This is a genomic window from Bordetella genomosp. 9 (genome assembly GCF_002261425.1).
Classification (GTDB): domain Bacteria; phylum Pseudomonadota; class Gammaproteobacteria; order Burkholderiales; family Burkholderiaceae_B; genus Bordetella_C.
Window position 1 is genome coordinate 1,087,232 of the sequence record NZ_NEVJ01000003.1, and the last position, 54,295, is coordinate 1,141,526.

A 54,295-nucleotide genomic window follows, 5' to 3' on the forward strand; every position below is an offset into this window, starting at 1 on the left:
CGATGCCGTCCCAGAACGGCTGGGTATCCACATAGACGCCCTGCCTGGGGATGGGACGCGCGGGCGTGCTCGTGGCGGTCTTGTCGTTCATGGTCTTCATGCCTCCAGTACCATCGCCGAACTGGTGCCCCAGTTGCGGCCGTAGGGAATCACGCCTATGCCGGTGACCAAGGCGTTGCTCGGATCCTTCACCTGGCGGCTGCCGCCTTCGCCGAACATCTGGCGCACGGCCTCGGCCAGGTTCAGGCCGCCGCTGGCCAGGCCCGGCTGGCCGGCGGAAATCTGGCCACCCCCGGTGTTCAAGGGAAGGTCGCCTTCGAAGGACAAATCGGTGCGCAGGGTGTACGCGGCCCCCTCCCCCCGCTCGCAGAAACCGAAGGCCTCGAACTGCATCATCACGGCGATGGTGAAATCGTCGTAGGGCTGGAACATGCGGACGTCCCGGGGGCTCAGTCCGGCGCGCCGCAGGACTTCCGGCCCGATCTTGCTGAAGCCCGTGTGGGTGATATCGGCCAGCGGATCCGCGCCGTTGAAGTTGGTGACTTCGCCGTAGGCCACCGGATACACCATGTTCTTCAGCCCCAGCCGTTTGGCGTTGGCTTCGCTGGTCACGATGAAGGCGTTCGCGCCATCGCAGAACATCACGCTGTCCAGTACCCGCAGCGGGTCGGCGATCACCCGCGATTCCAGGTATTCCTGCATGGAAAGCGGCTTCTGGAATTTCTTCAGCGCGTTCGGGTTGTGCAAGGCGTGCGCGCGCTGCGTCACGGCGATCTTGCCCAGGGCCTGCGGGTCCAGCCCATACTGATGGATGTAGCGGCTCATCAGCAGGCCGAAGCTGGCCGGCGGCCCCTGCACGCCCGGCGGGTCCTGGAACTCGCCCCGATACGCGCCATAGTTGGAGCGCCAGTCGGTGCTCGGCGCGTCGGCCGACATGACGACCGCCAGGGAACACATGCCATCGCGGATCGCCGACATGGCCCGCGCCACGCCGCCGGTCGCGGAGCAGCCGCCCATGCCGCCGTAGTTCAGCCAGCTGGGCGTCAGGCCCAGGGCTTCGGTCATGTACACCGCGAAGAACGGGTTCTGGGCCTCGGACAAGGCGGTAGTGACCGACAGGCCATCGATTTCGTTCTTGTCTATCCCCGTACGTTCCAGCAACTGGTCCAGCGCCTCGCCCGCCAGGTCGTAGGCGCTGCGCCCCGTCTTGAAGCCCACCGGCGTCTCGGCATAGCCGGCGATCACCATATCCCTCTTCTTCATGCTCTTACTCTCCTCGGAAGTCCGGCGTTCTTTTCTCGCGGAAGGCCGACAGTCCTTCGGCGCGGTCGCGCGTGAAATACAGCATGAAGGAAGCATCCCCTTCCGCCGCCATGCCTTCGGCCAGGGGCAGGTCCATCCCCCGATCGATCATCGCCTTGGTGAACATCACCGACAGCGGCGCATTGCCGCCTATCGTGCGTGCCAACTCGCGCGCCTTTTCAAGCGCCTGGCCCGCCTCGGTAACATGGTTGACGAGGCGGTATTCGCGCGCTTCGGCGGCAGCCAGGCGCCGACCGGTCCACATCAGCTCCTTGGCCAGCGCGGGCCCGACCAGGCGCGGCAGGGTCTGCGTGCCGCCGCCGCCTGGCATCATGCCCAGGCGGATTTCGGGCAGGCCGAACTTGGCGTTGGCGCCAGCCACGATCATGTCCGACACCAGGGCCAGCTCAAGGCCGCCGCCCAGCGCATAACCCTCGACGACGCTAATGATGGGCTTGGAGTACGCGGGCAACTCGCGGAACAGCCGGTTGACCTTGCGCTGGCGCCGCCGCTTGCGATAGAAGTCGAAATACTCGTTGTCGCCGATGGTGAATTCGCTGGTGTCGATGCCGGTGCAGAAGGCCTTGTCGCTGCCTTTCAGCAGAATCGCGGCCACATCGCGCGTCGCCTCGGCTTCGTTCAGGACGTCCATGATTTCCTGCGCGGTCTGCTCGCGCAGGGAATTCATTTTCTCCGGGCGATTCAGGGTGATTTCCAACCAGCCTTCGACGCGCTCAACAATGATGTCTTCGGTGTTCATCTTCATCGGATACTCGCTGTTCGGTGCGTAGGGTTTTGTGTGGATGGCGCCATGGCATCAGTGCAGGGATTCGGCGGCGCGCACGGACGGCGTCTCGGGTGACGCGGAATCGCCGCCGATGGCCCGTTCTATCAGGCGATGCATATCGGCCATGCAGGCCGCGTCGGCACGCTGCGGCGCATCGATCGACAGCTCCAGGGCCACACGCGCCGGCGCCGCCAGCACCAGGATGCGATCGGCGATTTCCAGGGCGTCCTCGATGCGGTGCGTCACGAACACGCAGGTCTTGTGCTGTTCCCTGACGATCTCCGCGAAATCGCGGCGCAGCGTCTGCGAGGTCACGTGATCGAGCTGGCTGAACGACTCGTCCAGCAGCACCAGGGCCGGGTCGACCGCCAGCGCCCGCGCCAGCGACACGCGCTGCCGCATGCCGCCCGACAGCTCGACCGGGTATTTCTCGCAGGCATCCTGCAGCTTGACGCGCGCCAGCCAATCCCGCGCGCGCTGCCGGGCCTGTTTCTTCGGCACGCCCAGCAACAGCAGTCCCAGCTCGACGTTCTCCTGCGCCGTGCGCCAGGGCAGCAGGCGATCCGTCTGGAAGCTCACGGCCAGCTTGCCGCGCAAGGCTTCGAAGTCCTGCGCGGGATCCACGCCGGCCACTTGCACCGAGCCGGCATCGGCCACCGCCGTGCCCATCAGCAGGGACATGACCGTGCTCTTGCCGGCGCCGGTCTGGCCCAGCAGGGCCACTGTTTCGCCTTCCATCACTTCCATGGTCAGATGGTCGATGGCCGTGTGGCTGCCGAAGCGCTTGACGACGTCGCGCAGGGCGATGATGGTATTCAGATCGGTATTCATCAGCGCACCTGTGCCTCTTTGCGCCAGCCCAGGAAGCGACGCTCCGCCCAGCCGGCCAGCCATTGGAATACCAGGTTCAGCATCACCAGCAGGAAAGTCCAGGCCATCACCTGGTCGATGCGGAAGGTGGACTGCGCGAAACTCATGCGCGAGCCTATGCCGATGGCGGACGCGACGAGCTCGGCGAAAATCACCATGCGGATCGCATAGCCGATCACCGACTTGGTGGTCAGGAAGATGTACGGAATGATGTGCGGCGCCACCAGGAAGCGCAGCATCTGCCAGCGCGACGGGCGAAAGCTTTCGAGCATGTCGACCCATTCCGTCGACAGCGCCCGCACGCCTTCGTACACGTTCAACGCATAGAACGGCATCAGGATGACGGCCAGGATGAAAAATATGCGTGCTTCCGGGTCCTTGAACCAGAACACCGCCAGCAGCATCCATGACAGCGCCGGAATTCCGGTATCGATGATCACCACGGCTTTCAGATAGGGGCCGATGCGCCGCGACGTCCCCATCAGCAGGCCGATGATCACCCCGGCCAGCGCCGAAAACACAATGGCGGCGGCCAGCCGCGCCAGCGTGACGGCGACATGGAACAGGTCGGTGCCGAACAGGCCCGCCAGGGCCTTGGCGATGGCCTCCGGCGACGGCATGACATAGTCGGGCACATAGTTGCTGGCCACCTGCATCGCCACCAGCAGCAGCACGACGACGCAGATCAAGGCCTTCAGGTCGCGCCGGTCGCGGCCGACGCGCTTTTCCGGCTTGGCCGGCTTGGCCGACACTGGCGTGCGACTGGTGATCGGCGCATGGCGGGACACGGGCTTGGCGCCCTGTCCGGCGGGGATGTCGGCTGGGTTCATGACGCGAAGAACCCCCTGTCGACGATCTTGGGCAAGGCGCCGCTGCGTTGCAGGAACTCGTTCGCGACCAGGATGGACCGGCGTCCCTCTTCCGTTTGCATGGAAGCGTGCTTGAATTCCATCCGCCTGGACTCGATGGCGGTCTTCAGCACCTCGGACGAGGTGCCCGAATTGGCGCCCGCGATCTTCACCGCCTCGTCCGTGTGCGCCATGATCCCTTCGATGCTTTGCTGGAAGGTCCGGTTCAACCGCTCGACCAGCCCCGGATCGCGCGCGATCGCATCCTTGCGCACCGCCACGCCGAAATAAGGCAGGTCCAGGTTCAGCTTCCGGCGAAACGCCACGCCGGCGCTATACAGCACCCGCATGTCGGGCACGCGTTGCAGGCCCATCGACACATTGGGCTCCCAGGTCAGGCCGGCGTCGGCGCGGTTGGCCATGACCAGGGTGACGGATGCCGCGGGGTTGTCGACGTTCTGGACGGTGGCGACCTTCTCCAGGTCGATGCCGTCGATCTCCTGCATGATCGCGCGCATCATCCGGTAGGTGCCGGTCGATTGGGGCGCGGCCAGGGTCTTGCCCTGCAGGTCCTGCAGCTTGCGCACCGCCTGCTCGCGGGTCACGATATTGATCATGTTGCCCGTGGTGACCGAGCAGACATACTGCAGCGGCACACCGGCCAGGTAGCGGGACGCGAAGGTGTCCCAGCTGCCTATGCAGACGTCATAATTGCCCGCGACGAAATCGTTGTAGTACGTGCTGACCGAGGTGTACGAAGTCGGCTTCCCCAGGGCCAGGCCATTCGCCTTGCCAAGCTGTTTCGCCGTTATGTAGTCCGTCAGCAGCGTCGTGAAGCCCGGCGTCAGGTTGGCCCATTTCAGGGGCGTCTGGGCGCGTGCGGGTCGACTGATCCAGGACCCCATCCCGAGGATGGCCGCCGGCGCCAAAGCCGACGCAGTCCGCAGCAGCGCCCGGCGCGATAGTGCGCGTCCGTTCATGCCTAGTCTCCGTTATATTTTTGCCTCCCGTGATCGCTGGCGCGGCCGCCTGCGTCCGGTGAGTGAGTGAATGGTAGGATAGGCGCGCCGTTCAGAATAGCTACGGAATCGGGACGGGCGTTCCAGTGCTGGAACGCTGCGCTGCGGCATTTGTGGTCTCATCCTCCTTGCCGCGTCCGGCCGGCTGCTTTATTCGCATAGCGGGAGTCGGCCGTATGGCTTGCTCCATTTGGCCCCACAACCCCATTCCGATGTCATGGCAGAAAGGCTCGATCTCAACTCGCTACGGCTTTTCTACGAAGTGGTGAACGCGCAGAGCATCTCGCGCGCGGCCGCCGAACTGGGCCTGCCCAAATCGTCGATCAGCCGCAAGCTCAGCGACCTGGAACGGGACATGGGAACGGCGCTGCTGAAGAAAGGGCCGCGCAAGCTGACGACCACCGAGATAGGCGCGCGCTTCTACGAGCATTGCCGCCGGGTGGTCGATGAGGTCGAACAGGCGCGCAACGAATCGGCGACGCTGCAGAGCGAGATGCGCGGCGTGCTGCGCGTCAGCATCCCGATCGACTTCGGCATGTCCTGGATAGGCCGGGCGCTGGCCGAATTCGTGCAGGCCTACCCGGAAATCGAGCTGGAAGTGGACGTCAACAGCCGCACGGTCGATCTGCGCGAAGAGCCCTACGACCTGACGATACAGCTCGGCCCGATCAAGGATACGGACCTGATCTACCGGCGGCTGGCCACGCTGACGCGCGGCGTCTACGCCAGCCCGGAATACCTGGCGCGCCGCGGCGTGCCGCTGGCGGTGGACGATCTGCATCGCCACGACTGCATCATCACCGCGCAGCAGCGCGTGGACGGCATCTGGACGCTGCGCAACCAGGCCACCCACCGCTTCGCCACCATCCATGGCAAGGTGGTCGTCAACAATATTTCGATCGCGCGCGAAATGGCCATCGGCCACGTCGGCATGTGCATGCTGCCCAATCTGATGTGCGGCAACGACCTGCGCGCCGGCCGCCTGCGGCGCGTGCTGGAAAACTGGGAAAGCCCGTCCATGCACGCGACCGCCATGGTGTTGAGCCGCAAGGGCATGCCGCAGAAGATCCGCACCTTCCTGGATTTTTTCTCGGAACGGCTCAATATCGACGATCGCGCGCTGCGCTGAACCCGCGGCCGTCCCACTTGGCCGTCCCATTTGGCCTTCGCTCGCCGCCGTCACTCGTGTCCTTCAGGCCTTGCCCACGCCCAGGAACTCCGCCATCAAGGCCAGTTGGGCGGCCAGCATGGGCGCCCCGTAGTGCACCGCGCAGCCGCGTTCGCGCGCGGCCAGCAGCAGCGGGGTTTCGCGCGGCTGCATGATGACCTCGCAGACCAGTTGCTCCGGCCGCAAGCGGGATACGTCGAGGGGCAGCGCGTCACCCTCGCGCATGCCCAGCGACGTCGCGTTGACCACCAGGTCATGCCCGCTCGGGTCGTCCGTCCCGACGCGCACGTCGGCGCCCGGATGCAGCGCCAGAATGCGCTGGCGCAGGTCCTCGGCCCTGGCGCGCGTGCGGTTGGCGACCGTCAGGCGCGCCACGCCGGCCCCCGCGAGCGCGAAGGCGATCGCGTTGGCGGCGCCGCCCGCGCCGGCCATATAGGCGCTCGCGCCTTCCACCCCGCGGTCCTCCGCGCGCAGCCCGCCGACAAAGCCTTCGCCATCCAGCATGGTCGCGACCAGGCGTCCGTCGGGTTCGCGGCGGATGACGTTGGCGGCGCCTATCTTGCGGGTGACGTCCGACGCGTCATCGCACAGGGCGAGTACCGCCGTCTTGTGCGGCGCCGTGACCACCACTCCGCCCAGGTTCTCCATGCCCCGCAGCGCGGCGACGACCGCCGGCAGATTGTCCGGGCGCACGTGCATGGGCACCATCACGCCATCGAACCCGGCGGCCGCGAAATGGTCGTTCAAGCGCCGCGGCACCTGCACGTGCTGGATGGGATCGGCCAGGATGCCGAACAATCGGGTCTTGCCTGTGATGGATGTCATTGCCTGTTTCCGTCCGGTGGTCAGCGTCCGCGCGCGGCGCCGCGCCTAGAATCCCACGGCATGCCCGCCCTTCAAGCCGAGCTTCTCGCGCGCGTCGTCGGGCGTGGCGATTTCCAGGTTCAGCGCTTCCAGGATGGTGCGGATGCGCTCGACCTGCACGCGGTTGGACTCCGCCAGCTTGCCCGGGCCTATCCACAGCGAATCCTCCAGCCCGACGCGCACGTTGGAGCCCATCGCCGCGCCTAGGGTGGCGAGCGGAATCTGGTTGCGCCCGGCGCCCAGGATCGACCACTCGTAATCGCTGCCGAACAGGCGGTCGGCGGTGCGCTTCATGTGCATCAGGTCTTCCGGGTGCGGCCCGATGCCGCCCAGGATACCGAACACCGACTGGATGAAGGGCGGCGACTTCACCAGCCCGCGATCGACGAAATGCTTGAGGTTGTACAGATGGCTGATGTCATAGCACTCGAACTCGAAGCGCGTGCCGTTGGCATTGCCGATGGACAGTATGGTTTCGATGTCCTGGTAGGTATTGCGGAAGATCAGCGACCGGCTGTTCTCCAGATGCTCGCGCTCCCACTCGTGCTCGAACTCCTTGAACCGGTCCAGCATCGGGAACAACCCGAAATTCATCGACCCCATGTTCAGCGACGCCACTTCCGGCTTGAAGGTAGCGGCCGGCCGCATGCGTTCTTCCACCGTCATGTGCGGGCTGCCGCCGGTGGTGATGTTCACCACCGCGTCGGTCTCCCGCTTGATACGCTTCAGGAAGGGTTCGAACAGTTCGGGATCCTGCGATGGCTTGCCAGTGCGCGGATCGCGCGCGTGCAGGTGCAGCACCGCCGCCCCGGCGCGCGCCGCGCCGATCGCGGCGTCGGCGATTTCGTCGGCCGTCACCGGCAGGTGGGGAGACATGCTGGGCGTATGGATCGCGCCCGTCACCGCACAGGTAATGATCACCTTCTGCCTGCTTCTAGCCATCGTTGTCTCCGCTTCGTTGTTTGTGGCGCATCAAGCGCATCAGTTGTTCGTCGCGCCAGAAACGTCGCGACGCCAGTTCTTCCGCCGGCAGCGCCGCGCGCCGCTCGCGCGACAGCGTTTCCAGCAGCGCGGCATCCCAGGCCGGCGCTTCGGACTGGGATGCGCCGATGGAGGCATACATCGCGCCGTAGCGCGCGCAATAGTCGGCAATGCCCTCCGGCGCATTCAGGTCTATGGTTTCCAGCGGTCCCATGAAAGCCCAGCGCAGCCCCAGGCCGTCTTTCACCGTGGTGTCGATGTCTTCCACGCTGGCGACGCCATCGCGCACCAGCCGCATGGCCTCCTGCAGCAAGGCGCCCTGCAGGCGGTTCAGGATGAAGCCTTCGATTTCCTTGCGCACCACCACGGGCCGTTGCCCGACGGCATTCAGGATATCCCGCGTGCGTGCGATGGCCTGGGCGGACGTCCATGGTGCGCCGCTGATTTCCACCACCGGAACCAGATAAGGAGGATTGACGGGATGCGCCACCAGGCAGCGTTCGCGATGCACCAGGTCGCCGGTGAACAGGCTGGCGGGAATGCTGGACGTGGAGCTGGCCAGTATCGTGTCGGGGCCGGTCAGCGCGTCCATTCGGGCGAACAGCATGCGCTTGGCTTCGACCCGTTCGGGAGAATTCTCCTGCACGTAGGCCGCCCCGGCCAGGGCGGACTCCAGCGTGACCGCGGCTTCGACGCGCCGTGCGATGCCGGCGGCATCCTGCAGCAGGCCGTGCGCCTGCAAGGCGTGCAGCTGCCGTTCGATCAGATCGCAAGCCTCGGGCAATCGATCCGCGTCCACGTCGTGCAGCCGGACCTGCCAGCCCGCGCGCGCGAACACGATCGCCCAGCCTTGCCCCACCAGACCCGCACCGACGATGGCCGCGATGGACATGTCATTGCCTCTGTAGTGTTCTACGGTTCAGCCGCCCGCGGCCGGGTAATCCCTGATTTACCGTGATTGAAGCCCCACGACAGAATCGGACAGCACCCGGTCGGCCGCGCAAAAAAATATATCACAGGCGTATTGCCCGGCATGTCGCCCGCGCCGTTCCACGCAGTGGCGCAGCGGCCCCATCGATACCTGCATCAGGAGCATGCATGGCCGCCATCGTTGCCGTCGAGGTATTGCTCGTCAACCTGCAGCCCAAGGTCAAACGCACGGACGCCGTGCAGAGTTTCGAATGCCAGGAAACGCCCATGGTGCGCATCCGCGATGCCGACGGCATGATGGGCACGGGCTACAGCTACACCATAGGCACCGGCGGCTCGTCGGTGGCGCGCCTGCTGGACGACCACCTGGCGCCGCTGCTGATCGGCCGCGACGCGGACGACATCGAAATGCTGTGGCGCGACCTGTTCTTCCGCGTGCACGCGACCACGGTGGGCGCGCTGACGTCCATCGCCCTGGCCGCCATCGACACCGCCCTGTGGGACCTGCGCGCGCGCCGCGCCGCCCTGCCCCTGCACAGGCTCGCCGGCGGCGCCAAGGACGGCATCGAGATGTACTACACCGAAGGCGGCTGGCTGCACCTGGACGAAGCGCAACTGGTCGATGAAGCCCTGCGCGCACAGGAAGCCGGCTTTGGCGGCACCAAGATCAAGGTCGGCCGTCCGCACGTGGCGGAAGACATGCAACGCCTGTCAGCGGTGCGCGACGCCGTCGGTCCCGGCTGGGACGTCATGACCGACGCCAACCAGGGTTTCAACCTGAGCGAGGCGATACGCCGCGCGCGCTGTTTCGAGGCGCTCGACATCGCCTGGTTCGAAGAGCCCATCCATGCCGACGACGTCGATGCGCATCGCCGCCTGTGCGCGGCCACCACGGTACCCATCGCCGTCGGCGAATCGCTGTACAGCGTGTCGCAATTCAAGGACTACCTGCAGAGCGGCGCCTGCACTATCGTCCAGGTCGACGTCGGCCGCATCGGCGGCATCACGCCCTGGCTCAAGGTCGCGCACATGGCCGAAGCCTATAACGTCCCGGTATGTCCGCACTTCCTGATGGAAATCCACGTGGCCCTGTGTTGCGCGGTGCCCAATAGCCGCTGGCTGGAATACATTCCGCAGCTCGACATGGTCACCGCCACCGGCATGCGCGTGGAACAGGGCCGCGCCATTCCCTCCGGCGAACCGGGGCTGGGCATAGACTGGGACTGGGACAAGCTGAAGCACTTCCAGGTACACCGCACGGAACACCGCTAGCGCGCGCCGCTAGCGCCCGCCACGGCCGGCTGCACCATCCCAGGATCCCGGGGCCGGCACGGCGCGCCACGCCTCAGACATGCGCCAGCGCCTTGATGGACGCATGCAGGAAACCCGTCAGGGCCTCGGCTTCCCTGGCCAGCCGGCCACGCTTGCGCCAGACGACGCCGATATCCATGGTGGGCACGTCGTCGCTCAGGTCGCGACGCAGGATGCGCCTGCCTTCCAGGGACCACGGGCGATACACCAGGTCCGACAGTATCGTCACACCCTGCTGCAGGGCCACCAGGCTGCGCACCGCTTCGGGCGAACGACTCTGGAAACGTACCCGCGGCCGCAAGCCGAGGCGCCCCCAGTACTTGCCCACGGTCTCGATGTGTTCGTCCATGTCCAGCAGCACGTAGTCGGCGCAGGCCACGTCGGCGAGCCGCACCTTGTCGGCCTGCTGCAAGGGATGGTCCGGATGCGTCCACAGGCGGCGCGGCGATTTCAGCATCGTGTCGTATTGCAGCTTGTCGAAGCGCGTCAGGTTCGACACGATGACCAGGGCCAGATCCAGATTGCCCGCCAGCAGATCGGCTTCCACGGCCGCGCGGTCACGCTCGACCACATCCAGTCGAAGATTGGGAAAACGCTGCCCCACCGCGGCAATCACGGCCGGCATCAGGTAGGCGGAAATGGTCTCTGTGACGCCCAGGCGCAAATGTCCGCCCAGGTCGTTCGGTTCGGCCCGCATGTCTTCCATGGCGCGATCGAACGCGCCGCTGACATTGCGGGCGTGGCGCGCGAAGCGCACGCCCGCCTCGGTCAGGCGCAGCCCCTTGGCATGCCGTTCGAACAGTGACGTCGCCACGCTCTGTTCCAGATTGCGCAGGGCGATGGTCACGGAAGACTGCGAGACGTTGCAGCGCAGCGCCGCCTTGGACACCTGGCCGGTCTCGGCCAGCGCCAGGAAGTATTCCAACTGCCTCAGGGTGACTTGCATGCGCTCCGCCTTTCTTCAACGCTCGCCCTGCCGCCGGCCGCGCCGCCGGGGCACCGACGCCAGGGCATAATATTCAATTTATCTATATTTAGATTTAAAAAATTTATATTAGCAATATTGCCCGTGTCGTCCTAGTATCCGCAGCATCGATATCCTTGAGCGAATGCTGGACCTGGCTGGTGACTATGGAGAAACGCGGCTATTGCACGCTCTGCCGCTCGCGCTGCGGCACCCGCAACATCGTCCAGGACGATGCGCTGGTGCGCGTGGTGCCCGACACCGACCACCCCACCGGCCAGTCGATGTGCATGAAGGGCCGCGCCGCGCCCGAGTTGCTGCACAGCCCGCATCGCCTGCTCTACCCGATGCGCCGCACCCGCCCCAAGGATGGCGGCGACCCCGGCTGGCAACGCATAAGCTGGGAAGAAGCCTTGCGGGAGACCGCCGCCCGGCTCGATGCCGTCCGGCGCGAGAACGGCGCGGAAGCCGTGGCCTTCGGTGTGACCACGCCCAGCGGCACGCCGCTGTCGGACAGCATCGACTGGATCGAGCGCTTCGTGCGCGGCTTTGGCAGCCCCAACATCTGCTACGCCACTGAAATCTGCAATTGGCACAAGGACTACGCGCACGCCTTCACCTACGGCTGCGGCATGCCGACGGCCGACTATTCCAACAGCGCGCTCATCATGTTGTGGGGGCACAACCCCGCCAATACCTGGCTGGCGCAGGCCCATGCCGTGGGGCTCGGCCGCGCCGCCGGTGCCCGGCTGCTGGTCGTCGACCCGCGACGCACGGCGCTGGCGGCGCAGGCGGACGCCTGGCTGCAGGTGCGGCCCGGCACGGATGCCGCGCTGGCCCTGGGCCTGGCGCGTCTGCTGATCGAGACGGGCGGCTACGACGCGGCCTTCGTGCGCGACTGGACCAACGCTCCGCTGCTGGTGCGGGACGATACGGGCATGTTCCTGCGCGCAAGCGAGGTCGCCGAGGTGGACATGGATGCGTATGAGCGGTCATTTCCAGCACCCGGCAGCGCGGATACGGCCGCCGTCTACGCCGCCTGGGACGGCGTATCGGGCGCCGCCGTCGCCTATGACACCCGTCGCACCGCCGCTGCGCAAGGCGGCGACCGCTACGCGCTGCGCGGCGCCTGCGACATCCGGCTGCGCCAGGGAGGCCTTGTCCGTTGCCGTCCCGTATTCGACCTGCTGGCAGCGCAGTGCGCGGCCTATACGCCCGACCACGTCGCCGGGATCACCGGTGTGCCGCCGGAACAACTACGGTCCGCCGCGCGGCTCATCGCCGAAGCGCCCAGCGTGGCCTACCACGCCTGGACCGGCATCGGCCAGCAGGGTAACGCCACGCAGACCGAGCGCGCCATCGCCGTGCTGTATGCCCTGACCGGCAGCTTCGACGCCCCAGGCGGCAACCGCATCTATCCCCGGCAACCGGTAGTCGCCGTCAACGGCATGGACCTGATCGCGCCGGAACAGCGTGCCAAGGCGCTGGGACTGGCGGAACGCCCGCTGGGACCGCCGGCCCAGGGCTGGATCACCGCGCGCGACCTGTATGGCGCCATCCTCCACGGCACGCCCTACCGGGTGCGCGCCATGGTCGCCTTCGGCACCAATCCCCTCGTGTCCCAAGCGGACGTGGACATGGGACAGGCCGCCTTGGGCGCGTTGGAATTCCACGTGCATTGCGACCTCTTCGAGACGCCGTCGGCGCGCTACGCCGACATCCTGCTGCCGATCAATACGCCATGGGAGCGCGAAGGCCTGCGCGTGGGATTCGAGATCACGGCACGGGCGCAGGAGCTGGTCCAGCTGCGGCCACGCATGGTTTCGCCGCGCGGCGAATCGCGTTCCGACAACGACATCGTCTTCGACCTCGCATGCCGGCTGGGCATGTCCGAGCTGTTCTTCGACGGCAGCCTCGAACGGGGCTGGAACCATATGCTGGCCCCGCTGGGCATTACGGTGGCCGACCTGCGCGGCGCCGAAGGCGGGATGCGCATGCCGCTCACGCACCGGGACCGCAAGTATGCCGCCCCGGACAACGATACAGGCGCGCATGGGAACCCCGCCGCGCCGCCCGGCCGCGCGACCGGGCTGGTCGCGGGTTTCGCCACCGAGACGCGGCGCGTCGAGCTCTATTCGGAACGCCTGCTGCGCCATGGCTATGCGCCGCTGCCGTTCCACCGCGCACCGCCGGACGCCCCGCATGGCGGCGATGATTATCCTGTCGCGCTGACCAGCGCCAAGAGCGGCTATTACTGCCATAGCCAGCACCGCGCGCTGCCATCCCTGCGCAAGCGCGATCCGTTACCGCGCATCGGCCTGCATCCCGCGCTGGCCGCCCGCCACGAGATCGCCGACGGGGATTGGGTCCGTGTCCGCACGCGCACCGGCCAGGCGCGCTTCGTCGCGCGCATGCAGGCGGACCTGCCGGAAGACGTCGCCGTCGCCGACTACGGGTGGTGGCAGGCCTGCCCGGAGCTGGGCCGCGACGGCTTCCCTGTCCAAGGCCAGGGCAACAGCAACTACAACGCGCTGATCTCCGCCGACATGGCCGATCCGGTCAGCGGCTCGGTGCCGATGCGCGCCTGTGCCTGCGCCATCGAGCGGGATCCTGCCAGCGATCCCGCGCGCCGTGCGTGGACCGGCTTCCGGCCATTCCGGGTCGCCGCCCTGACGCCCCGCGCGAACGACGTACTGGAGATCGCCTTCGCGCCGGTGGACGACCAGGGTTTGCCCGATCCCGAACCCGGGCAGCACATCACCCTGCGCGTGGCCGCCCAGGCGCAGGGCGACGCGGAAGACGCCCACGGGCCGATCACGCGGGCCTACTCGCTGATCGACCCCGCCTCGAATGCCGGACGCGGCCGCTACACCATCGCGGTACGCCGGCAGCAAGGCAGCACGGACGAAGGCCAGCCGTGGCAGGGCCGGATGTCCGGCCACCTGCACACCCGCCTGCACGTCGGCGACGTCGTCGGTCTGGGCGCCCCGGGGGGCAGCTTCATCGTGCCCATGCGGTCGCCGCAGCCGGTGGTGCTATTCGCGGGCGGCATCGGCATCACGCCCTTCCTGGCCTACCTGGAATCGCTGGCCGCTCTACCCGACGCGCAACGCGCGTGCATGCCAGAGGTATGGCTGCATTACGCGAACCGGACGCCGCACAGCGCCGCCTATGCCGGCCGCCTTGCCGAACTGGCGTCGCGGCTGCCGCGGCTTGCCGTTCATCGCTACTACAGCGGCGCCCAGGACACCCCCGGCGCCGCCGGCCGCCACGCGACCGCCGCCGCGGTGCCGGATGCATTGATCCGGGCGCGCGCCCGCTTCTACCTGTGCGGACCCGCGGCCATGATGCGCGCGATCACCGAGGGCCTGGCGGCGCGCGGCGTGCCAGCCTTCGATATCTTCAGCGAAACTTTCCGTTCGCCGGCGCCCGTCGACGTGGATCCGTCGCGCCGATATGCGGTGCGCTTCGCGCGTTCCCGGGCCGAGGCCGCATGGTCGGCGCGCGACGGCGCCTTGTTGTCCTTCGCCGAGAACCTCGGACTCGCCTTGCCCAGCGGCTGCCGGGTCGGCCAGTGCGAGAGCTGCGCGGTGCGCATCGTGCGCGGCCAGGTACGCCACCTGCACGGCGCGGAACCGGAGGATCCGGATGTATGCCTTGCCTGCCAGGCCGTCCCCGTGACGGACCTGGTCCTGGACGCCTGACGATCGCGGGGCGCGCGTCCAGCGGAATGGCCGGTCAGGCGACCGAGTAAGAATCTTCTGCCCACAACCATACGAAGGGGAAATCATGAAAGCAGAATCCGTCATCAAACAAGCGCCCGCCGGCGACAGCGGCGCGCTGGAACGCATGGCCGCGGCGGTCACGCGCTGGTCCGAGAAATGGTTTCCGGACGCCTATATCTTCGCGGTCATCGCCGTGGTGGTGGTCGCACTGGGCGCCATCGCCAACGGGGCGCCGGCCAAGAGCGTCGGCCTGGCCTTCGGCGATGGCTTCTGGACGCTGATTCCGTTCACGATGCAAATGGCGATCGTGGCCATTTCCGGCTACGTCGTGGCGGCCTCGCCGCCCGCCGCCCGGCTGATCGCGTGGCTGGCGCGCCATCCCCGCACGGGACGCGGCGCGATCTGCTACGTGGCGCTGATCAGCATCCTGGCATCGCTGCTGAATTGGGCCATCAGCCTGATCTTCAGCGGCCTGCTGGTACGCGCGCTGGCGCGCCGCCAGGAACTGCGGATGGATTACCGCGCGGCCGGCGCGGCTGCCTACCTGGGCATGGGCGCGACCTGGGCGCTGGGCTTGAGCTCCTCGGCGGCGCAGCTGCAGGCCAATCCCGCCAGCCTGCCGCCCGCGCTGCTGAAGATCACCGGCGTCATCCCGTTCACGGAAACGATCTTCCTGTGGCAATCCTTCGCGATCGCGGTCGTCCTGACCGTCGCGTCGATGATCATCGCCTTTTACTCCGCGCCGCAGGGCGACAAGGCCGTGACGGCCGAGCGGCTGGGCGTGGACCTGGGCGCCAGCGTGGAAAAGGTCGATCCGCCAGCGCGTCCCGGCGACTGGCTGGAATACAGCCCGGTGCTGACCATCCTGCTGGTCGCCCTGGGCGCGACCTGGATCGTCAACGAATTCGCCACCAAGGATGCCATCCTGGCGATCTCCAACCTGAACACCTACAACTTCGTGTTCCTGATGCTCGGCATGCTGCTGCACTGGCGTCCGCGCAGTTTCCTGAACGCGATCACCAAGTCGGTGCCGTCCGTCGGCGGCGTCCTGATCCAGTTCCCGCTATACGGCGGCGTTGCCTACATCCTGACCAAGGCGGCGGGCGCCGACGGCCAGACCCTGGCCCATATGCTGTCGGCCTTCTTCGTATCGGTGTCGTCGCACGCATCGTTCCCCGCCCTGATGGGGGTTTATTCGGCGGTACTGGGCTTCTTCGTGCCATCCGGCGGCGGCAAGTGGATCATCGAAGCCCCCTATGTCATGCAGGCCGCCAACGACCTGCACGTGCACCTGGGCTGGGCCGTGACCGTCTACAACGCGGCCGAGGCCCTGCCCAACCTGATCAACCCGTTCTGGATGCTGCCGCTGCTGGGCGTGCTGGGCGTGCGGGCGCGCGACGTGGTCGGCTTCACCTTCACGCAACTGATCGTGCACACGCCCATCGTGCTGATCATGCTTTGGGCGCTGGCCGCGACGCTGGAATACAAGCCGCCGGTCATGCCCTGACAGGCCGCGCACGCGGACGTGTGATCACCCGACCAATGCGCCGAAGACAGCACGAATACCATGGTCCAACGCTGCATGGCGCAGGATGCGCCCTCATCCGCCGATATCAGCCGTGTCGTCGCGACCACGCTGAAGCGATCGCAGGACGACCGCAGGACATCGGCCCCGCCCTATCTGGGATACTGCGGCTTCGACGCCGCCAAGGCCATCCTGGATCACCTGTATCCCAAAATCGATACAGGCAAAGTCAGATCGTTCGGATCGGGAACGCTGCAGCAGGTAACGTTCTCCAGCTTGCCGCAGAACGCCTATATGGAAAACTGGGCCTACCTGTACACGCCGGCGGTCTGCGGGAACAATCAGGCGTGCGGGCTGGTCGGCGACTATGACACGCGCACAGGCGTGCAATTGCGGTGGATCGCCACCGCCGCGCAACAGCTCGGCGGGCCGGCGGCTGCGCCAGGACGTTGAAATCGCACGGACAGCGGGATGCGCGGCGCGGCGCCGTGCCAGGCGGGCGCCGCGATCGCTTCCGGCTAGCGCACCTTGCCCTCCTTCCAGGCCTGCAGCAGCTTGTCATAGGCGATGGTTTCGCCCTTGGGCTTTTCGTTGGCCAGCTTCTTCCACGGGGCGTGCTCGTCCGACAGCCACTTGGACGGGTCGCTGCGCGGATTCAGCTTGGGCGCGCACTGCGCCATGCCGGCGCGCTGCAGCCGCGCCATGACCTGGTCCATCTCGTTGGCCAGGCTGTCCATGGCCTGCTGCGGGGTCTTTTCGCCCGTTACGGCGGTGGCGATGTTGTTCCACCACAGCTGCGCCAGCTTGGGGTAGTCGGGCACGTTGGTGCCGGTCGGCGTCCAGGCAACGCGGGCAGGACTGCGGTAGAACTCGATCAGGCCGCCATAGTTGTCGGCGTTCCTGGTAAAGAAGTCGCTATGGATGTCGCTGTCGCGGATGAAGGTCAGGCCGGTGATGGACTTCTTCAGCGACACGCTCTTGGACGTGACGAACTGTGCGTACAGCCAGGCGGCCGCCATGCGATTGGGATCGGTGGACTTGAAGAATGTCCATGAACCCACGTCCTGATAGCCGTTCTGCATGCCCTCCTTCCAGTACGGCCCATACGGCGAAGGCGCCATCCGCCATTTCGGCGTGCCGTCGGCATTCACCACGGGCAGGCCCTTCTTGGTCATGTCCGCCGTGAACGCCGTGTACCAGAAGATCTGCTGCGCGATCTGGCCCTGCGCCGGCACCGGCCCGGATTCGGAAAACGTCATGCCCATCGCCTGCTGCGGCGCGTACTTCTTCATCCAGTCCACGTACTTGGTCAGGGCGTATACCGCGGCGGGACTGTTGGCGGCGCCGCCGCGTTCCACCGACGCGCCCACGGGCGTGCACTTGTCGTCCGCCACGCGTATGCCCCATTCGTCCACCGGCATGCCGTTGGGCAGGCCCTTGTCCGCCGTGCCGGCCATCGACAGCCAGGCGTCGGTGAAGCGCCAGCCCAGCGACGGGTCCTTCTTGCCGTAGTCCATGTGGCCATAGACGCGCTTGCCGTCCAGGTCCTTGACGTCGTTGGTGAAGAAATCCGCGATGTCCTCGTAGGCCGACCAATTGGTGGGCACGCCCAGGTCGTAGCCGTACTTGGCCTTGAACTTGTCCTGCAGGTCCTTGCGGGCGAACCAGTCGGCGCGGAACCAGTACAGGTTGGCGAACTGCTGGTCGGGCAGCTGGTACAGCTTGCCATCCGGCGCGGTGGTGAAGCGCGTGCCGATGAAATCCTTCAGGTCCAGGCCGGGATTGGTGTATTCCTTGCCGGCGCCGTTCATGTAATCCGTCAGCGGCAGGATGGCGCCGTAACGGTAGTGCGTGCCGATCAGGTCGGAATCGGAAATCCAGCCGTCGTAGATCGACTTGCCCGACTGCATCGACGTCTGCAGCTTCTCCACCACATCGCCTTCCTGGATGATGTCGTGGTTGACCTTGATGCCGGTGATCTCCGCGAACGCGCGCGCCAGCGTCTTGGATTCGTATTCATGGGTGGTGATGGTTTCCGACACCACGTTCACTTCGTTGACGCCCTTGGCCTTCAGCTTGGCCGCCGCATCGATGAACCATTTCATCTCCGCCATCTGCTGGTCCTTGGACAGCGTCGAGGGCTGGAACTCCGAGTCTATCCACTTCCGCGCCTCCGGTTCGCCGGCCCAGGCGGCGGGCGCTCCGATCAGGGCGATGGCGGCTGCCACGGCATGCATGCGCGATTTCATGAGCTGTCTCCTCGATAGGCCTTTCCCTGTTGTGCTGCGGACGCGGCCGGGAAAGGCGATGGCCGTGGTCCTTGAAACGGGGTACCGCTTATCCCTTGCGCAACACCAGCGCCAGCACCAGCATGGAGATGACGAAGCCGATCCATACCGACGGCGGCTCGTCCAGCGCGAACCATGCGGTAAAACGTTCGCCCAACCCGACGAAGGCCAGGTTCACCCAGGCCGCGCACATCAGCCCGATGAACAGGCGATCGCCCCGCGTCGTCGCGATGGGCAGGAAGCCCTTGCGCAGGCGCGTCGGCGAGCGCAGTTCCCACACCGTCATGCCCGCCAGCATCAGCACGACGCAGCCGAAGAACACGGCGACGGGCGTGGTCCATACCATCCAGTCGAACATGGCGAGCTCCTACACCCGGCCCATCGCGAAGCCCTTCGCGATGTAGCGGCGCACGAACCAGATCACGATGCCGCCGGGCACGATGGTCAGCACGCCGGCGGCGGCCAGCACGCCCCAGTCCATGCCGGCGGCGGACACGGTGCGGGTCATGGTGGCGACGATGGGCTTGGCGTTGACCGAGGTCAGCGTGCGTGCCAGCAGCAGCTCGACCCAGCTGAACATGAAGCAGAAGAACGCGGTCACCCCGACCCCGGCCTTGATCAGCGGCAGGAAGATCGTCAGGAAGAACCTGGGAAAGGAATAGCCGTCCACATAGGCGGTTTCGTCGATCTCGCGCGGCACGCCGGACATGAAGCCTTCCAGTATCCAGACCGCCAGGGGCACGTTGAACACCAGGTGCGCCAGCGCCACGGCAAGGTGCGTGTCCATCAGTCCCAGCGACGTGTACAGCTGGAAGAACGGCAGCAGGAACACCGCCGGCGGCGTCATCCGGTTGGTCAGCAGCCAGAAGAACACGTGCTTGTCGCCGATGAAGCTGTAGCGCGAGAACGCGTAGGCGGCCGGCAGCGCCACCGCCAGCGAGATCACCGTATTGATCGCGACGTAGATGAGCGAATTGATATAGCCCGAATACCAGGCCGGGTCGGTGAAGATGGTCTGGTAGTGCTTCAGGGTGAAGTCGCGCGGCCACAGCGTCAGCGCCCCGACGATTTCGCTATTGTCCTTGAACGACATGTTCAGCATCCAGTACAGCGGCAGGATGGCGAACAGCAGGTACAGGATCAGGAAGACGCTGCGCCAGACGATGGGCCGTTCACGCATGGCCGGTCTCCTCGTCCAGGGCGCCGGACGTGCCGGCCCGCTGGATCCAGTTGTACAGGATGAAGCACAGCAGCAGGATGATCAGGAAATACACGATGGAGAACGCCGCCGCCGGCCCCAGGTCGAACTGGCCGACCGCCTTCTGCGTCAGGTATTGCGACAGGAAGGTCGTGGCGTTGCCCGGCCCGCCCCCCGTCAGGACGAAGGGTTCGGTATAGATCATGAAGCTGTCCATGAAGCGCAGCAGCACCGCGATCATCAGCACGCCGCGCATCTTGGGCAGCTCGATGTAGCGGAACACCGCCATGCGCGAGGCGCCATCGATGCGCGCCGCCTGGTAGTAGGCCGGCGGTATCGCGCGCAGGCCGGCATAGCACAGCAACGCGACCAGCGGGGTCCAGTGCCATACGTCCATGATCAGCACGGTGATCCAGGCATCCACGTCGTCGCCGGTGTAGTTGTAGTCCACGCCCAGCCACGACAAAGTGGCGCCCAGCAGCCCGATATCCGTGCGGCCGAACACCTGCCATATCGTGCCCACCACGTTCCAGGGGATCAGCAGCGACAGCGCGACGATGACCAGCACCGCGGACGCCTGCCAGCCGCGCGCCGGCATGCACAGGGCCAGCAGTATTCCCAGCGGGATTTCCACCGCCAGCACCGCAAATGAAAAGCCGATCTGGCGCCACAAGGCCTTGTGCAGTTCGGGATCCTGCAACACCGAGGCGAACCATTCGGTGCCGACGAACACCCGGCGGTCGGGCGAGATGATGTCCTGCACCGAATAGTTGACAATGGTCATCAAGGGCAGGATGGCGGAAAAGGCCACGCACACCACCACCGGCAACACCAGCAGCCAGGCCTTATGGTTGACCGGTTTCATCGCGTCGGCTCCTCCGCCGGATAGGCACGGCTGTACGGGTTCAATATCGACAGCCACGCCGTGCCCCCGGCCGCGGGCAGGCCGTATCCATCCGCCGCGCCGCCGTCCAGCGGCAGGCGGGCGCGCAGGGCGTGGCTTTCGTATGCGCCGGTCAGCAGCAGATAGGTGCCGATGTCCTGCACGCGGGTCACCGATACCGGCAAGGCCCCCGGGGTGTCGGGCGCGCAGGGCCGCACGAACTCCGGCCGTATGCCCAGCGTGAACGCGCCCGACGCGGGCAGTATGGCGGGCAACGTGGCGGCCAGCTCCGCGGGAGGCTCGCCCAGCGTACGCGTCCCCACCCGCACGCCGCCCGCTTCCCGGCATGCCGGCAGGAAATTCATGCCGGGCGAACCGATGAAGTGCCCGACGAAGGCATGGGCCGGGCGCAGGAACAGATCGTCGGCCGCGCCGACCTGCATCACCTTGCCGCGCGACATCACCATCACCTGGTCGGCGAAGGTCAGCGCCTCGGTCTGGTCATGCGTGACGTAGACCAGCGTCAACTTGAATTCCTGGTGGATTTCCTTGAGCTTGCGGCGCAGCTCCCATTTCAGGTGCGGATCGATGACCGTCAGCGGCTCGTCGAACAGGATGGCCGACACGTCGCTGCGCACCAGTCCGCGCCCCAGCGATATCTTCTGCTTCGCATCGGCCGCCAGCCCGCTCGCGCGCCGGTCCAGCACGGCGGACAGCTCCAGCATTTCGGCGATCCGCCCCACCCGATCGCGCACGCGAGCCTCGGGCACCCGGCGATTGCGCAGCGGGAAAGCCAGGTTTTCCGCCACCGTCATGGTGTCGTACACCACCGGGAACTGGAATACCTGGGCGATGTTGCGCTGCTGCGGCGTCTGGTCCGTCACGTCGCGGCCGTCGAAACGGATGTTGCCCGCGGACGGGCGCAGCAGGCCGGATATGCAGTTCAGCAAGGTGGTCTTGCCGCAGCCGGACGGTCCCAGCAAGGCGTAGGCGCCGCCGTCGCGAAAGGTGTACTGCAAGGGCAGCAGGGCATAGTCCTCGTCCCGCCGCGGATCGGGCACGTAGGCGTGCGCAAGATCCAGTTCGATGCTCGCCATCAACGCGCTCCCGCCGGCGCCGCCGGGATCGCGCCACGATAGGCGGGCGCCGCCAGCAGCTCGCCGGCGGCATCGAAGGCATAGGTCTGCGCCGGATCGAAATACAGGCGTATCGCCTGCTCCAGCCCGAAACGATGCACGCCGGTCAGTTGGGCGACCAGGTTTCCCGCCGCGGTGCGGGTATGCACGAAGGTATCCGAGCCGGATATCTCGGCCAGCCTGACCGTGCCCTGTACAGAGACGTAGCCGGGCCTATCCCGCAGGTGCAGCGCGCCGGCGCGCAAGCCTGCCGTGATATCGCCCGTGGCGTCGGCGCCCGCCGGCAGGTCCCTGGCGACGCGCGTGCCGTCCTCCAGCACGAAACCCTGGCCGTCGCGCCGCGCGCGCAGCAGGTTCATCGGGGGATCGCTGAACACGCGCGCCACGCGTATGGAACGGGGCCGGTGAAAGACCTCGGCGGTCGGGCCGTATTGCAGCAACTCGCCCGCGTCCAGCACGGCGGTATGGCCGCCCAGCAGCAAGGCTTCGGCCGGGTCGGTGGTCGCGTAGACCACCGTGGCGCGGCCTTCCTGGAACAGCTCGCTGAGTTCGTCGCGCAATTCTTCGCGCAGCTTGTAGTCCAGGTTGACCAGGGGCTCGTCCAGCAGGACCAGCGGGGCATCCTTGACCAGGGCGCGCGCCAATGCGACGCGTTGCTGCTGACCGCCGGAAAGCTCGGCCGGATATCGGTCCAGCAGATGATCGATGTGCAGACGGGCCGCCATGGCCCGCACGCGCTCGTCCACTCCCTGGGCGCGGCGCAGCCGTAGGGGCGAAGCGATGTTGTCGTGGACGTTCATCGACGGATAGTTGATGAACTGCTGGTACACCATGGCGACGTTGCGCTCGCGCACGGGTACCCGCGTGACGTCGACGCCATCCACCCGGACGGCGCCCTGCGACGGCCGGTCCAGGCCGGCCATGATGCGCATCAGCGACGTTTTGCCCGCCTGGGTCACCCCCAGCAGGACAGTCATGGCCCCGGGTTTCGGAGCCAGGTTCATCGGATAGAGCAGGACTTGTGATCCCGCTTGCCGTTGAATCCCTTCCAGCACCAGCTGCATCGCGTCTCCCGGCGATATTGCTGCGTGATGGCCTGTAGCCAGGCTCTAGCTTTCGTATAGCTTTCCGCTTTTGTACAGAAACATCGACGCCGCCGCAAGCGCGCGCAACATCAATCCACTTCGGCGCCCGAAGACTTCACCGCCGCGCCCCATTTGGCGATCTCGCTCTTGACGAAGGCGCCCGTCTGGGCGGGCGTCATGGCCATGGGCTCGGCGCCGCGCTCGCGCAGGTAGCTTTGCATGGCGGGTGAATTCAGGATGGCGCCGATGCGCTGGCTGAGGAAATCCACGATGGGCGCCGGCGTATCCTTGGGCGCCAGCACCGCCGCCCAACCTATGGCCTCGAACCCGGGGTAGCCGGATTCCGCGACGGTCGGCACGTCGGGAAGCTGCGGCAGGCGCTTGGTGGTGGTCACGGCCAGCGCGATGGCCTTGCCGCTTTGCACGTGCGGCAGCCCGGCCGTCACGGAGTCCACCATCAGCGGCACCTGGTTGCCCAGGAAATCCGCTTGCGCGGGCCCGCTGCCCTTGTACGGAATGTGCCGTATATCGATGTTCGCCGCGGATTTGAACATTTCGGCCGACAGGTGCTGGGTGCCGCCGATGCCGGCGCTGGCGTAGGCCAGCTCGCCGGGCTTGGCCTTGGCGCGCTCCACCAGTTGCCGCATGGTCTTGATGCCCGATTGCGGATTGGACAGGAACATCAACGGGACGGAAAACATGCCGGTCACCGGCGCGAAATCGTTCGCCAGGCTGTAATCCAGCTTTTTGTACAAGGTCTGGTTGACCGCCGCGGCGCTGCCGGCGATCACCAGCGTATAGCCGTCGGCGGGCGAACGCGCCGCCTGGGCCATGCCGATATTGCTGCCCGCGCCCGCGCGGTTGTCGACGATGATGGGCTGCTTCAGCTCCGCGCCCAGCTTTTCCGCCAGCGCGCGCGCGAAGATGTCGGTCGCCTGCCCGGGCGGAAACGGCACGATCATGCGGATGGCGTGATCGGGATAATCGGCGTGCGCGGCCACGGCGGCCGCCGCCAGCGTTGCGCCGGCGATCAATCGTTTGTACATGGTCCCCTCCCAGGATGCCAGTCTTTGCGAGGTTCGCATTATGGCCGATGGCGGGACGGCGTTGCCCTGCTCCCTTGCCCGGCGCTACCGCTGCTCTGCCGCAACGGTACCGTTTCGCCGGCGCATCGCGGCCAAGGCCGCCGCGCCGTCGACCCTATTCACCGCCGACCACCGCCAACGCGGCCAGCCGGGCGCGCCGCCGCCACTCGTACGCCAAGGTGCACAGCACCAGCAGGCCGACCACGACGAACTCCATGGTCAGCACGCCCGAGGCCCCTTCCAGGTAATTCCCGCCGGGCGCGTTCAGGAAATGCGTCAGCACCGAACCCGAGATCGCCGGTCCCAGGCCCAGCGCGCTCTGCTGCACGGTGGAGAGCGTCGCGCTGCCCGACCCGGCATGCTCGGGCGGGACTTCCGACAGGCCTATGCGGAAAAAGCACCCGACGATGAAAGCCTGGCCAAAGCCGATCGGTATCGTCGCGGCCATCAGGTTGAGCACCGTGGGCTCCGGCCATACCGAACGGAACGTGAACAGCAGCGCCAGCACCCCCGCCATCTGGATCAGGCAGCCGATGACCAGCACCGGCGCCTTGTCGAAGCGCACGACCGCCCTGTTGGTCATGAGAGAACCGATGAAATAGGCGGTCCCCATCGCGATGAAGGTATTGCCGGAGGCAAGCGGCGACATCCCCGCGCCCGCCTGCAGCGTCAGCGCCATCGCGAACATGAAGCCGCTCCAGCTGGAGAAGAACAGGACCGCGATGCACACGCCGAAACGTATGCTGGACAGGCGCAGCAGCGACGGCGGCAGCAGCGGGAAAGCCTTGCGGCGTTCCTGCCGCAACTCCACCTTCCACAGCGCATACAGCAGGAAAGGCACCGCACCCAGCATCGCGCGGTATTCCCAAGGCCAATGCAGCACCGGTCCCAGGGCCACGGGAATCAGCAGGCACAGGATGACGATGGCCAGCAGCCAGGTCCCGGGCCAGTCGATGCGCGCCGGGTGTGACGATCGCGTTTCAGGCAACAGCCGCCGCGCATAGGCCATCACGACCAGGCCGATGGGCAGATTGATCAGGAACACGCTGCGCCAGCCCAGGCCGCCCAGGTCCAGCGACACCAGCAGCCCGCCCAGCACCTGCCCGACGACGAAGGCCAGTCCGCCGACCGCGCCGTACAACCCCAGCGCCCGTGAATGTTCCTGGCCGCGCAGGCTCACGTGTATGGTGGCCAGGATCTGCGGCACCGCCAGCGCGGCCGCCACCCCTTGCAGCACGCGCGCCGCCAGCAGCACCCACACCTGCCCCGCCAGGCCGCACAGCAGCGACGCCACGGTAAACAGCATCACGCCCCACCAGAACACGCGCCTGCGGCCATAGTTGTCGCCCAGGCGTCCGCCCATGGCCAGACATACGGCGAAAGCCACGCCATAGACGGCGACGATCAACTCCAGCTGCATTTCGCTGGCGTGCAGCGATCGCGCCATCGCGTCCAGCGCGACGTTCACGATGGAGAAATCGATCATGGGCAGCAGTTGGCCGGCCAGCAGCAGGTAAAGGCCCGCGCGGCCGAGTTGCGCATTGGTAGTGGGAGCAGTCATGAGACGGCCGGCACGAGCGGGCCAACAGGACCCGCGGCACCGCGATCGTAGGAAAAGTCGAGGTCGGAAGTATATTTTGCGCTGCGGCGAATATTAGGGAAATCCCTGTTGAGCACAGGGTCGGCGCGCGCGCTCAGGAACGGCCGTCGTGCCGTGCGTACTCAGGCGACTCCTTCGATCCACCTGGAGTTCATCGTGAGCATCCCGTCCATCGGCTCTAGCCATCACACCGCCTGCCTGTCGGCCCCGCCGACGCCGCCGCAGCCTGGATCGCCGGCGCAATCCGCGCCTGACATCGAGACGACCGCAATGGCCGCCACGGCCGCGATGGCCGCGATGTCGGCATCGGCCGGCGCGGACGTCGTCACCGACATCCTGTCCCAGCTGACCACGACCGACGTCTCGCAGCTCGGCCAGCTCCTCATCAACGGCCCCGACAGCGGCAGGCCGCGTCCGCCAGCGGCGGCGACGGCGTAGGCCGCCCTGCCACTACAATGCGCCGGTTCACCGAACCGGACTTGCCCGCCATGACGACGCCCCATCCCCACCGCTGCAGCTGGGCCGACACCGACGCCCTGATGCGCGACTACCACGACCAGGAATGGGGCGTCCCGCAGCACGACAGCCGGATGCTGTGGGAAATGCTGATGCTGGAAGGCTTCCAGGCCGGCTTGTCCTGGATCACCGTCCTGCGCAAGCGGGACGCTTTCCGGGCCGCGTTCGACAACTTCGATCCCGCCGTCGTCGCGCGCTACGGTGACGACGACGTGGAGCGGCTCATGGCCAACCCGGGCATCATCCGCGCCCGCGCCAAGATACTGGCCACGATAGGCGGCGCGCGCATCTACCTGGACATGCAGCGCAACGGCGAGGACTTCGCCGACTTCTGCTGGTCCTTCACCGACGGCGCGCCGATACAGAACGACGGCAAGTCATGGGTGGCGTCCTCGCCCCTGTCGGAAACCCTATCCAAGGAGCTGAAGCGCCGCGGCTTCAAGTTCGTCGGCCCGACCATCGTCTATGCGTGGATGCAGGCCGTCGGCATCGTCAACGACCACGCCGCCGATTGTTTCCGACGGTCCCAGGTGGCGGCGCCAGCCGGCAAGGCCCGGCGCCGCGCCCGATGACGCCCGCTATTCCTGGATAAAGGCCAGCAGGTCCGCGTTGATGACGTCGGCGTGCGTGGTGCACATGCCGTGCGGATAGCCCTTGTAGACCTTGAGCGTGCCGTGTTTCACCAGCTTGGCGCTCAGCAGCGCCGAATCGGCGATGGGCACGATCTGGTCGTCGTCGCCATGCATGATCAGCACCGGCACGTCGATCTGCTTCAGGTCCTCGGTGAAGTCGGTTTCCGAGAAGGCCTTGATGCAATCGTAGTGCGCATTGGCCGCGCCCATCATGCCCTGGCGCCACCAATTCCTGATCGCGCCTTCGGATACCTTGGCGCCGCTGCGGTTGAAGCCGTAGAACGGCCCGCTGGGCACTTCCAGGAAGAACTGCGCGCGGTTCGCCGCGAGCGCCTGGCGGAAGCCGTCGAAGACTTCCAGCGGCAGGCCGCCGGGATTCTTGTCGCTTTTCACCATGACCGGCGGCACCGCGCCGATCAGCACCGCCTTCGCCACGCGGCCCTTGCCGTGCCGCGCCACATAGCGGGCGACTTCCCCGCCGCCGGTCGAATGCCCCACGTGTATGGCGTCGCGCAGGTCCAGCGCCGCGGCCAGTTCGGCGACGTCGGCGGCATACGTATCCATTTCGTGGCCCGACGCGGTTTGCGAGGAACGACCATGGCCGCGGCGGTCATGCGCGATCACGCGGTAGCCTTTGTGCAGGAAGAACAGCATCTGCGCATCCCAATCATCGGCGCTCAATGGCCAGCCATGATGGAAAACGATGGGCTGCCCCGTCCCCCAATCCTTGTAGAAGATCTCGGTACCGTCCTTGGTCTTGATCGTGCTCATTGAAAGCCCTCTGCATAAATGGGAAGACAGTCCAGCACGCGCGTGGATCGCACGGCGCCTGGAACATGGCTGCTCGGCCCGCGCCGGACCTCACATGGTCGGGCGCGGCGATGTCAGGTTGATGACCGGCCGCTCGCGAGCGGGCCGGGGCATGCGGGCCCGACGGCCGGCGCTCCAAGCGTATAACGCAGGCCCCCCCATCGTCCATCCCGGAGCGCCGCATCAACCATTGGGATATGGCCTCGGCGGAACTTATACTCGCCCTGGGCATCCGAGCGTGCAGGGGTTGAAACGCCGCCGGATTCCCCCATGTAGTCGTACTTCCCTGTCCAAGGAGCGCACAATGCCCAGTTACATCAAGGATCCGGACGCCATCGCGCGGCTCACGCCCGAGCAATATCGGGTCACCCAGGAAAGCGCCACCGAGCGCCCGGGCACCGGTGAATACCTGGACAACAAGGAACCGGGCATCTACGTGGACATCGTGTCCGGAGAACCGCTCTTCGCGTCTTCCGACAAATACGAATCGGGTTGCGGCTGGCCCAGTTTCACCAAGCCCATCGAACCGGCCAATATCAACGAACTGCGCGACAGCTCGCACGGCATGATCCGCACGGAAGTACGTTCCACCCATGGCGACAGCCACCTGGGCCACGTGTTTCCCGACGGCCCGCGCGATCGCGGCGGCCTGCGCTATTGCATCAATTCGGCGTCGCTGCGTTTCATTCCCCGCGACCAGATGGAAGCGGAAGGCTACGGCGCCTATCTCGATCAAGTGGAGGACATCTGATGAACCACGAACGCGCTGTACTCGCCGGAGGTTGCTTCTGGGGGATGCAGGACCTCATACGCCGCTTCGACGGCGTGATCTCCACCCGCGTGGGCTACACGGGCGGCGACGTCCCCAATGCGACTTACCGCAACCACGGCACGCATGCCGAAGCCATCGAAATCATTTTCGATCCCGCCAGGACCAGCTATCGGCAGTTGCTGGAATTCTTCTTCCAGATCCACGATCCCACCACGCGCAATCGCCAGGGCAACGATGTCGGCACCAGCTACCGGTCGGCGATCTACTACACCAGCCCCGAACAGAAGCGCGAGGCCGAAGACACCATCGCCGACGTCGATGCGTCCGGCCTGTGGCCAGGCAAGGTGGTCACGGAAGTCGCGGAAGCCGGGCCGTTCTGGGAAGCCGAACCGGAACACCAGGACTACCTGGAGCGTATTCCCAACGGCTACACCTGCCATTTCGTGCGTCCCAACTGGAAGCTGCCCCGGCGCGCGCAGACCGCTGGCGCGAACTGAGCTTTCCGCATCAGGCGGGCGCGGCGCCGGCAGGCATCTGCCGCGACCGGCCCGCCAGCCCGCCGAACACGGCCATGACGATGGACAGCACGACACCGCCCGCCATCACCACATCCCAGCTGCCGGCCACGTCGTGCGCGCGCCCGGCCAGCGTCGGACCCGTCGCCGCCAGCAGATAGCCCACGCCTTGCGCCATGCCGGACAGCGATGCCGCCTGGTGCGCGTTGACGACACGCAGGCTCATGAACATCAGCGACAGGATGATCGCGCTGCCGGAACCGGCGCCGAACAGGATGGCCCAGACCGTGGACCCGCCCGGCGCGTAGATGAAGCCGAGCAGGCCGACGGCCATGGCCAGCGCCGCCGCTATCGCAATCGCCTTCTGGTTGTGCATGCGGGCCACCAGCGCCCCCAGCACCAGGCCGGGCAGCGCGCAGGCCAGCTGCATCAGGCCGTGCACCGACCCGGCCTGCGCCTCGCTGTAGCCTTGCTCGATCAGCATGCCGGGCAGCCAGGCCACCAGCATGTAATACAGCAGCGAGTTGATCCCCATGTACAGCGTGACCTGCCAGGCGATGGGCGAGCGCCACACGCTTGCGCCACGCGGAACGGCCGCGGTCCCGCGCGCCGGCGCGGTATGCGCGCCCAGCTGCGTGCTCCAGATGGCAAGCGCGATCAGCGGCAGGACGATGACCATGCCCAGCGCGGACTGCCAGCCGAAGGCATGGCTCAGCGGCACCGCCAATGCCGATGCCCCGGCGGCGACGCCGCCCATCATCAGCGCGCATATGCCTGTCACGGTGGGCACGCGGGCAGGAAAATCGCGCTTGACGAGGCCAGGGAGCAGTACGTTGGCCACCGCGATCCCGACGCCGATGATCGCCGTGCCGGCATAAAGCGCCCACAAGGGGCCGAACCAACGGACGATCACACCGCCCACGATGACCAGCAGCGCGCCGAACAGCGCCCGCTCCATGCCATGGGCGCGCGCGAGCGATGCGGCGAAGGGCGAGATCACGCCGAACGCCACCAAGGGCAGCGTGGTGAGCAGGCCGGCCTGGGCGCGCGTCAATCCGTATGTGGCCTGGATCATATCCAGCATGGGCGCGACGCCGGTGACCGGCGCGCGCAGCACGCAGGCGATCAGCAGCAGGCCGGTGAGCAGCAAAAGCGGCCTTGCGACGGGAAGGCGTACCGTTTCTGTAGACATGGGATAGCAAGCAATCAAAGGAATGGAACCAGACCGCAACCTTACGCGTAAACCCTTACAAGGAATTTAGCTACTATGCCAATAAATCTCTAAAACCTGACAACCCGGCACCATGCTCCTGGACGACCTGCTGATCGATTTCTGCCTGGATGGCGCCGGACCGGTCGCCGGCATGCGGCTGCAAGCCGCGGATCACGGCAGTGAAATCCCGGTCCACCACCACCGGCAGGGCCAGCTGATCCTGACGATGGCAGGCGGCGTGACCTGCGAAGTCGCCGGTGGCGTCTGGATGGTCCCCCCACGCTACGCGGTCTGGGTGCCAGGCATGATGCCGCACAGCATCCGCGCGACGCCGAACGCGCGTATCTGCTACCTGTACGTCCAACCCGGCGCGGCCCCGATGCCCGTCGAATGCTGCACGCTGGCGATTTCCCCGCTGGTGCGCGCCTTGATCCTGGACGTGGCGGACCAGCCGCGGGACTATCCCGCCGAAAGCCGCACCGGCCGCAAGGCGGCCCTGCTGCTGGAAGAACTGGCGGTCATGCCGGTGGAACGCCTGCACCTGCCCGTCTCCGACGAACCTCGCATGCGCCGCATCGCCACGATGCTGGCCGACAACCCCGCGGACCGCCGCACCCTGGCGGAATGGGCCCACCTGGTCGCCATGAGCGAACGATCGCTGGCAAGGCTGGCGCGCCAGGAAACCGGCATGACGTTCGGCCGCTGGCGCCAGCAGCTGCACCTGATCGTCGCGATGCGGCAACTGGCAGCCGGCCAGTCCGTCCAGCGCGTGGCCGAAGAACTGGGCTACGAGTCGGTGACCGCCTTCATCACCATGTTCAAGAAATCGGTGGGCAAGCCGCCGGCGAAATATTTCGCGTCCATAGGCTGACACGCCCTGTGGAACCCATGCCGGGCGACGGGGACTGACCGCGCTGCTCTGGTCCGCCCAGAGCGTCGCCGCGCGACGGCCGTCGCGTGGTTCCCTAGTTGAAGGACATCTCGTGCGTTTCCGCGTTTCGATTTTGCTGTCGATGGGCCTGGCGGCCCTGGCATTCACCACCGCCTGCACATGGAAGGACGCGTATGACGCCGTCCAGGGTTCGCACCAGGACCAATGCCGGTTCCTGCCGGACGTACAGCAGCGGCAGCGCTGCCTGCAGACCACGAGCTACGACACCTACGAAAGGGAACGCCAGAAGATGCGGCCCTGACGCGGGGCCACGGTGGCGGACACTTGGGTTATCGTCAGGCCAAACGATAAGCCGCCGGCCCCGATCGCGGCTCGCGATATCCAGCACGCTACTCGAGGAGACATCCCATGCCAGGCAGTACCGCCCGTTTCCCACGGATCCTGATCGCCGGCGCCGGCCTTGGCGGCCTGACCGCGGCCCTCGCGCTGTTGCGCCGCGGTTTCAACGTCAGGGTGCTGGAACAGGCGGCGGAATTGCGCGAACTGGGCGCGGGCATCCAGCTCAGCGCCAACGCCAACCGCGCGCTGTTCCAGCTGGGCCTGGGCGACGCCCTGGGACGCGTGGCCAGCACGGCCTCGGGCAAGCGCATACGCCTGTGGAATAGCGGACAGACCTGGCCCCTGTTCGACCTGGGGGCCGAATCCATCGGCCGCTATGGCTACCCTTACCTGACGCTGTACCGTGCCGATCTGCATGCGGTGCTGGTCGACGCCGTACGGGCGCTGGATCCGGCAGCCATCGAATTGAACGCCCGCGTCCTGTCCGCGCGCCAGGGCGCAGGCGCGGGCGAAGACGAGGACGAGGGCCAAAACACGGGTAAGGACGGGGGCGCGATCACGGTCATCCTGGCCGACGGCGGTACGCGGCGCGGCGACGTCCTGATCGGCGCCGACGGCGTGCATTCGCGCATCCGCGCCGAGCTGTTCGGCGCCGACGACGCCACGTTTTCCGGCACCCTGGCGTGGCGCGGGGTGATCCCCGCGACGCGCCTGCCGGCGCATCTGCGTGAACCCTATGCGGTCAACTGGGTAGGGCCCGGCGCCCACGTCATCCACTACCCGCTGCGGCGCGGCGAGCTGGTCAACTTCGTGGGCATCCTGGAACGCGACGACTGGCAGGTGGAATCCTGGACGCAGAAAGGCTCTATCGACGAATGCCTGCGCGATTTCGCCGGTTGGCATGAGGACGTGCACACGCTGATCCGCGCACTGGACCAGCCCTACAAATGGGCGCTCATGCTGCGCGAACCGCTGCCGGTATGGAGCCAGGGGCGCATCACACTGCTGGGCGACGCCTGCCATCCCACGCTGCCCATGCTGGCGTCGGGCGCGGCCATGGCAATCGAAGATGGCTACATCCTGGCGCGCTGCCTGGCGGAGCTGCCGGGCGATCCCGCCGACGCGCTGGCGCGTTACGAAGCGCTGCGCAAGGCGCGTACGACACGCGTGGTGCGAGGGTCCGCGGAAAACGCGCGCCGCTTCCACAATCCCGCCCTGGCCCACGCCGAAGGCGCGGCGGCGTATGTCGAACGCGAATGGAACGAGGACCGCGTGCGCGAACGCTACGAGTGGCTTTTCACCTATGACGTCGACGCGGTGCCGCTCAGCCTCGCCGGCCCCAGATGAGATCGATCGCCAGCGCGAGCACCATGAACGCCGTGCCGATGACGAACAGCAGGATGTAGTTGCCGCCGCTCTGGTTGAACACATAGGACAAGGCATAGGCCGCCACAGCCTGGAACAGGGCAAAGCTCACCGTCGCCGTGCGCCAGGCCGGATCGCGATGCGCGGGGTGATGCGCCAGCAATTCATGGACGCGGCCCAGCACCAGCGGTACCGTCCCCGTCACGAAGGCGCCGACGATGATGCTGGACGCCATCAGCCAGCCATCGCCCAGGCCCAGCGCGGGTATCGCGACACCTAAGGCCTGCAGCGTGAATGCCAGCCGCAGCGCGCGCCCGAATCCGATCCTGTCCGCCAGGGCGCCGGCCAGGACCGGCCCCACGGTGGCCCCGATGCCGAACAACACCCAGTATTGCGCGCCGACCTGCAGGCCCTCCCCCAGGCCCCGGGCGACGAAGTCGACCAGGAAAATCATGTGCGGCACCCAGCCGGCGGCGTTCAGCGCGTACTCGACGTACAAGGCGCGCAGGGACACGACGCGCGGCGCACGGTGTTGCCTGACGTGGTGACGGGCCTCGGCAGGCGCGGTGGCGCCGGAAGGCCAGCCCTGCCAGGCGACCGCCGTCGCCACCAGCGACAGCACGCCCAGGCCCAGCCACGTCTCCTGCAGGCTATCGCGCAGCAGCAAGGGCACCAGGGTCCCTGAAGCAGCCACCCCCACGCCCACGCCCATGAAGATCACGCCGCCGGCCAGTCCACGCCGGGCCGCGGGCACCAGCGGCAGCACCGTGGGTGCGGCCAACACCATCAGCGCGCCGCCCGCCACGCCGGACAGAAAGCGCCAGGCGAAAAACCAGGAAAAGGAAAGCGGATAGGCGCAGGCGAAGAACGCGATCGTCGCCAGGGCCATCATCGCCCGCAAGGTCAACGCGATCGGCAAGCGCGCGGCGATGGGCCGCGCCAGCAGCGCACCCGCCAGATAGCCCGCCAGGTTGGCCGCGCCCAGATAGGCGGCGACCGAGGCGTCGAACCAATGCGCGGCGATGATCGCGGGCAGCAAGGGGGTGTAGGCAAAACGTGCCAATCCGATGCCGACCAGGCTGGCGCAGAAGCCGGCCAGCGTCGCCCATCGCGCGCTGGCGGCGCGCGGTTCGGTGGTGGAGATAGCGGCCATCGCTTTGCCCATGATCCTTTCCTGGCTGTTCGTTACGGACAGCCTACGCCTTGCCACCTATCTCAAGAAGCGAATTGATCAGATACCAGTTATCTTATTTACTGATACCCGTGCTACGCTGGAAGCATCCAATCCACACCGCGGACGAACCCGGAACCCAGGCCCCATGGACACAGCCGACCTCGAAACCCTCGCCGCCGTCGCCCGGCACGGCAGCATGAACAAGGCGGCCAGCGAGCTGCACACGGTGCAATCCAACGTCACCGCCCGGATCCGCGCGCTCGAAGAAGAACTGGGCGTGCCCTTGTTCCAGCGCCATGCGCGCGGCGTCACCATCACGCCGGCCGGCCAGCGCCTGCTGCCCTTCGTCGCCCGCATCGCCAGGCTGCTGGCGGAAGCCGAATCCGCCGCCAGGGACGACGGTGAGCCCGGCGGCGCGCTCGTGCTGGGCGGCCTGGAAACGACCACTGCATTGCGTCTGTCGCCGCTATTGATCGAATTCGCCAGCACCTATCCCGCCGTGCGGCTTACCCTGAACACCGGCACGACCGCCGGCCTGCTCCGCGACGTCGTGGAATGCCGGCTCGAAGGCGCCTTCGTCAGCGGCCCGGTCAACCACCCGGACGTACACCAGGAAACCATTTTCACGGAAGAGCTGGTGCTGGTCAGCAGCCCCGCGGTGCGATCGATGAAGGACCTGGCCAGGATCGTCGAGCTCAAGACCGTGGTGTTCGGCGGCGGCTGTTCCTATCGCCAGCGCTTGAATACGCTGCTGGCCAGCATGGGCGTGGTCGCCGCGCAGCCGCTGGAGTTCGGCTCGCTGGACGCCATCCTCGGCTGCGTCGCCGCCGGCGTCGGCGTGACGCTATTGCCCAAGGGCATCGTCACGTCGGCCTTCCAGGCGGGACGCGTGGCGATACACCGCCTGCCGCCCGACCAGGCCCGGGCGGAAACCCTGTTCGTGCGCCGCACCGACGGCTATGTCTCCAGCGCCCTGGCGGCCTTCCTCGCGCTCGCGCGGCGCTATCACCGCACCCCGGAAAAGGACCGCGCGCCGGTGCCGATCTCGACCCTGGCGCCGCGCAAGCGCGCCTGAGCGCGGCGGCAACGCCTGATGAACGCGTTCAACCGCCTGGCTATTTCGTTCCGGAAAAAGCCGGGCGCTTGATGAAATCGACAAAGGCCTTCAGCGGGGCGGGCATCAGGCGCCTGCCCGGGTAGTACAGGAACGGCCCGGAAAACCGCGGCCACCATGGCTTCAGCACAGGTTCGAGCGCACCCGACTCCAGGTGGGGCCGCAGCCAGTCCTCGAACAGGTAGACGATGCCGCTGCCGCCGACGGCGGCATCCACCGCCAGGTCCACGGCGCCGCCTATCCGCACGATCAGCGGCCCGGTCGCCTCCACGCGCACGGTTTCGCCGTCGCGTTCGAACTCCCACGGCGGCATGGTGCCGCTGGGAAACCGTCCGCGCAGGCAGGCATGCCGCATCAGGTCCTGGGGATGCCGTGGACGTCCATGGCGTTCCAGGTAGGCTGGCGCCGCGGCCGCCGCCATGCGTTGCACACGCGGACCGATGGGCACGGCGATCATGTCCTGCTCCAGGCGCTCTTCATAGCGTATGCCGGCGTCGCAGCCCGCGGCCAGCACGTCGACGAAGCTTTCTTCCGCGACCACATCCATCAGGATGTCGGGGTACTCCTTCAGGAAGGCCGGCACGATCGCCGGCAGCACCAGCCGCGACACGCTCATGGGGACGTTCAGCCGCAAGGTGCCGGCCGGCCGGTCGCGGAAGCCGTTCACAGTGTCCAGCGCGGCTTCCATCTCGGTGAGCGCGGGGCCCAGGCGGTCGAGCAAGCCGGTGCCCGCTTCGGTGGGCGCGACGCTGCGGGTCGTACGGTTCAGCAGGCGCACGCCCAGCTGTGCTTCCAGGCGCCGCACCGCTTCGCTCAGGCCCGACGCACTGCCGCCGTTCAGACGTGCCGCATCGCGAAAGCCGCCGGCGCGCGCTACCGCCACGAAGGCATTCAAGTCATTCAGGTCGACCTTCAATCTCCGCCCCTTGCCCCATCCGAGCTTGCCTCCGCGGTGCCGGGCAACCGCAGCGATTGTTCGCCATTCCGCACAAGCCGTATGGATTGTATGGGATTATCACGCGGTCGCGGATTGGCTATCTTGCAGTTGTGATCCATCCAACGGGAATTCCAGACATGTCCACCCTCGATCAAGCCGGCACCTACAGCCTGGGCCAACGCACCGTCAAACGCCTGGGATATGGCGCCATGCAGCTGGCCGGTCCCGGCGTGTTCGGGCCGCCCAAGGACAAGGCCGCGGCCCTGGCCGTGTTGCGCGCAGCGGTCGACGCCGGTGTCGACCACATCGACACCAGCGACTTCTACGGCCCGCACATCACCAACCAATTGATCCGCGAGGCACTGGCGCCCTACCCGGACGATCTGGTCATCGTCACCAAGATCGGCGCCCGGCGCGGCGATGATGCATCCTGGCTGCCGGCGTTTTCGCCGTCGGCGCTGACGCAGGCGGTCCACGACAACCTGCGCAACCTTGGCCGCGACGTCCTGGACGTGGTGAACCTGCGCGTGATGTTCGACACGCACGGCCCCGCGGAAGGGTCGATCGAGGAGCCGCTCTCCACGCTGGCGGAGCTGCAACGCCAGGGGCTGGTGCGCCAGATCGGGCTGAGCAACGTCACGCCCACGCAGATCGCGCAGGGGCGCGGCATCTGCGACATCGTGTGCGTGCAGAACCTGTACAACCTGGCCCACCGCGCGGACGATGCCTTGATCGACGACCTGGCCCGCGCGGGCATCGCCTATGTGCCCTTCTTCCCGCTGGGCGGCTTCAGCCCGCTGCAGTCGTCCATCCTGTCGGACGTCGCCGAACGGCTGGACGCCACCCCGATGCAGGTGGCGCTGGCCTGGCTGCTGCGCCGCTCGCCCAATATCCTGCTGATCCCGGGCACCTCGTCGGTGGGCCATCTGCGCGAAAACCTGGCTGCGGCGCAGCTGCGCTTGCCGGATGACGCGATGCAGGCGCTGGAAAGCGTGGGCGCGTCGGCCTGAGCCGAAACGACCTGAACAACCGAAACGGCCGAATTGGCGAAACGGCGCGCCGCGCCGTCAACGCCGCGCGCCGCGCCGCCCAGCATCCGACAGCCTGTCGCTGACCAGTTCGACGAAGCGGCTCAGGCGCGGCTGGCGCCGCATATCGCGGTGGTAGCCCAACCAGGTATCGCGCGACGGCGGGGGTTCTCCCAGGTCGATGGGCTCGATCCCTGGCGTCGCGTCGCCCAGCGGCCGCGGCAGCACCGCCAGCCCGACGCCCAGCGCGCAGAGGCGCGCCTGCGCCTCCCGGCTGTTGCTGCGGGCGGCCACGGTCGCGTGCGGCAGCAGGCGCGTCACCCAGGCCACGTCGGGCATGTTGCCGAATGCCGTATCCATCAACACCAGGCGGCATCCCTGCCCGCCCCCCGGTGCCGCGCGCCATTGCCCCGCGCGGCCATATAACGCGTACTGCGTGCGCAGCAGTTTCTTGCTGACGACGTCCGGGTCCTCGAAAGGCAGGATGCGCATGACGCAGTCCGCCTCGCGATGCGGCAGGCTGTACAAGCGCGGATCGGTCAACAGTTCGATGGTCACGCCCGGATGCCGCTCGCTGAACTCGGCGATCACCGGCGTCAGCAGCAGCGTGCCGAACCAGTCCGAGCAGGACACCCGCAGCAGGCCCGACAGTTGGGTCTCCGCGCCGGAAAGTTCGCGCATGGCCGCCAACGCTTCCGCTTCCATTCTTTCGGCATGCGCGAGCAAGGCCTGGCCTTCGTCGGTGGGCACGAAGCCATGCTGCGTGCGCTGGAACAGCACATGCCCCACCTGTTGCTCCAGGGACTTCAGGCGGCGGCCCATCGTCGGCTGGGTCTGCCCGAGCACCCGCGCGGCCGCCCCCAGGCTGCCCTCGCGCGCGATCGCCAGGAATATCCGCAAGTCGCTCCAGTCCATGCACGTTCTCCCTCTAGGCCCACCGCCCATCCGTCTGTTTCGGCACTCATGCATTTTTGCATGGATCCATGTCAGATTTATGGATTCACATGCGTTTCCTTTGAGCCTAGAGTGTCTTTCACGGACGGCGCGGCCCACGCCAGCGCCAAGGATTTGGAGAACACACATGACCACCCCGACCATGCGGGCACTTTGGGTCAACGCGCCCGATGCGCCCTTCGAACAGAAGCAGACCCCCCTTCCCAACCCAGGCGCCGGCGAAGTACTGGTGCGCATCCAGGCCAGCGGCGTCAACCCGCTGGACCTGAAAATCCGCGCTGGCGCGGCCGCGCATGCGCAACATCCGCTGCCCGCGATACTCGGCATGGACCTCGCCGGCACCGTCGAAAAGGTCGGGCCCGGCGTGAGCGGATTCGAGCCCGGCGATGAGGTATGGGCCATGGCCGGCGGCGTCGCCGGCGTGCAGGGATCGATGGCGGAATTCGCCGCGGTCGACGCCCGGCTGCTTGCCCACAAGCCGGCGAATCTCTCCATGCGCCAGGCCGCCGCCCTGCCCCTGGCCGTCATCACGGCATGGGAAGGCATGGTCGATATCGCCGCCGTCCAGCCCGGCGAAAAAGTGCTGGTCATCGGCGCCGGTGGCGGCGTCGGCCACGTCGCCGTGCAACTGGCACGGGCGCGCGGCGCGGACGTCTATGGCGTGGACAGTGCCCGCTCGGCCGACTACCTGCGCTCGATCGGCGTCACGCCCATCGCGCGCGACACGCCGGTGGACGCCTACGTGCGGGAATGGACGAACAACCAGGGCTTCGACGCGGTGTATGACTGCGTGGGCGCGCTCGATGCGGCGTTCAACGCGGTGCACGTGCACGGACGGGTCACCAGTTCGCTGGGCTGGGGCAGCTATTCCCTGGCGCCCCTTTCGTTCCGGTCCGCCCGCTACGCCGGCGTCTTCACCCTGCGCCCCTTGATCACCGGCGAAGGCCGGGACGCGCACGGCCGCATCCTGCGCGAAGCCGCGAAACTGGCCGAAGCGGGCCAGCTGACGCCGCGCATGGACGAGCAGCGCTTTACTCTGGACCAGGCCGAGGCCGCGCACGAGCGCGTGCGCGGCGGCGGCGCGACCGGCAAGGTGGTGATCGAAGTGGAGTAGCCGCACAGGCCCATCCGGCCGCCACCACGGCGGCGCGGCGGCCATGGACCACCAGCGGCACGCCACCACAGCGGCAACGACCACCATGGCGGCCAGGGCGGCGTCCTACTTGAACTTCTTCAGTTCATCCAGGCCCGCCGGCAGCTCCGCGCCGGGAAAATGCGTCGACAGCGTGGTCGAGCGCCATGCGGCCATTTCGCTGGCGCGTTCCGTCTCCGCCTGCTCGCAGACGTACAACGCATCGCCGCCCAGCAACAGGCGCAGCGGCAGGTCGTCACGGCGCGACAGTTCGACGATCAAGGCGGCGATCCTGGCAGGGTCGCTGACCTCGTGGCCCGCATACTGGCCGAACACCTTCAGGACGCGGCCGACGGATGCCTCATAGTCCCCCAGGCTGGCGCCGGCCGCCGGCCTGGCGGTGTTGGCCCAGTCCGTACGCATGCCGCCCGGCTCCAGCGTGCAGACCCGGATACCCAGATGCGCCACTTCCTTCGCGACGACGTCGCTGAAGCCGCCTACCGCCCACTTCGCCGCCTGGTACGCCGACAAGCCGGGCGTGGCCGTGCGGCCGCCCACCGAAGAGACCTGGAAGATGTGCCCCGCGCGACGCTCCCGCATCAGCGGCATCACAGCCCGCGTCAGATTGACGACGCCGAACAGATTGGTTTCCACCTGGTCGCGGAAGCTTTCCGGATCCATCTGTTCGAACGGCACGACGTGGCCGTAGCCGGCGTTGTTGACCAGTACATCGAGTTGACCATAGGCCTTCAGCGCGGCCGCCACGGCGCGCTGCGCGCCGTCGGCGTCCTTCACGTCGAGTTCGACCGGAAGGATGCGGTCGCCGTAGCGCGCGACCAGATCCGCCAGGCGTGACGGATCGCGGGCGCCGGCGACCAGGCGATCGCCCGACGCCAACACCGCTTCGCTGATGGAACGACCCAGGCCGCGCGCGGCGCCAGTGACTAGCCAGACTTTGGACATGCTTGACTCCTGAACGTATAAAGAAATAAATGGTTGATTACTCACTCATTAATATGGCAGTCGGCTTTTTGGATCGACACGTCCGCACCGGATCAACCGAATCGAACGCCGTCGCGGGATAGCCCGCTGCCGACCATGGAGATGGCGTCAATGCGCCTTCAATACCGCCCACAAGGCGCGAAAGCCCTGGTCCCGATAGAACGCCGTCCTGTCCGGGTCCTCGGCGCTGTATTCCATCGTGGTTTCCGCCAGCGACGCAAACAGCGCCGAACGGTAGGCCTGCAGCTGATCCGCCGGCATGTCGTCGCCGCCGCCGGTGCGTTCCCGCATCATCGCGCCAATCTCGCCAAAGCCCTGCGCACCCGCAACGCGACTGCGTTCTTCGATGCGGCCGCTGATGCTCAACTGGCGCAAGGCCTGCCGGGCATCGGGATTCGCCAGGCCCCAGTCGATATAGGCGTTCCACGCATGACGCGCCCGCCGCTCCAGCGACGCACCGCGCGGAAAGGCATCCAGCATCGCCTCCCGCATGCCTGCTTTCAGATGCAGATACAGCTCGTTCAGCAGGACGTCCTTGTTGGCGAAGTAGGTAAAGACGGTCCCTTCCGCGACCCCTGCCAGCCGTGCGATGCGCGCGGTCGTCGCACCCGGGCCGTCCGCAGCCAATGCCTGCGCCGCGGCGGCGAGTATCGCCTCACGCTTGTCCTGACTGCGGGGACGTGCCATTCCTGTCCAATTAATGAGTGATTGCTCAATCATACTGCCAGGATGCCCGGCTGGCAAGCGGGGGCACGAGTGCCGTCGCCCCCCCGCGGCCGCGCTCAGAGGATCGGTGCCCCGCCGGTAACCGCGATCGTGGCGCCCGAGATATAGCTTGCCTCGTCGGAAGCCAGCATCACGTAGGCGGCCGCCAGCTCGGCCGGCTGGCCGGGCCGCTTCATCGGCACCTGGCTGCCGAACTGCTCCACTTTCTCCTTCGGCATGGTGGAAGGAATAAGCGGCGTCCAGATCGGTCCGGGAGCCACGCAGTTCACCCGGATGTTCCTTTCCGCCAGCATCTGCGCCAGCCCCGCGGTGAAGTTCTGGATCGCGCCCTTGGTCGCGGCGTAGGCCAGCAGCCCCGGATTCGGCTTGTCGGCGTTGATCGACGTGGTGTTGACGATGGACGCACCGGATTGCATGTGCTTGACCGCCGCGCGCGTGATGCGGAACATGGCGCCGATGTTGGTATCGAAGGTCTTGTCCCATTCCTCGTCGCTGATGTCCTCGATCGACGGGTAGGTCATCTGGTAGGCGGCATTGTTGACCAGCACGTCCAGCCGGCCGAATTCCCGCGCGGCGCGCTCGACGATCTCCTTGCAATGCGCCGGGTCCTTGATGTCGCCGCTCAACAGCACGGCCTTGCGGCCGGCTTCCTCCACCCAGCGGCCGGTCTCGCGCGCGTCTTCGTCTTCGTCCAGGTAAGCGATCAGCACATCCGCGCCTTCGCGAGCGTACGCGATCGCCACCGCCCTGCCGATACCGCTATCCCCGCCCGTGATGATCGCGGCCTTGCCCGCCAGGCGGCCGGAGCCGCGATACGACTTTTCGCCATGGTCCGGCTGCGGCGTCATCGGCGCCGTACGGCCGGGGGTTTGTTGTTGCTGCTGATCCGGGAAAGGTGGTTTCGGCTTCTGTATATCGCTCATGACGGTCTCCAATGCTGACAACATGCACGCCCGCGAGCGTGCCGACTACCCGTCACAGCAACCGGCGGACCCGCGCCGACTATTTCGCCCTCTGCCAGCGGATGCGGATCCTGGTCCCATCCGGACGCTGGAATTCTTCCGCCATGTGGTCGCCGGCCACCTTCAGGGTCAGGTCCTTCCGCGTGCGTACGCTGCCTACCCAATTCGGAAAGGTGGAACCCTCCACGCGGTTGCCGCTGAATTCGCCGTTGCCGTCGACCGTATAGGTGCCGAAGAAGCCTATGCCGCTTGCCATGGCGGCGCGGTTTTCGGCGTCGGTGCCCTTCCCGCGGGCATTGGACGCGAATGGCGGCAGACTGGCGTCCGTCAGCACTTCGATGAAACGCATATCGGGAGTGAAAACGAGCAGGCCGTTGGGCCTTTCTCCATAGGCCGGCAAGTTCCTGCCGTCGGGATCGAGCTGTGCCGATACCATGCGCCAGGCGCCCAGCAACTGATTGGGTGCCGGAGATCGGGCATGAGCCGCATCGGCGGACGCCACGGATAAAGCCATGGCCAGCGCGGCCATCCGGATATTGCGCACGATCATGAGCCCCTCCTTTATCAACAATCCGCGTACCGCCTCAACCTTGGCCGTCCGCATGCGACAGTGTTTCCCAGCGCGCGATCTCTGCCTGCCAGTCGGCCAGCGCGGCCGTGACCAGGCGCACCGCGGTGGGCCCGATCAGCAGCTTTTCGGGAGGCTGATTCATTTCGACGGCATCGACCACGACCCGCCCCAGGGCCACCGAATCGCCGAATGCAAAATCGTGGGTGGCGTTCACCACCGCGTCATAGTCGTCGATCGCATGATCGGCCTTCTGCTGCGACCGGCTGAACCAGTCCGAGCTGAAGATGCCGGGCAGTATGGCCGTTACGTGGATGCCCAGGTCTCGCACTTCCTGCCGTAGCGAGTCCGTCATGCCCAGCAGGGCGAACTTGGTGCCGTGGTATGCGCTCAGCCCGGGAAACGCCACCATGCCTCCCATCGACGACACATTGACGATGTGGCCCGCGCGCCTTTTGCGCATGCCGGGGAGCACCGCCTGTATCAATGCGACCGGGCCGTAGACGTTCACTTCGAATTGCTGGCGCAGCGCCTCCAGATCGAGTTCTTCCAGGACGCCCACCAGGCCGTAGCCAGCGTTATTGATCAGCACGTCGATCGTCCCCAGCGTGCCTTCCAATTCTTGCACCAGGGCCTGGATGCCGGCGGTGTCGCGCACGTCCAGCAATCTTGCCAACGCGCGGCCCGGCGCCAGCGCTTCGAACGCCTGCCGCTGCGCATCCTGGCGCACGGTGCCGATCACCTGGTGGCCCCTGGCCAAGGCTGCGTTCGCCATGGCGCGGCCAAGCCCGCTCGACACGCCCGTAATGAGTATGTTCTTCACGTTCGATATGCCTCTTTTTGATTGTGGGACGGCGAGCCCGATCTGCCCGCCACATGCGGCGCGCTGGCCCTCGCGAGCGACGACGGTTGCGTCACGGCCCGCTCCGTGCAATCTATTAGATGCACAACAGCAATACAATCAGCCGATCAATTCAGAGGTTGTTGAGCAACGCTCACTAATTGGAAGGTCGCCATGAAACAGCCGACGCTGGCAGAGCTGACCGCGTTTCTCCGCGTGGCCGAGCACCTGAACTTCCGGCGCGCCGCCCTCACATTGGGGGTCTCTCCCTCGGCGCTCAGCCACACCATCAAAGGATTGGAGGCACGCATAGGCGCGCTCCTGGTCAAGCGCACCACGCGTAGCGTGGCGCTGACCGAAGCGGGGCAACGCCTGGCGCAGCGTTTGACGCCGGCCATCGCCAGCATCGATGCGGCGTTCACGGAGCTCGCCGACATCGGCGACACCTTGACCGGACGCATCTGCGTCAGCACCATGGAATACGGCGGCCGGCTCCTGCTCGAAGATGCCGTGGCCGGCTTCCAGGCCATGCATCCCGATGTGGAATTCGAAATCCGCGTCGACCATGCGCTGGTCGACATCGTGGCCGCCGGCTGCGACGCGGGCGTCCGCTTCCGGGACCAGGTGCCACCCGACATGGTCGCCATACCGATCGGACCACCGGTCGCGATGGTGGCCTTCGCATCGCCGGCCTACCTGCGTGACCGGCCGCCCGTGGCGCAGCCGCATGACTTGCTGGCCCATCGGTGCATACGCCAGCGGCTGTCCAGCGGCGCCATCCTTCGCTGGCGATTCGAGCGCGATGGCCGCGGCATCACCATAGACCCGCGGGGACCGTTGATCTGCAACAACCTCAGCCTGATCGTCCTGGCGGCGCTGCGCGGGCTGGGCATAGGCTACGTCCCCTCCAACCACGTCGAGCCCTACTTCGAATCCGGTGCGCTCACGCCGTTACTGCGCGACTTCAGCCCGCCCTTCGACGGACACTGTCTGTACTACCCTCGCAACCCGCATCACGCCCCGACCTTCGCGGCCTTCCTCAACCACCTGCGTTCGCGCGCATGAAAGCGCTCAGTTCGTCGTTGAAGCGGCTTGCGTCCTCATAGAAGGTCGAATGGCCGGCGTCCTCATACAGCGACAGCCGCGCCTGCGGGATTTTCGAGACCGTGTACTGGCTCATGGCCACGGCGGATATCTGGTCGTGCATGCCGTGGGTCACCAGCACGGGCACCTTTACTTGCCGCAAGGCGGCGTCGTAATCCGCGGGCCGGCCGCCCAGCAGCTTGCGCACCGCCACCGGCGTTTCATTGTTGAAGCGCACCATCTCGGCCATGGCCGCGGGCGTGGGCTGCTTTTCGAAGCATGCATGCAGGAACGCTTCGGTGCCGCGTTGCGCCTTGGCGGGATCGTCCGAAAGCATGTCCAGCAGCAAGGCAAAGGAACGGCCGAGCGTGCCGCGGTCGCCCGTGGAGGTCGCGGCGACATAGTTGATCGCGCTCACCTCCCCGTCTCCATACACGGTCAGGTAGTCATTGACCACCCGGCCCCCATACGACCACGGCACCAGGCATGGCCTGGATCCGCAGGTTGCCTTGATGACGGTATGCAAGTCATCCGCCCATTTGCGACCGTCCTTATAGGCTTCCGGCACCGGCGGCTTGTCCGACGCGCCATGCCCGCGCAGGTCGTACGCGACCAGATGGAAACGCCGCAGCAGTTGCGGGTCCCGCAGTTGCCTTTCCCAGCTTTCGTGGCTTTGCGAAAACCCATGGACGAAGACGATGGGCGGGCCCGCCCTGTTGCCCGCCTCGAACACGGCCAGGCGCACACCGTCGCTGGCGGAAGACGTGATCACGCGTCGCTGCACGCCTGAATCCGCTTTTGCCCACGCCAGCGGCGTCAGGGCGCCGGCTCCCACCAGCGCGCAGGTCTGTTTCAGCAGGCGTCGGCGCCCCCTGTTGTCCGGTGCCATCGTCGTCTCCTTGTTGTCATGGCATCCGCCGCGCGAGCGCGACCCGATGACCGGGCCTGGCGCGGCATGCGGCGGCGACGTAAGGCTAGGCGGGAACGGCGATCGCCGGAAATGAAAAATATCAGGGAGGACGATCGATGGCGTCGATGGTCCGCGTGCCTACCGGCGCGGGATCGGCGTGCGTATCGTGTATTCGGCCATCACCGACCAATCCTTGTCGGCGCCGCCGGCGTCCACTGCTTCGGCCATCTGGCGACGCACGGCATCGAGCATGGGCAGGCTGCGGCCCAGTTCGCCGGCGGCCGCGTCGGCAAGCCGCAGGTCCTTCAGTCCCAGGGAAGCCTTGAATCCCGGCTCGTAGCGATCCTGCGCGATGTTGGCGGAATACACCTGGTAGGACCGGCTGCCGAACAGCGTGTTCAAGATCAGTTCGAAGAAACGGTCGCGCTCCACCCCGTTGGCCTCGGTCAGCACGACGGCCTCGGCCATGGCTTCGATCGCCATGGTGATCATCATGTTGCAGGCGATCTTGGCGGCATGGGCCATGGGCGGCTGCTCGCCCATCTCCCAGATCCGCTTGCCGATGACTTCCAGCGCCGGCCTCGCCTTGTCCAGCGCGGCGGGAGCGCCGGCGGCCAGGATGTTCAGCTCGCCCTTGGCCGCGACGTCGGGCCGGCCGAGCACTGGCGCCGCGACATAGTCAATGCCGGCCTCCCCGTGGTGCCGCATCAGCTCCTTGGCGAACGCGACGGAAATCGTCGACGACACCACGTGCACCAGTCCTCGCCTGGCCTGCGCCAGCAGGTCCGCATCCAGCAGCACCGCGCGGATGGCGGCGTCGTCGGACAACATGGTGAAGGCGATGTCCGCCTGCAGCGCCCGCACCGGCGTGTCCACCATGGTCACGCCTTCGACCTGCCCACCGGAGCGGTTCCAGGCCTTCACCACATGCCCCGCCGCGGCCAGGTTGCGCGCCAGTTCGCGCCCCATGGCGCCCAGCCCGATCATTCCGATTTCCATGCCACTCTCCCGCCCATCCCGGGCCCGTGATATATATCAATTGGTACATTAGTTGAACACTGCCCGGGCCGTCAACGACTTATATACCGTTTGCTATAATAAATGCGGTAATAAAAGGATAAAGACATGGCGATCATGGGACGCCCCCGCACCTTCGATCGTGACCAAGCGGTCGAGCAGGCGATGCATATCTTCTGGGAACATGGCTATGAATCCACCTCGCTGGCCCAGTTGAAGGCGGGCATGGGCAAGGGCATTTCGGCGCCCAGCTTCTACGCCGCCTTCGGCTCCAAGGAAGCGCTGTTCCAGGAATGCGCGCGACGCTACCTGGCGACCTATGCCCAGGTGACCGAATGCCTCTGGGACGACAGCCTGTCTCCGCGCGACGCCATTGAAACCGCGTTGCGCCGTTCCGCCAAAATGCAGTGCGAACGCGGCCATCCCAAGGGATGCATGGCCGGCCTGGGCGCCATGAGCGCGACATCGCCGGAAAATGCGGAGGTCACCGCGCCGCTGACGCGTTCGCGCGCGCGAACCCGGGCCGGTATCGGCGCCTGCGTGCAACGCGGCGTGGACAGCGGCGAGCTCCGGCCCGATACCGATGTGCGCGGCCTGGCGACGGTGTTCGACGCCTTCCTGACGGGCTTGTCCACATTGGCGCGCGATGGCGTGCGGCACGCCGTCATGGATGCCGCCGTCAGCCGCATCATGTCGGCCTGGGACGCGTCGAAAGCGACCGCATGAGCGCCAGGGCATTCGGAATCGCCGCGCCGCGCGCGGTATTGTCGAAGATGCACCACACAAGCCTGTTCTGCGCGCGCGCCTCGTCCACACGCGCCGCGACCGCCTGGATGAACGTCTCATCGTAAGCCGAGTAATACATATCCGGCGCCCCGTGCAGCCGTATATAGAACAAGGACGGATCGCCCACCGGGTCGGCGCCGGGCACCGGCGATGGATGCGCCCGCACGCAGGCCACTTGGGCGCCCCGCAACAGATCGGCGCCACGCGGCGTGAACCAGCTGGGATGACGCGGCTCGCACGCGACCGGCATGGATGTGTGCCTGCGCAGCAGGGACAGGAACCGCCCGGCCTGCCGCGCTTCCAGCGCAAGGCTGGGCGGCAGCTGGATCAGGATGCAGCCCAGCTTCTTTTCCAGCGCCGCGACCTCGTCCAGGAACGCACGCAACAATCCTTCGCACCGCTGCAGGCGCGCATCGTGGGTGATGGTCCGGGGCAGTTTCACGCTGAAGCGGAAGGCGTCCGGAACACTATCTGCCCATCGGGCGTAGGTCTGTGCCTGATGCGAGCGATAGAAGGAAGAATTGATTTCTACGCAGGGAAAGACACGTGCGTAACGTTCGAGGTGGCTACCTTCCGAAGCGAAGGTGCCCTGGTCCTGCGACGATAGCGACCAGCCAGCGCAACCGACGAGGGTTGGGGAAGATGCCAACGCGAGGCTTTCGGAAATTTTCATAAGGCAGAGCAATGCACGATGAAGGGGCAGAACGGACTCCCCGATTATTGCCCCTTTATTAGGAAACGTTCATTTCCTATAATGCGCGGATGATATCGGAATCCATCCCGCCCAACCCAGCACGTTCGCCGGGCCGCCCCAGGGAATTCGACATGGGCGCCGTCCTGGACGGCGCCGTGCGGATTTTCCGCGAGCGGGGCTATCACGCGACCTCCATTACCGACCTCAGCGATGCGACGGGCCTTACCGCCGGCAGTATCTACAAGGCGTTCCAGGACAAGCGCGGCCTGTTCCTGGCCGCCTTCGATCGCTATGTCGACGAACGCGGCCAGGACTTGCGGCGCAGGCTGGATATCCAGCCCGACGCCCGCGAAAAGATCCGGGCAGTACTGCTTTTCTACGCGGACTCGTCACAGGGCGAACAAGGCCGGCTGGGCTGCCTGGTCGTCGGCAGCGCCACGGTCCTGTCCACCTTCGATGCGGACGTCGCCGCCCGCATCGAAGCCAGCCTGCGGCGCATCCAGGACCTGCTGCGGACATTGCTGCGGGAAGGACAGCGCGACGGCTCGATCGCGGCCGACATATCCGTTTCCGCCATGAGCAGCGTGTTGCTCGCCGTCCTGCAGGGATTCCGCGTCATCGGCAAGTCCGGGCGCACAGCCAAGGAAATGCGCCGCGCGGCGGACGAAGCCATGCGGCTGCTAGGCCAACCACCAGGAGCTCCATCATGAATACGACTGCTTCCGCCTCCGCCCGCGTCCTGGACTGCGGGCCGGCCTCCTTGCCGGATCCCCGGTTCGAGGGTTACAGCCATCGCTTCCAGACCGTGGACGGCATCCGCATGCACTACGTCGAAGCCGGGGATCGCGGCCGGGACACGGTGGTCCTGGTCGCCGGCTATCCGCAGAGCTGGTACGCCTGGCGCAGGGTCATGCCGGCCCTGGCCGAGCGCTATCACGTCATCGCGCCGGACCTGCCCGGCCAGGGTGATTCGGATCGGCCGCTGGAAGGCTACGACACCCGGACCCTGGCCGAGCGCCTGCATGGCCTGCTCGCCGCCCTGGGCCTGCGTCGATACCATCTGGCCGCGCACGACGTCGGCGCATGGGTCGCCTACCCTTATGCCATGCTGTTCGGCGATGAGGTGCGGCGGCTCGCCCTGTTCGACGCCGGCATTCCGGGGATCACCCTGCCCGACGCCCTGCCCGCGGCGCCGGATCGCGCATGGCGCACCTGGCACTTCGCCTTCCATGCGGTGCCGGACCTGCCCGAATCGCTGATCACGGGCAAGGAAGAGATCTACCTGGACTGGTTCCTGCGACGCAAGGCGGCCAACCCGCAAAGCTTCACTGAAGCCGACATGGCCGAATACCTGCGCCTATTCACCAAGGAAGGCGGGTTGCGCGCCGGCCTGGCCTACTACCGCGCCGCGCACCTGTCGGCACGGCAGAACCGCGAACTGAACAGCAAGGGCCGACTGCAGATGCCCCTGCTCGCGGTCAGCGCCGACCAAGGCTCCATCCCCGACATGGCCGGCCCGCTGCGCGCCTATGCCGACGATGTGCGAGGCGTGCTCATCACCCACTGCGGCCACTTCATCCCGGAGGAACAGCCCGCGGCCGCCACGGCGGCGCTGATCGAGTTCTTCGGCGACGACCAGGCCCGGGAGAGCGTCGCATGACGAAGAACGAACTGGAAGCACGCTATACCGATTACATCGCCTGCCTGAACCGGCAGGACTGGACCAGCCTGGGGCGCTACGTCCATGACGACGTCTGGCACAATGGGCGGCCGCTGGGCCTGCCCGGCTATCGCGCCATGCTCGAAAAAGACCTCGAACAGATACCGGACTTGCGCTTCCACATCGAGATGCTGCTGGTCGACCCGCCACGCGTCGCGTGCAGGCTGCGCTTCGACGTTACGCCGAAAGCCGTGTTCATGGGGCTTCCGGTGAACGGGCGGCGAGTGTCGTTCCGCGAGCACGCCTTCTACGAATTCCGGGACGGCCGGATTTTCGACGTGCGCTCCGTCATCGACAAGGCCGCCATCGAAGCGCAGCTTTGAGCCTCCACGCGCGGCCGCCCTGGCAAACGCATCAAACGGCCTGGGCGGCCCTGCGGCGCAGGCTGACGAACAGCCATATCGCCGACACCAGGAAATACACCGCGCCCACGCCGGCGTAGCCGGCGACCCGGGTGATCGACATCGACGCCAGCGTAGGCGTGCGCGACTGCAGGATGAACAAGGTGCCGGCAAGCGCCGACTGCGCGCCGCTCAGGACCATTGCCCATTGCGCCCCGCTGCGCTTCCAGCGTCGCACGGCGGTGCCCAGTTGCAGCAGCCCGGCCAGTATGGCCCATACGCCGAACACCGCCAGCACCGAATTCGTCGTCATTTGCAACGCGACGAAGACCGCGATCGTCGTCACCACGCTGACGGCGACGTTGATGGCCTGCGTGCGGTTCCTGCCCAGGCCGCCGCTGCGCGCCGCATCGATGTAGTTCGCCAGGGCGTCCCAGGCCGGATACAGGACCAGCAGCACTGCCGCGATTCCCGGCGACTGCCGGCCCACGGTGAACGCGGCAGCCACCCACACCGCCGATACCACGGCGCGGATGAAGTAATAGGTCTTCAGCCATTGTTCCTGGCTGGGGCCGGTATAGCCCATTTGCATGTCAGTCATCTCATTTCCTTTCATCAGATTCCGGCGTACCACTCGTAGCCCCGGTCTTCCCAATAACCACCATTTCCGCCCCACAAGCCGGCATAGCTGTCCACGATCTCGATCCGCATGATGTATTTGGCCTGCTTGTAGCCCAGCTGCCGCTCGACCCTGAGACGCAGCGGCGCCCCATGTCCGACCATCAGATCCTGGTCGTTCATGGCATAGGCCAATATCGTCTGCGGGTGATACGCATCGATAAGGTCTATGCTTTCGTAATAGCGGCCGCTGCCATCCAGCGTCTTCTCCAATTCGTCCGCGCAATGGAAAACGGCGTATCGCGCGTTCGGCTTCAGTCCCGCCGGTGCCAGGACGGTCGCGAGCGGAACACCCGTCCACTTGGCGATCGCGCTCCAGCCTTCGACGCAGTCGTGGCGCGTGATCTGGCTGCGGGCCGGCATCTTGCGCAGGTCCGCCAGCGAATACTCCTGCGGGCGCTCCACGAGACCGTCGATCTTCAGGCGCCAATCGGCGAAGTTGCCTTCCAGCAGCCGCGCATACTCCCCGCTGTCCGGCGCGCTCGTGCCGTTCACGCGGAACGACGGCGAGATATCGGCTTCCGAGAACTCGCGGGCGAGCGCGTGGCGTCCTTGCAGCAGACGCTGCGTTTTCATGGTCAGCTGCTCGGCGGAACGGATGACGCCCGCGACACCATCGTCCTGTACCGCGGCGTCACAGCCGCTCAGGACGAGCGCGCCGGCGCCCAGCGTGCCGCCGAACAGAAAGCGGCGGCGTGTCAGCTTGTTCATGCGTCTGGCTCCTGCTGGCGAATGGCATAGCGGCCCGTGATCATCGAACGCATGTTGTTCCACAGTCCCGACAGCACGACCATGGCCACGTGCACGACGACGAACAGGACGATCAGCGATGCCGAGATAAAGTGCAGCGCCCGGGCGGATTGGCGGCCACCGAAGATGTCCAGCAGTATCGGAAATACCGCGTCCACACCCGGCGACATCGTCAGGCCCGTCAGCACCATCAAGGGCAGCAGACCACCGATCACGACGATGTAGGTCAGCTTCTGCAGCGCGTTGTAGCGCTTGGCTGCCTCGCCGGACGGGAAGCGCAGGCGGGCATGGTCGATGATCTCCTGCCAAAGATGCCGGGGCGCCAGCTCACGCCGGTTGGGCGCCAGGTCACGGCGAAAATGACCGCTAAGGACGCCCCAGGCCAGGTAGACCAGGCCATTGAGAAAGAAAGCCCAGGCGAAGAAGAAATGCCAGCGCCGTCCAACGGCCAGGTCCTGGTACGACGGCAGCGTGAGCCAGGCGGGAAAAGCGCGCGACGCCAATTCTCCATCCACCTTCGAGACGCCCAGGACACCGGTCGTGGACACGGACAGGCTGCCGATCTTCAGGAAGCCGTGCGGCACGCCGCCGTCGTCGGTCGACCCGATTTTCAGGAAAGCCGGATCGTCGTCGGCGCCATACTGGCCCCAATGCAGCTGGGGGTAGGCATTGAATATCTGCAGTCCGCTCAAAAGCAGAAAGCCCAGGCACAACACGTTCAGCCAATGCGTCAGGCGCGTGGCCACGGAATGCCGCCGGACGAGCACGGTTCGCTCGCGCGGCATGGGCTGGGAAGCTCGCTTATCCCTGTTCATGGCTTACATCGGCGGGACGACGCCGTTGGTGCCCACCACCACGCGCTGCGCGCTGAGTGCGCCATCGGCGGCCTTGGTGGCCGATACGAAGACAACCGCGCCCGGTTTCAGGTCGGCCTGGGTAGCCGGCGCGAACGTCACGACGGGCGTGCCTTCCGGAATGGCGATCTTCTTCTCCTTGCCGTGATAGGAGACCGTGACGGTGCGTCCGTTCACGCCCTTGACGGCATCCGCGACCGTGGCGTTGGTCATGGTGCTGTTAGGCTTCAAGTCCCAGCCGTAGCTGCCTTCGGCGGTGCCTTTCAGGGCGGGCGGGAAGATCAGGACTTCCAGCGCGCCATCGCCGCCGTCCTTGTTCGGCAAGGAAGCAATGCCCACATAATCACCCGGCTTGATATCGGTAATGTCCGCGCGGGCGACGCTCGACACCATCCATCCCTGCGCAAGCGCGATGTCCACGGTCTGGCCTTCCCGCGTCTTGACCTTCAAGGCCTGTCCGCTGAAGTCGACGATATCGCCACGGACGCGCACCGGTTCCGGCTTGGCGTTCTGTGCGTATGCGGACGAAGCGAGGCCGGCGGTGAGCGGCAGGCTGACGACGGCGGCGGTGAGCAGGCCGCGTACGAGTTTCTGGAACATGCTGACTCCTTATACCTACTAGTAGGTAGTTATCTGGCGCGAAAAAACAGGCTCGGACGGCGCGCCCCGCCAGAGCCAGACGACGTGGGCGGCTTCTACCGCCTGTTCGAACCTGCCTGCTTCTTCTGCGTGGCAGAGGAAGCCTTGTTGGGCGCTTCGGCCGCAAGCCCGGCCGTGAGCCTTTCTATGAGGGGATCGGTAACGACCCTGAATACCTTCGTATCGCCATAGGCGCGGGCCGAGAGCATGGCGCCGTGTACCGCCGCCAGGAAACCTTCGGCCTCTGACTGCGCGCTACCGCGCAACGCCAGCTTGCCCTGCTGCGCGCCCTGTTCCAGGGCGGAGGTCAGCCATCCGGCCAGCAGTCGGAAATGCCCGCGTACTTCCACGGCGATCTCCGGCGGCAGCACCGGCATTTGCGTCGCGAGCAACGCGCACACGCAGAAGGCGCTGGTCGGATCCCCGATGCATGCGGCCCAGTAGCCCGTATACGCGCGAAGCTGGTCCACCGGATCGGGATGGTGCTGCTGCATCGCGGCGATGCCGGCCTCGGCTTCTTCGTGATAGCGCTGCAGCAACGTGCGGACCAGATCGACCTTGCTGGGAAAATGATGGTGGATGCTGGCCTTGCGTATGCCTACGACTTCTGAAATGTCGGCATAGCTGAAGCCGTTGTACCCGCCCGCGATGATAAGGGCGCGGGCGCAACGCAGAATTTCGTCGAAGGTGCTGTTCTGGGTGACCATGGCCGTAGACTACCAACTAGTAGGTACGTCCGTCAACGGTTTTTTTCGCCGCACGCACCATGGCTTGCAGGCTGGCCTGGACATCGGCCTCGGTGGTCGCCCAGCTGGAGACACTGATGCGCATCGCGGTACGGCCCTGCCAGACCGTGCCGCCGCACCAGCATATGCCCTCCTCCTGCAGTCTTTCGATCACCGCCGCCGTGACCGCGGGCGAGCCGAAGCTGACCAGCACTTGGTTGAGCGCGACCTCGTTCAGCACCTCGAAACCGGCCGCTTGCAGGCCCTGTGCGAACACCCTGGCGTAGCCGCATGTGCGCTCCACCAGCCCCGCCACGCCCTGCCTGCCTAGATGCAGCAGCGCCGCCCAAATCTCCACCCCGCGAGCGCGCCGGGACGACTCCGGCGTGTAGTGGGATGGCTCACGCTGTTCCGCGCCGTCTTGCGCCAGGTATGCGGCATTCAGCGACATGGCCGCGCGCAGCGCCGCGGCATCGCGCACCAGCGCAATGCCGCTGTCATAGGGCACGTTAAGCCACTTATGGCCATCGGTGGCCCAGGAGTCGGCCTGCGCGATTCCTTGCGTCATGGTGTCGAACGTGTCGCTGGCCAGCGCCCAAAGGCCGATGGCCCCGTCCACGTGGACCCAGGCGCCAGCCTGGCGGGCCAAACGGCAGACCTCATCGGCGGGATCGAAGGCGCCGGTATTCACATTGCCGGCCTGGATGCACACGATGGTACGGTCGTCCAGCGCGGGGAGCTTGCCGGCCTGCATCCGCCCCTGGCGATCCGTGGCCACGATAATCACCCGTTCGCGCCCCAGCCCCAGCAACGCCAGGACCTTGCCCACCGTGACGTGCGTCTCTTCACTGATGATGACGCGTATCTCCGGCGCGCCGTATAACCCCCGGGCTTCCACGTCCCAACCCAGCCGCGACAGCAGCGCATGGCGCGCCGCCGCCAGCGCGGCGAAATTCGCCATCGACGCGCCGGTAACGAATGCGCCACCAACATCCGCGGGCAGGCCGAACATCCGGGCCATCCATTGCAAGGACACG

General features: G+C 66.6%; 57 protein-coding genes (2 of these 57 cut by a window edge). 20 read left to right on the top strand and 37 right to left on the bottom strand.

Annotated features, from left to right (window positions below):
* The 6 genes in view from CAL26_RS15945 to CAL26_RS15970 are tightly spaced (at most 51 nt apart) and all read right to left on the bottom strand, a layout consistent with a single transcriptional unit that may run on beyond the window.
* Positions 1-91, bottom strand: the start of a protein-coding gene (locus tag CAL26_RS15945) for a Zn-ribbon domain-containing OB-fold protein (protein WP_094849909.1). It extends 338 nt beyond the left edge of the window; only the first 91 of its 429 coding nucleotides appear in the window; the start codon lies at positions 89-91; the stop codon falls past the left edge of the window.
* A gap of 5 nt (positions 92-96) precedes the next feature.
* On the bottom strand, positions 97-1,263 hold the full coding sequence (locus CAL26_RS15950; RefSeq protein WP_094847841.1) for a thiolase family protein: 1,167 nt from the start codon (positions 1,261-1,263) through the stop codon (positions 97-99).
* Positions 1,264-1,267: 4 nt separating this feature from the next.
* Positions 1,268-2,068 carry an enoyl-CoA hydratase/isomerase family protein gene (locus tag CAL26_RS15955; RefSeq protein WP_218831558.1) on the bottom strand — a complete coding sequence of 267 codons (801 nt, stop codon included), beginning with the start codon at positions 2,066-2,068 and terminating at the stop codon, positions 1,268-1,270.
* A 51-nt stretch (positions 2,069-2,119) separates the two neighbouring features.
* Positions 2,120-2,920, bottom strand: a complete 801-nt coding sequence (locus CAL26_RS15960; protein WP_094847842.1) for an ABC transporter ATP-binding protein — start codon at positions 2,918-2,920, stop codon at positions 2,120-2,122.
* Complete coding sequence (locus CAL26_RS15965; RefSeq protein WP_218831559.1) at positions 2,920-3,789, bottom strand: ABC transporter permease; 870 nt, start codon at positions 3,787-3,789, stop codon at positions 2,920-2,922. The genes CAL26_RS15960 and CAL26_RS15965 overlap by 1 nt, the downstream gene beginning before the upstream one ends.
* Entirely contained in the window at positions 3,786-4,787 is a 1,002-nt protein-coding gene (locus tag CAL26_RS15970) for an ABC transporter substrate-binding protein (protein ID WP_094847843.1), read from the bottom strand. The genes CAL26_RS15965 and CAL26_RS15970 overlap by 4 nt, the downstream gene beginning before the upstream one ends.
* Positions 4,788-5,043: 256 nt before the next feature.
* Between CAL26_RS15970 and CAL26_RS15975 the strand changes: the two genes are divergently transcribed.
* Positions 5,044-5,955 (top strand): LysR family transcriptional regulator, encoded by a 912-nt coding sequence (locus tag CAL26_RS15975; protein WP_094847844.1) that lies wholly within the window; start codon positions 5,044-5,046, stop codon positions 5,953-5,955.
* Between the two features lie 63 nt (positions 5,956-6,018).
* On the opposite strand, the gene CAL26_RS15980 is transcribed toward CAL26_RS15975, so the two are convergent.
* From CAL26_RS15980 to CAL26_RS15990, 3 genes are read right to left on the bottom strand one after another with little or no spacing between them, the layout of a single operon-like run.
* The gene (locus CAL26_RS15980) at positions 6,019-6,819 is read right to left on the bottom strand and encodes a shikimate dehydrogenase family protein (RefSeq protein WP_094847845.1); all 801 of its coding nucleotides are present in this window, start codon (positions 6,817-6,819) and stop codon (positions 6,019-6,021) included.
* 45 nt (positions 6,820-6,864) lie between these two features.
* Positions 6,865-7,800 carry a 3-keto-5-aminohexanoate cleavage protein gene (locus CAL26_RS15985; protein ID WP_094847846.1) on the bottom strand — a complete coding sequence of 312 codons (936 nt, stop codon included), beginning with the start codon at positions 7,798-7,800 and terminating at the stop codon, positions 6,865-6,867.
* A complete protein-coding gene (locus CAL26_RS15990; RefSeq protein WP_094847847.1) occupies positions 7,793-8,731 on the bottom strand; it encodes a 3-hydroxyacyl-CoA dehydrogenase in 939 nt (312 codons plus the stop codon). Before CAL26_RS15990 ends, CAL26_RS15985 begins: the two co-directional genes overlap by 8 nt.
* Before the next feature lie 206 nt (positions 8,732-8,937).
* Here CAL26_RS15990 and CAL26_RS15995 point away from each other — a divergent pair, with 206 nt between their 5' ends.
* Complete coding sequence (locus tag CAL26_RS15995) at positions 8,938-10,041, top strand: mandelate racemase/muconate lactonizing enzyme family protein (protein ID WP_094847848.1); 1,104 nt, start codon at positions 8,938-8,940, stop codon at positions 10,039-10,041.
* A 73-nt stretch (positions 10,042-10,114) separates the two neighbouring features.
* Here CAL26_RS15995 and CAL26_RS16000 read toward each other — a convergent pair whose 3' ends face one another.
* Positions 10,115-11,026, bottom strand: coding sequence for a LysR family transcriptional regulator (locus tag CAL26_RS16000; RefSeq protein ID WP_094847849.1), 912 nt, complete (start codon positions 11,024-11,026; stop codon positions 10,115-10,117).
* 185 nt (positions 11,027-11,211) lie between these two features.
* Between CAL26_RS16000 and CAL26_RS16005 the strand changes: the two genes are divergently transcribed.
* The 3 genes from CAL26_RS16005 to CAL26_RS16015 all read left to right on the top strand — a co-directional run bounded on the left by CAL26_RS16005 (position 11,212) and on the right by CAL26_RS16015 (position 16,747).
* A complete protein-coding gene (locus CAL26_RS16005) occupies positions 11,212-14,748 on the top strand; it encodes a molybdopterin-dependent oxidoreductase (RefSeq protein WP_256988640.1) in 3,537 nt (1,178 codons plus the stop codon).
* Between the two features lie 85 nt (positions 14,749-14,833).
* Positions 14,834-16,276 carry a short-chain fatty acid transporter gene (locus tag CAL26_RS16010; protein WP_094847850.1) on the top strand — a complete coding sequence of 481 codons (1,443 nt, stop codon included), beginning with the start codon at positions 14,834-14,836 and terminating at the stop codon, positions 16,274-16,276.
* Between the two features lie 75 nt (positions 16,277-16,351).
* Positions 16,352-16,747, top strand: a complete 396-nt coding sequence (locus CAL26_RS16015) for a hypothetical protein (RefSeq protein ID WP_143277445.1) — start codon at positions 16,352-16,354, stop codon at positions 16,745-16,747.
* Between the two features lie 65 nt (positions 16,748-16,812).
* Here CAL26_RS16015 and CAL26_RS16020 read toward each other — a convergent pair whose 3' ends face one another.
* The 8 genes from CAL26_RS16020 to CAL26_RS16055 form a co-directional block, all read right to left on the bottom strand.
* A complete protein-coding gene (locus tag CAL26_RS16020; RefSeq protein WP_094847852.1) occupies positions 16,813-18,543 on the bottom strand; it encodes an ABC transporter substrate-binding protein in 1,731 nt (576 codons plus the stop codon).
* A gap of 88 nt (positions 18,544-18,631) precedes the next feature.
* The gene (locus CAL26_RS16025; RefSeq protein WP_094847853.1) at positions 18,632-18,940 is read right to left on the bottom strand and encodes a DUF2160 domain-containing protein; all 309 of its coding nucleotides are present in this window, start codon (positions 18,938-18,940) and stop codon (positions 18,632-18,634) included.
* Between the two features lie 9 nt (positions 18,941-18,949).
* Positions 18,950-19,762, bottom strand: coding sequence for a carbohydrate ABC transporter permease (locus CAL26_RS16030; protein ID WP_094847854.1), 813 nt, complete (start codon positions 19,760-19,762; stop codon positions 18,950-18,952).
* On the bottom strand, positions 19,755-20,645 hold the full coding sequence (locus CAL26_RS16035; RefSeq protein WP_094847855.1) for a carbohydrate ABC transporter permease: 891 nt from the start codon (positions 20,643-20,645) through the stop codon (positions 19,755-19,757). The genes CAL26_RS16030 and CAL26_RS16035 overlap by 8 nt, the downstream gene beginning before the upstream one ends.
* Positions 20,642-21,760 (bottom strand): ABC transporter ATP-binding protein, encoded by a 1,119-nt coding sequence (locus CAL26_RS16040; protein WP_094847856.1) that lies wholly within the window; start codon positions 21,758-21,760, stop codon positions 20,642-20,644. The genes CAL26_RS16035 and CAL26_RS16040 overlap by 4 nt, the downstream gene beginning before the upstream one ends.
* The gene (locus CAL26_RS16045; RefSeq protein WP_094847857.1) at positions 21,760-22,863 is read right to left on the bottom strand and encodes an ABC transporter ATP-binding protein; all 1,104 of its coding nucleotides are present in this window, start codon (positions 22,861-22,863) and stop codon (positions 21,760-21,762) included. Before CAL26_RS16045 ends, CAL26_RS16040 begins: the two co-directional genes overlap by 1 nt.
* Before the next feature lie 110 nt (positions 22,864-22,973).
* The gene (locus CAL26_RS16050; protein WP_094847858.1) at positions 22,974-23,930 is read right to left on the bottom strand and encodes a Bug family tripartite tricarboxylate transporter substrate binding protein; all 957 of its coding nucleotides are present in this window, start codon (positions 23,928-23,930) and stop codon (positions 22,974-22,976) included.
* 154 nt (positions 23,931-24,084) lie between these two features.
* Positions 24,085-25,530, bottom strand: coding sequence for an MFS transporter (locus CAL26_RS16055; RefSeq protein ID WP_094847859.1), 1,446 nt, complete (start codon positions 25,528-25,530; stop codon positions 24,085-24,087).
* 195 nt (positions 25,531-25,725) lie between these two features.
* Here CAL26_RS16055 and CAL26_RS28125 point away from each other — a divergent pair, with 195 nt between their 5' ends.
* The gene (locus CAL26_RS28125) at positions 25,726-26,007 is read left to right on the top strand and encodes a hypothetical protein (protein WP_143277446.1); all 282 of its coding nucleotides are present in this window, start codon (positions 25,726-25,728) and stop codon (positions 26,005-26,007) included.
* A 50-nt stretch (positions 26,008-26,057) separates the two neighbouring features.
* Complete coding sequence (locus tag CAL26_RS16060; RefSeq protein ID WP_094849912.1) at positions 26,058-26,657, top strand: DNA-3-methyladenine glycosylase I; 600 nt, start codon at positions 26,058-26,060, stop codon at positions 26,655-26,657.
* Between the two features lie 6 nt (positions 26,658-26,663).
* Here CAL26_RS16060 and CAL26_RS16065 read toward each other — a convergent pair whose 3' ends face one another.
* Positions 26,664-27,488, bottom strand: a complete 825-nt coding sequence (locus tag CAL26_RS16065) for an alpha/beta fold hydrolase (RefSeq protein ID WP_094847860.1) — start codon at positions 27,486-27,488, stop codon at positions 26,664-26,666.
* A 343-nt stretch (positions 27,489-27,831) separates the two neighbouring features.
* Between CAL26_RS16065 and msrB the strand changes: the two genes are divergently transcribed.
* Complete coding sequence (gene msrB / locus CAL26_RS16070) at positions 27,832-28,278, top strand: peptide-methionine (R)-S-oxide reductase MsrB (RefSeq protein ID WP_094847861.1); 447 nt, start codon at positions 27,832-27,834, stop codon at positions 28,276-28,278.
* Positions 28,278-28,796, top strand: coding sequence for a peptide-methionine (S)-S-oxide reductase MsrA (gene msrA, locus CAL26_RS16075; protein WP_094847862.1), 519 nt, complete (start codon positions 28,278-28,280; stop codon positions 28,794-28,796). Before msrB ends, msrA begins: the two co-directional genes overlap by 1 nt.
* A 10-nt stretch (positions 28,797-28,806) precedes the next feature.
* Here the strand turns inward: msrA and CAL26_RS16080 are convergent, their stop codons facing one another.
* Positions 28,807-30,006, bottom strand: coding sequence for an MFS transporter (locus CAL26_RS16080; protein WP_094847863.1), 1,200 nt, complete (start codon positions 30,004-30,006; stop codon positions 28,807-28,809).
* A 112-nt stretch (positions 30,007-30,118) separates the two neighbouring features.
* On the opposite strand from CAL26_RS16080, the gene CAL26_RS16085 reads away from it, so the two are divergent.
* The 3 genes from CAL26_RS16085 to CAL26_RS16095 all read left to right on the top strand — a co-directional run bounded on the left by CAL26_RS16085 (position 30,119) and on the right by CAL26_RS16095 (position 32,605).
* Positions 30,119-30,898: an AraC family transcriptional regulator gene (locus CAL26_RS16085; protein ID WP_094847864.1), complete on the top strand. Its 780-nt coding sequence runs from the start codon at positions 30,119-30,121 to the stop codon at positions 30,896-30,898.
* 112 nt (positions 30,899-31,010) lie between these two features.
* Positions 31,011-31,220, top strand: coding sequence for a hypothetical protein (locus CAL26_RS16090; protein ID WP_094847865.1), 210 nt, complete (start codon positions 31,011-31,013; stop codon positions 31,218-31,220).
* Positions 31,221-31,327: 107 nt separating this feature from the next.
* Complete coding sequence (locus CAL26_RS16095) at positions 31,328-32,605, top strand: FAD-dependent monooxygenase (protein ID WP_094847866.1); 1,278 nt, start codon at positions 31,328-31,330, stop codon at positions 32,603-32,605.
* On the opposite strand, the gene CAL26_RS16100 is transcribed toward CAL26_RS16095, so the two are convergent.
* Positions 32,583-33,788 (bottom strand): YbfB/YjiJ family MFS transporter, encoded by a 1,206-nt coding sequence (locus CAL26_RS16100; protein WP_373454483.1) that lies wholly within the window; start codon positions 33,786-33,788, stop codon positions 32,583-32,585. The genes CAL26_RS16095 and CAL26_RS16100 overlap by 23 nt on opposite strands.
* A 154-nt stretch (positions 33,789-33,942) precedes the next feature.
* On the opposite strand from CAL26_RS16100, the gene CAL26_RS16105 reads away from it, so the two are divergent.
* A complete protein-coding gene (locus tag CAL26_RS16105) occupies positions 33,943-34,872 on the top strand; it encodes a LysR family transcriptional regulator (protein WP_094847867.1) in 930 nt (309 codons plus the stop codon).
* Between the two features lie 40 nt (positions 34,873-34,912).
* On the opposite strand, the gene CAL26_RS16110 is transcribed toward CAL26_RS16105, so the two are convergent.
* On the bottom strand, positions 34,913-35,827 hold the full coding sequence (locus CAL26_RS16110; protein WP_094847868.1) for a LysR family transcriptional regulator: 915 nt from the start codon (positions 35,825-35,827) through the stop codon (positions 34,913-34,915).
* 158 nt (positions 35,828-35,985) lie between these two features.
* On the opposite strand from CAL26_RS16110, the gene CAL26_RS16115 reads away from it, so the two are divergent.
* Positions 35,986-36,858 carry an aldo/keto reductase family oxidoreductase gene (locus CAL26_RS16115; protein ID WP_094847869.1) on the top strand — a complete coding sequence of 291 codons (873 nt, stop codon included), beginning with the start codon at positions 35,986-35,988 and terminating at the stop codon, positions 36,856-36,858.
* A 57-nt stretch (positions 36,859-36,915) separates the two neighbouring features.
* Here the strand turns inward: CAL26_RS16115 and CAL26_RS16120 are convergent, their stop codons facing one another.
* Positions 36,916-37,791, bottom strand: a complete 876-nt coding sequence (locus tag CAL26_RS16120) for a LysR family transcriptional regulator (protein ID WP_094847870.1) — start codon at positions 37,789-37,791, stop codon at positions 36,916-36,918.
* A 166-nt stretch (positions 37,792-37,957) separates the two neighbouring features.
* Between CAL26_RS16120 and CAL26_RS16125 the strand changes: the two genes are divergently transcribed.
* A complete protein-coding gene (locus CAL26_RS16125) occupies positions 37,958-38,944 on the top strand; it encodes a zinc-dependent alcohol dehydrogenase family protein (protein WP_094847871.1) in 987 nt (328 codons plus the stop codon).
* Between the two features lie 105 nt (positions 38,945-39,049).
* On the opposite strand, the gene CAL26_RS16130 is transcribed toward CAL26_RS16125, so the two are convergent.
* The 5 genes from CAL26_RS16130 to CAL26_RS16150 all read right to left on the bottom strand — a co-directional run bounded on the left by CAL26_RS16130 (position 39,050) and on the right by CAL26_RS16150 (position 43,043).
* Positions 39,050-39,925 carry an SDR family NAD(P)-dependent oxidoreductase gene (locus CAL26_RS16130; protein WP_094847872.1) on the bottom strand — a complete coding sequence of 292 codons (876 nt, stop codon included), beginning with the start codon at positions 39,923-39,925 and terminating at the stop codon, positions 39,050-39,052.
* 147 nt (positions 39,926-40,072) lie between these two features.
* Positions 40,073-40,651 (bottom strand): TetR/AcrR family transcriptional regulator, encoded by a 579-nt coding sequence (locus CAL26_RS16135; protein ID WP_094847873.1) that lies wholly within the window; start codon positions 40,649-40,651, stop codon positions 40,073-40,075.
* A 95-nt stretch (positions 40,652-40,746) separates the two neighbouring features.
* Positions 40,747-41,613: an SDR family oxidoreductase gene (locus CAL26_RS16140; RefSeq protein WP_094847874.1), complete on the bottom strand. Its 867-nt coding sequence runs from the start codon at positions 41,611-41,613 to the stop codon at positions 40,747-40,749.
* Between the two features lie 79 nt (positions 41,614-41,692).
* Positions 41,693-42,202: a lipocalin-like domain-containing protein gene (locus tag CAL26_RS16145; protein ID WP_094847875.1), complete on the bottom strand. Its 510-nt coding sequence runs from the start codon at positions 42,200-42,202 to the stop codon at positions 41,693-41,695.
* A gap of 34 nt (positions 42,203-42,236) precedes the next feature.
* Positions 42,237-43,043 (bottom strand): oxidoreductase, encoded by an 807-nt coding sequence (locus CAL26_RS16150; RefSeq protein ID WP_256988479.1) that lies wholly within the window; start codon positions 43,041-43,043, stop codon positions 42,237-42,239.
* A 192-nt stretch (positions 43,044-43,235) separates the two neighbouring features.
* On the opposite strand from CAL26_RS16150, the gene CAL26_RS16155 reads away from it, so the two are divergent.
* A complete protein-coding gene (locus CAL26_RS16155; RefSeq protein WP_094847876.1) occupies positions 43,236-44,126 on the top strand; it encodes a LysR family transcriptional regulator in 891 nt (296 codons plus the stop codon).
* Here CAL26_RS16155 and CAL26_RS16160 read toward each other — a convergent pair.
* Positions 44,101-45,033, bottom strand: coding sequence for an alpha/beta fold hydrolase (locus tag CAL26_RS16160; RefSeq protein WP_094847877.1), 933 nt, complete (start codon positions 45,031-45,033; stop codon positions 44,101-44,103). The two genes, CAL26_RS16155 and CAL26_RS16160, sit on opposite strands and share 26 nt — an antisense overlap.
* 159 nt (positions 45,034-45,192) lie before the next feature.
* Entirely contained in the window at positions 45,193-46,053 is an 861-nt protein-coding gene (locus CAL26_RS16165; RefSeq protein WP_094847878.1) for an NAD(P)-dependent oxidoreductase, read from the bottom strand.
* Positions 46,054-46,179: 126 nt separating this feature from the next.
* On the opposite strand from CAL26_RS16165, the gene CAL26_RS16170 reads away from it, so the two are divergent.
* Positions 46,180-46,797: a TetR/AcrR family transcriptional regulator gene (locus tag CAL26_RS16170; RefSeq protein ID WP_094847879.1), complete on the top strand. Its 618-nt coding sequence runs from the start codon at positions 46,180-46,182 to the stop codon at positions 46,795-46,797.
* On the opposite strand, the gene CAL26_RS16175 is transcribed toward CAL26_RS16170, so the two are convergent.
* On the bottom strand, positions 46,760-47,530 hold the full coding sequence (locus CAL26_RS16175; RefSeq protein WP_094847880.1) for a DUF72 domain-containing protein: 771 nt from the start codon (positions 47,528-47,530) through the stop codon (positions 46,760-46,762). The genes CAL26_RS16170 and CAL26_RS16175 overlap by 38 nt on opposite strands.
* A 152-nt stretch (positions 47,531-47,682) precedes the next feature.
* Here CAL26_RS16175 and CAL26_RS16180 point away from each other — a divergent pair, with 152 nt between their 5' ends.
* The 3 genes from CAL26_RS16180 to CAL26_RS16190 are packed head-to-tail and all read left to right on the top strand — an operon-like array spanning position 47,683 to position 49,594.
* Positions 47,683-48,261 carry a TetR/AcrR family transcriptional regulator gene (locus tag CAL26_RS16180; RefSeq protein ID WP_094849915.1) on the top strand — a complete coding sequence of 193 codons (579 nt, stop codon included), beginning with the start codon at positions 47,683-47,685 and terminating at the stop codon, positions 48,259-48,261.
* A complete protein-coding gene (locus CAL26_RS16185) occupies positions 48,258-49,211 on the top strand; it encodes an alpha/beta fold hydrolase (RefSeq protein ID WP_256988482.1) in 954 nt (317 codons plus the stop codon). The genes CAL26_RS16180 and CAL26_RS16185 overlap by 4 nt, the downstream gene beginning before the upstream one ends.
* Complete coding sequence (locus CAL26_RS16190; RefSeq protein ID WP_094847881.1) at positions 49,208-49,594, top strand: ester cyclase; 387 nt, start codon at positions 49,208-49,210, stop codon at positions 49,592-49,594. The genes CAL26_RS16185 and CAL26_RS16190 overlap by 4 nt, the downstream gene beginning before the upstream one ends.
* A 31-nt stretch (positions 49,595-49,625) precedes the next feature.
* Here CAL26_RS16190 and CAL26_RS16195 read toward each other — a convergent pair whose 3' ends face one another.
* The 6 genes from CAL26_RS16195 to CAL26_RS16220 form a co-directional block, all read right to left on the bottom strand.
* Positions 49,626-50,213, bottom strand: coding sequence for a DUF308 domain-containing protein (locus tag CAL26_RS16195; protein WP_094847882.1), 588 nt, complete (start codon positions 50,211-50,213; stop codon positions 49,626-49,628).
* A gap of 14 nt (positions 50,214-50,227) precedes the next feature.
* Positions 50,228-51,001 carry a molybdopterin-binding protein gene (locus CAL26_RS16200; protein WP_094847883.1) on the bottom strand — a complete coding sequence of 258 codons (774 nt, stop codon included), beginning with the start codon at positions 50,999-51,001 and terminating at the stop codon, positions 50,228-50,230.
* Entirely contained in the window at positions 50,998-51,825 is an 828-nt protein-coding gene (locus CAL26_RS16205; RefSeq protein WP_094847884.1) for a cytochrome b/b6 domain-containing protein, read from the bottom strand. Before CAL26_RS16205 ends, CAL26_RS16200 begins: the two co-directional genes overlap by 4 nt.
* A gap of 33 nt (positions 51,826-51,858) precedes the next feature.
* A complete protein-coding gene (locus CAL26_RS16210; RefSeq protein WP_179283375.1) occupies positions 51,859-52,494 on the bottom strand; it encodes a hypothetical protein in 636 nt (211 codons plus the stop codon).
* 95 nt (positions 52,495-52,589) lie between these two features.
* Positions 52,590-53,240, bottom strand: a complete 651-nt coding sequence (locus CAL26_RS16215) for a TetR/AcrR family transcriptional regulator (RefSeq protein ID WP_094847885.1) — start codon at positions 53,238-53,240, stop codon at positions 52,590-52,592.
* A gap of 16 nt (positions 53,241-53,256) precedes the next feature.
* Positions 53,257-54,295 carry the 3' portion of a pyridoxal phosphate-dependent decarboxylase family protein gene (locus tag CAL26_RS16220; protein WP_094847886.1) on the bottom strand. The gene runs 344 nt beyond the window's last position, so the window shows 1,039 of its 1,383 coding nt (coding positions 345-1,383); its start codon lies off the right edge, out of view; it ends in the stop codon at positions 53,257-53,259.

Excerpts from the sequence above, each read along its gene's own strand:
- msrB (WP_094847861.1), top strand. The coding sequence starts at position 27,832 with ATGCCCAGTTACATCAAGGATCCGGACGCCATCGCGCGGCTCACGCCC.
- CAL26_RS16185 (WP_256988482.1), top strand. The coding sequence starts at position 48,258 with ATGAATACGACTGCTTCCGCCTCCGCCCGCGTCCTGGACTGCGGGCCG.
- CAL26_RS16180 (WP_094849915.1), top strand. The coding sequence starts at position 47,683 with ATGGGCGCCGTCCTGGACGGCGCCGTGCGGATTTTCCGCGAGCGGGGC.
- CAL26_RS16020 (WP_094847852.1), bottom strand. The coding sequence starts at position 18,543 with ATGAAATCGCGCATGCATGCCGTGGCAGCCGCCATCGCCCTGATCGGA.
- CAL26_RS15995 (WP_094847848.1), top strand. The coding sequence starts at position 8,938 with ATGGCCGCCATCGTTGCCGTCGAGGTATTGCTCGTCAACCTGCAGCCC.
- CAL26_RS16100 (WP_373454483.1), bottom strand. The coding sequence starts at position 33,788 with ATGGGCAAAGCGATGGCCGCTATCTCCACCACCGAACCGCGCGCCGCC.
- CAL26_RS16135 (WP_094847873.1), bottom strand. The coding sequence starts at position 40,651 with ATGGCACGTCCCCGCAGTCAGGACAAGCGTGAGGCGATACTCGCCGCC.
- CAL26_RS16205 (WP_094847884.1), bottom strand. The coding sequence starts at position 51,825 with ATGCCGCGCGAGCGAACCGTGCTCGTCCGGCGGCATTCCGTGGCCACG.
- CAL26_RS16170 (WP_094847879.1), top strand. The coding sequence starts at position 46,180 with ATGGCGATCATGGGACGCCCCCGCACCTTCGATCGTGACCAAGCGGTC.
- CAL26_RS15990 (WP_094847847.1), bottom strand. The coding sequence starts at position 8,731 with ATGTCCATCGCGGCCATCGTCGGTGCGGGTCTGGTGGGGCAAGGCTGG.
- CAL26_RS15970 (WP_094847843.1), bottom strand. The coding sequence starts at position 4,787 with ATGAACGGACGCGCACTATCGCGCCGGGCGCTGCTGCGGACTGCGTCG.
- CAL26_RS16105 (WP_094847867.1), top strand. The coding sequence starts at position 33,943 with ATGGACACAGCCGACCTCGAAACCCTCGCCGCCGTCGCCCGGCACGGC.
- CAL26_RS16015 (WP_143277445.1), top strand. The coding sequence starts at position 16,352 with ATGGCGCAGGATGCGCCCTCATCCGCCGATATCAGCCGTGTCGTCGCG.
- CAL26_RS15975 (WP_094847844.1), top strand. The coding sequence starts at position 5,044 with ATGGCAGAAAGGCTCGATCTCAACTCGCTACGGCTTTTCTACGAAGTG.
- CAL26_RS16175 (WP_094847880.1), bottom strand. The coding sequence starts at position 47,530 with ATGAAAATTTCCGAAAGCCTCGCGTTGGCATCTTCCCCAACCCTCGTC.
- CAL26_RS16045 (WP_094847857.1), bottom strand. The coding sequence starts at position 22,863 with ATGCAGCTGGTGCTGGAAGGGATTCAACGGCAAGCGGGATCACAAGTC.
- CAL26_RS16010 (WP_094847850.1), top strand. The coding sequence starts at position 14,834 with ATGAAAGCAGAATCCGTCATCAAACAAGCGCCCGCCGGCGACAGCGGC.
- CAL26_RS16140 (WP_094847874.1), bottom strand. The coding sequence starts at position 41,613 with ATGAGCGATATACAGAAGCCGAAACCACCTTTCCCGGATCAGCAGCAA.
- CAL26_RS16030 (WP_094847854.1), bottom strand. The coding sequence starts at position 19,762 with ATGCGTGAACGGCCCATCGTCTGGCGCAGCGTCTTCCTGATCCTGTAC.
- CAL26_RS16210 (WP_179283375.1), bottom strand. The coding sequence starts at position 52,494 with ATGTTCCAGAAACTCGTACGCGGCCTGCTCACCGCCGCCGTCGTCAGC.
- CAL26_RS16055 (WP_094847859.1), bottom strand. The coding sequence starts at position 25,530 with ATGACTGCTCCCACTACCAATGCGCAACTCGGCCGCGCGGGCCTTTAC.
- CAL26_RS16085 (WP_094847864.1), top strand. The coding sequence starts at position 30,119 with ATGCTCCTGGACGACCTGCTGATCGATTTCTGCCTGGATGGCGCCGGA.
- CAL26_RS16145 (WP_094847875.1), bottom strand. The coding sequence starts at position 42,202 with ATGATCGTGCGCAATATCCGGATGGCCGCGCTGGCCATGGCTTTATCC.
- CAL26_RS16095 (WP_094847866.1), top strand. The coding sequence starts at position 31,328 with ATGCCAGGCAGTACCGCCCGTTTCCCACGGATCCTGATCGCCGGCGCC.
- CAL26_RS16035 (WP_094847855.1), bottom strand. The coding sequence starts at position 20,645 with ATGAAACCGGTCAACCATAAGGCCTGGCTGCTGGTGTTGCCGGTGGTG.
- CAL26_RS16190 (WP_094847881.1), top strand. The coding sequence starts at position 49,208 with ATGACGAAGAACGAACTGGAAGCACGCTATACCGATTACATCGCCTGC.
- CAL26_RS16080 (WP_094847863.1), bottom strand. The coding sequence starts at position 30,006 with ATGTCTACAGAAACGGTACGCCTTCCCGTCGCAAGGCCGCTTTTGCTG.
- CAL26_RS16000 (WP_094847849.1), bottom strand. The coding sequence starts at position 11,026 with ATGCAAGTCACCCTGAGGCAGTTGGAATACTTCCTGGCGCTGGCCGAG.
- CAL26_RS16165 (WP_094847878.1), bottom strand. The coding sequence starts at position 46,053 with ATGGAAATCGGAATGATCGGGCTGGGCGCCATGGGGCGCGAACTGGCG.
- CAL26_RS15960 (WP_094847842.1), bottom strand. The coding sequence starts at position 2,920 with ATGAATACCGATCTGAATACCATCATCGCCCTGCGCGACGTCGTCAAG.
- CAL26_RS16115 (WP_094847869.1), top strand. The coding sequence starts at position 35,986 with ATGTCCACCCTCGATCAAGCCGGCACCTACAGCCTGGGCCAACGCACC.
- CAL26_RS16155 (WP_094847876.1), top strand. The coding sequence starts at position 43,236 with ATGAAACAGCCGACGCTGGCAGAGCTGACCGCGTTTCTCCGCGTGGCC.
- CAL26_RS16025 (WP_094847853.1), bottom strand. The coding sequence starts at position 18,940 with ATGTTCGACTGGATGGTATGGACCACGCCCGTCGCCGTGTTCTTCGGC.
- CAL26_RS15985 (WP_094847846.1), bottom strand. The coding sequence starts at position 7,800 with ATGGCTAGAAGCAGGCAGAAGGTGATCATTACCTGTGCGGTGACGGGC.
- CAL26_RS16195 (WP_094847882.1), bottom strand. The coding sequence starts at position 50,213 with ATGACTGACATGCAAATGGGCTATACCGGCCCCAGCCAGGAACAATGG.
- CAL26_RS16050 (WP_094847858.1), bottom strand. The coding sequence starts at position 23,930 with ATGTACAAACGATTGATCGCCGGCGCAACGCTGGCGGCGGCCGCCGTG.
- CAL26_RS15955 (WP_218831558.1), bottom strand. The coding sequence starts at position 2,068 with ATGAAGATGAACACCGAAGACATCATTGTTGAGCGCGTCGAAGGCTGG.
- CAL26_RS16130 (WP_094847872.1), bottom strand. The coding sequence starts at position 39,925 with ATGTCCAAAGTCTGGCTAGTCACTGGCGCCGCGCGCGGCCTGGGTCGT.
- msrA (WP_094847862.1), top strand. The coding sequence starts at position 28,278 with ATGAACCACGAACGCGCTGTACTCGCCGGAGGTTGCTTCTGGGGGATG.
- CAL26_RS16160 (WP_094847877.1), bottom strand. The coding sequence starts at position 45,033 with ATGGCACCGGACAACAGGGGGCGCCGACGCCTGCTGAAACAGACCTGC.
- CAL26_RS15980 (WP_094847845.1), bottom strand. The coding sequence starts at position 6,819 with ATGACATCCATCACAGGCAAGACCCGATTGTTCGGCATCCTGGCCGAT.
- CAL26_RS16215 (WP_094847885.1), bottom strand. The coding sequence starts at position 53,240 with ATGGTCACCCAGAACAGCACCTTCGACGAAATTCTGCGTTGCGCCCGC.
- CAL26_RS16005 (WP_256988640.1), top strand. The coding sequence starts at position 11,212 with ATGGAGAAACGCGGCTATTGCACGCTCTGCCGCTCGCGCTGCGGCACC.
- CAL26_RS16065 (WP_094847860.1), bottom strand. The coding sequence starts at position 27,488 with ATGAGCACGATCAAGACCAAGGACGGTACCGAGATCTTCTACAAGGAT.
- CAL26_RS16040 (WP_094847856.1), bottom strand. The coding sequence starts at position 21,760 with ATGGCGAGCATCGAACTGGATCTTGCGCACGCCTACGTGCCCGATCCG.
- CAL26_RS16060 (WP_094849912.1), top strand. The coding sequence starts at position 26,058 with ATGACGACGCCCCATCCCCACCGCTGCAGCTGGGCCGACACCGACGCC.
- CAL26_RS15950 (WP_094847841.1), bottom strand. The coding sequence starts at position 1,263 with ATGAAGAAGAGGGATATGGTGATCGCCGGCTATGCCGAGACGCCGGTG.
- CAL26_RS16125 (WP_094847871.1), top strand. The coding sequence starts at position 37,958 with ATGACCACCCCGACCATGCGGGCACTTTGGGTCAACGCGCCCGATGCG.
- CAL26_RS15965 (WP_218831559.1), bottom strand. The coding sequence starts at position 3,789 with ATGAACCCAGCCGACATCCCCGCCGGACAGGGCGCCAAGCCCGTGTCC.
- CAL26_RS16200 (WP_094847883.1), bottom strand. The coding sequence starts at position 51,001 with ATGAACAAGCTGACACGCCGCCGCTTTCTGTTCGGCGGCACGCTGGGC.
- CAL26_RS16120 (WP_094847870.1), bottom strand. The coding sequence starts at position 37,791 with ATGGACTGGAGCGACTTGCGGATATTCCTGGCGATCGCGCGCGAGGGC.